Below are 57,671 nucleotides of genomic sequence, written 5' to 3' on the forward strand. Positions count from 1 at the left end.
AATGATTTTGTTGTTGCGGGATTAGCCGTGACTCCAGAGAAGTTTTGGACTTCCGGCCGCTGTTGTATTAAAATTTCCTGATTTGAATCGCTCTTCGCGGTAGAAATCCTAATACAAAGGCGGTCGCTATCGCTCCTCCAGTTCCAAAATTCCCCTCCGCCACTTTTCCCTCGACTCAAATTTTTAAAATCGATCTTTATACCGGCTACCGCTCCCCTCCCTTATACTCTGTAGGGCTTACGCCGGTATATTCCTTGAACACCTTGGAAAAGTAATGCTGGTCTCCGAAGGACAGCACCTCCGACAGCTCCTTCACCTTCAGCTCCGGCCGCTCAGCGATAAGCCGGCAGGCTTCGGTAATCTTCAGCTTCATCGTGTAATGCACGAAGGTCTGGTGCGAATATTTCTTGAAGATCCTGCTCACATAGGAGGGGCTTACATGGAACTTAAGCGCTACATCGGTAATCGAGAGCTGGGAGTACTTATGCTGCTGCAAGTACTGCTCGAGCTGCCCGAACAGCTCCTCGCCGCTCTTCTTCCGCTGCCGTAGCTCGGCAATCCCATCCGGCAGAGCCTCGGCACTGCCTTGCTGCTGCTGCTCCTGCAAATGGGCAACCAGCCGCTCCATTACTTCCGCAAGCTGCCCGCGCTCGACAGGCTTCAGCAGATAGTCGAACACCTGCAGGTTCAGCGCTTTGCGCGTATATTCAAAATCACTGTAGCCGCTGATCAGCACAGCCTTCAGTTTCGGATTCACCTGCCTGCACTGCCCGATCAGCGCAAGCCCGTCCAGCTTGGGCATACGGATATCGGTCAGCAGGATATCCACCGGATGCGTCTTGATATATTCCAGGGCCTCCAGCCCGTTCGATACAGTGGCTGCGATATGCACAGGCAGCTCCATAGACTGCATAAGGGCCTCAATATTCCGTAGAATCGGCTTGCTGTCTTCGGCAATAATAGCGGTATACATCGCTGTCCCTCCCGGTCTAGTAGAAGTCTTTGCTCATGGATGCGATAATCTGAACTGTGGCGCCCTGCCCCTCCCCGGAATGATTGTAGATGTTGAAGAACAGCCGGTTGGTGTACATCAGCTTCAGCCGGTTCACGGTGTTCACAATGCCCATATTGCCAATCCCCGAAGTATGATGCTGAAGCTCGTACACCCCTGAATCCGAGCCGTCGATTTTATCCAGAATCTCCTTGATCCGGCCCGGCTCGAAGCCCTCTCCGTTATCGCGGATTTCGATGGCCCACAGACCGTTATACACCTTCACCCGCACCTGGATCTTCCATGGAGGGTCCGTATTCCTGAAGGCATGTTCAATACAGTTCTCCACGAACGGCTGGATGACCAGACGGGGCAGCTCAATCCGGTCATACACCCCGTCTTCGTCAATCTCCCACTCCAGATCGTCCTCGAAATTCTGCTGAATCAGAGACAAATAATGCCGGGTATGCTTCAGCTCCTCCGTCAACGTCACATGCTGATAAGGCGAGGATACAATATAGCGCAGGCTGTCCGACAGGTGCTTGCACATGTCAGAGACGACCCCATTTTTACCTTCCTGGGCGGCAATGCTGATGAGGTACAGGACATTATGGATGAAGTGGGGAGCAATCTGTGCTTGCAGTGCGGAATTCCGCGACTTCACTTCTTCATGCAGGGCAAGCTTTTCCCGTTCAATGGATTCCTGCAGCCGTTCAAGCAGCTCCTGAAACGCTCCATTCAATTGAATCAGCTCATTGTTGTGGGTCCGGGTATCCGCTCTCACATTCAGATTGCTATAGTTCACCCGCAGAATCTGGCTGCGCAGCTTACGGATGGGAAGCAGCAGGTTCTTCGTAGAGAAGTAGATGAAGATGAACGAGAACAGAATCAGCGCTGTAATCAGCAGAATGGAGATGTATTTGACGGAGTTGACCGGGCCGAGCACCACATTGCGGGGGTTCACCACATACGTAGTCCAGCCCGTTTCGGCCGACCGGTGATAGGCTACATAGTTCTGGCTGCTGCTTAGATAGATTCCGTTAGAAGCTGCAGACGCTGTGAATTCAGGGACCTTCTCCCCTTCCAGCAGTACAGGGGAGCTTGAGACCAGCCGCTGCTCCTGATCCATGATATACACCTTGCCGCCCGCAAGGCCCGCAGCCGCCCGGTTCAAATACCGCTGATCCAGCTGAACCACCAGATAGCCGAACACTTGGCCGTTCTGGTTCATAATCGCCCGCACAAAAGAAATGGCATTCCCCGGGTGGCGGTACAGCGCGTAACCGCTTGCATTCCAGGTCGCCAGCTTGCCGCTGATCTCCAGGAATGGCCTAAGCGAAGCCGGGTTCCCGGCGGTTCCGATATAAGAGGCCACCCCGGCCCCTTTTAGGTCATAAATAATCATATCTTCAATGTTCAGACTCGGACCCAGCGCCTGGAACATAATATCCTTAAGCCTGCGGCTCCGGGTCAGGCCCTCCAGGGTAAGCTGCGAGTAATCGCCCTCGGACAGCAGTGTGAACACCTCTTTATTCGATAGAATCCGCTGGGACAACTGGTTCTGGTTATAGATATAGAGGTTCAGCTGATCGCTGACTTTGACGGCGGCCAGCTTCATTTCATTCTCTGTTTTGTCCTTCAGCGGCTGGATGACCATATAGTTCACATAGACCAGGAAGCAGCCCAGCACAATCAGCAGAAGCAGCATGAAGGTGAAGAAGAACTTCGTTTGCAGACTGGCCTGAACCCTGCCTCTGCCCAATTTGTTCAGTAGGTTAGCCAAGTTGAATCCTCCCTGAAGCGTTTGATGCTCCTTACTTTACAACCAAACAGGCAAACCGACAAGCGGCCGCGGAGTTCAGAATATTACACAGAAAGAGTCAAGTACAAACATGTACCTTACGCAATCCTCATTCTATAATCAAAAATGTAAACGGATTCAATCTACAGAAAATTTCATAACGGGGGCGATCACATGAATAGCAAACTGAAAAAAATCGCAACAGGCGTACTGGCCGGTGTAATGACCTTATCGCTGGCGGCGTGCGGGTCAGACAATTCAGGCTCCGGCAATGCTGCGGCTACCAACAGCGGCGGAAACGGAAACAGCGGCAGTGGCAGCAGCGGCGGCAAAAAGGTAACCATTGAGCTGGCCATCTCCAAAAGCTCGCAGGATTCGGCGTTTGTGGCCCAGGCCGTGCTGGATGAGTTCGAGCAGAAAACCAATATCAAAGTGAATCTCCAGCTGCTTCCGGCGGAGCAGACCGCCACCGTGCTACAGACCAAGCTCGCCGTCGATGAGGTCCCTGACCTGATTCAATATAATCTCGCCAGTGCCACCACGGATCTTAACCTGGAGCGCAACTTCGAGATTCTCGACAATGAGCCTTGGGTAAGCAGGCTGCTGAACAAGGACGTTCTCTCCGCTTATGGTCATGTATACAGCTTCCACTATAGCCAGGATACAGGCATGCAGGGAGTAGTCTACAACAAGGATATCTTCAAGGAGCTGGGGCTGAGTATTCCGAAAACTTACGAGGAATTCCTGGCCGTATGCGAGAAAATCAAGGCCAGCGGCATCACGCCGGTCTTCATGCCGTTCAAGGATAACTGGGCGGCGAATATCTGGCCGGCTGCCGCTTTTGCCGACTGGGCGGCCAAGAATGAACCTTCCCTGTTCGAGGACATCAATGCCGGCCGCAAGAAGTGGTCCGATGTTCCGGAATTCGCGACCTTCCTGGAGCAGCAATACGAGGTCTACAAGAAAGGCTACACCAACACTGACATCCTCAGCGACAGCTATGATATGGCCGTGGGCAAATTCCTGAACAAGGAAACCGCGATGATGTTCATGGGAGACTGGCTGATCGTGAACGTGGCGGAGAAAGACCCGAATGTACATCTGGGCCTGTTCGCCATCCCTTCCTCTGAGGATGCAAGTCTGGGCGCAAGCCCGCTGGGCGGACAGCTGTTCATTCCGAAGAAAGCCAAGCATATGGATGAAGCGAAGAAATTCCTGGAGTTCCTCGCCACCAAAGAAGTCGCGCAGAAAATGGTTGACAGCCAGGGCTCCGTCTCCAACTTCAGCGATGTCACTACGCCGAAGCTTCCGGAATACAAGCAGGAGATTGTCGATCAATATATCACACCGAAGAAGACTACACTGACTACCGATGCTTACATGATCGTAGACCGCAGCGAGCTGTACCGTCTGCTTCAGGATGAGTTCGCCGGCGGTCTGGACGCTGCGGGCGTACTCAAGGCCTGGGATGAGAAATTCAGCCAGCTGATGAAGGACAAAGGCGTAGAGGGCTTTTAAGTAGAGCGGATAACCATTACAACAGGCAGAATAAAGTCCATCCGGGGCTTTATTCTGTTCCTGGCTATAGAGGAGTGTGAAGAGATGAAAGTATCCAAGAGACTATACTCGTATTACCTGATCTGGCCTGCGCTATTGATCTATTCTGTGTTTTTCGTGCTGCCCGCGCTAACCGGACTCTTCTATTCCTTCACCGACTGGCGGCTGGACCGGGAGAATATCCAGTTTATCGGCTGGGACAACTTTGAGCGTATTTTCACCGACAGAACCCTGCTGCTCGCCATCAAAAATACGGCCATCTTCGCCGTGGTCACCGTTATAGGCAAGAATCTGCTCGGGATCGCGCTGGCGGTCGGCTTGAACATGAAGCTAAAATCCAAAAATCTGCTGCGGGCTATTTTCTATTCTCCGTCAATCCTGAGCGTTTTGGTTATTAGCATTGTGTTCACACCCATGCTGCGCTCCGACGGAACGATTAACCGCATCTTCGAAGCTGTGGGTCTGCCTTCGCTGAGCCAGGCCTGGCTGACCAATCCGGCCCTTGTCATCTGGACCGTGGCCTTCGTGTCCATCTGGCAGCATACCGGCTTCCAGATGGCGATCTACTTGGCCGGACTCCAGTCGATCTCCAAAGAGTATTATGAAGCCGCCACCATAGACGGCGCCGGTTCCTGGCGCAGCTTCCACAGCATCACGATTCCGCTGCTGCTCCCTGCGATCAACATCAATCTGATGCTTACTCTGATCGGCGGCCTTAAGGTGTTCTCCGAGGTATTCGTGCTCACCGGCGGGGGACCCGGCAATGCCTCCCAGGTAGTCGGTACAATCATCCTGCGCTCGTTCGGAGAGGGAAGCTGGGGGCTGGGCACAGCCGTCAACACCCTGCTGTTCGCTGCCGTAACGGTCATTGCCATTCCCCTGCTGATCTTCATGCGGCGTAAGGAGGTATCGGAATAATGAGCTTTTCACGTAAAATGGCCTGGCGCAACTATGTGGTCGAAGGGCTGCTGATCCTGGCCTCCCTGCTGATTATCCTGCCGCTGCTGATTATGCTGTTCGGAAGCTTCATGACCAGCGCCGAGGTGCTGAAATTCACCCTGCGGCTCCCGGAGAAGTGGAACTTCTCCAACTATACAACGGTCTTCCGTGAAGGGGGACTGGGGCGCGCGTTCCTGAACGGGATGCTGATTACCGGCGTCTCTTCTATTCTGAATATCTTCACCTCGTCGGCGGCCTCCTTCATTCTGGTGCGCCGGGAGACCAAATGGTCGAATTTCCTGTACATGTTCTTCTTCATGGGCCTGATTGCGCCGATGTCCACGATTACCACGATCCGCGTTGTGCAGTGGATGGGATTCTACGGCAGCATCACCAGTGTTATTCTGATCTACGCTTCACTCAACACAGCGTTCAGCGTGTTCCTGTACAGCGGATTCATCCGCTCTATTCCCAAAGCGCTGGATGAGGTAGCTTTTCTGGAGGGTGCAAATACGTTCGATGTGTTCTTCAAAATTGTGACCCCGCTGATCGTTCCGGTCAACGCCACCGTAGCGATTATGGTCTTCATGTCCGTCTGGAACGACATTACCATTCCGCTCTACTTCCTGACGGACAGCTCGGACTGGACGATGCCGCTGTCGGTGTACAATTTCTACGGCAAGTACAGCCGGGACTGGAACCTGATCTTCGCAGACCTCGTGCTGACCTCCCTTCCCGTACTGATTCTGTACATCTTCTGCCAAAAGTACATTGTTAGCGGACTTACTGCGGGAGCGGTAAAGGGGTAACCTCTGCCTTTTTGTGGCTTTCTTGGACAAATGGATTATTCGGGCCGGAGCATTCGGACATAACATACAGCAGACAACCTGATGCGGCCTCCGGACACAACCGGCGCGCCTGCCCATCCGGTTGTCTGTCCGCCGGGCCCGGCGAGTCCATGAGCCAGAAGCACATGAAAGGGGTTTTTAATTGTGCATACGAGTACGGCAAACCGCAGAAGGAATCTATCATCAGGTTATCCTTATGTGTTTGTGAGTTATGTTGCTAGCAATGGTGGTGGCCATGTTGCTGTCGTTGATCCTGCACAAAATACCGTCATCCAACGGATTAAGGTAGGCTTCAACCCCGGACCTATGTGCTTGAATTACCAGGAGGATAAGCTTTATGTAGTGAACATCGATCAGGATTTTGTCACTGTCATTGATACGTATACCTTAAAAGTTATCAAAACGGTTCACATTGGCAGTCCCTCTACCAATAGCGCTCCTGTTGCTATCTTCGCTGCTTCTAGCGTGAACAAAGTCTATGTAGCCCATTCTGGTGACAGGGCCGTGACAATCATTGACTCCGTCACGGATGAGGTTATTAAGCAAGTAGATATGGTTCCAGCCGGAAGTGGCTACCCGTTTGCCTTTGCGAGTCATAAGAATGCCCCCTATGTCTTTGTTGCATGCAAGTCTAAAGATACTGATAACGGTAATGTTGTCGCCATTTCCTATCTGGATGATAGCGTTTATCCAGTTGGAGATGGAATTGAGCTTACCTTTGACGGGACCCACAACCCCTTGACCGCTCACCCATTAGGACAAACACAAGTCACACTTGGGCCGACTGGGATGTTGACTTATTTTGGAATCCATGAAGTTTATCAGTCCAAAACACTGAGTCTGTTGGATAATACGGTATCCGGGGTCTATCTGGACAACGGATTATTATTTTGCATCTCCCAAGAAAATAAAACCTACCTGAAACAATTTAAAAACCTGCGAATTGACTATAAGGGACACATTACCTTTGATCAATTCACAGAAATATCCAGTTTCAAAGGCCAGGATAAAATCCGTGCTTCAAGTAATCAAAATTATATTGGCGTCACCATACAGCCCACTAATTCTCATACAGGTGGTCTGCAAATCTACGATGTAAACGCTGCTAGTTCACGATTTGTTCCGCTCTCCCTTGTAGGTGATTTAGCGTTTGCCGGTGACAACATGGCCTATGTAGGAGATATGATGGCGATTATTCCAATTGATGTGGTAAGGGCAACAGCCCTCCCCGGTATACTGATTGGCATAAACTTCATGGATCTCCTCACTGTCAAAAATATTATTTCCGGTTATAGCTATCAATCCTTATAGCAGCATAGCGGCCCATCCTATGGGTCACTCAGCGTTACGTGAAGCTGTCTCTTCAGGTCGAAATGGACTTGGGGGCAGCTCTTTTTGAGCAGGTATAACAGCAGATATAACAAGAGCTTATGTATTGTAAACGACTTTACACCAACCCTTTTTGTGGCCTTCCTGGACGTTTTGGTTGTTCTGTGTGGAAAATATAAGCATAACCTATAACAGACATCCAAATGCGGCATCCGGATACTATCTGGCGCGCCTGCCCATCATGGTTGTCAGTCCGCCGGGCCCGGCGAGTCCATCAGGTAGAGCACAAGAAAGGGGATTTCATCCGTGAATCCGAACAAGGCAAATAGCAGCAAGAATTTACCCTCAGGGGATCCTTACGTTTATGTGTCTTATGAACTTGATTATCAAATCGGGTATGTCGCTGTTATTGATCCTCTAGAAGATAAGGTTATCAAAAGGATTCAGGTGGGCTACAACCCTGGCCCGATGTGCACTAATATCGCAGAGACAAGGCTTTACGTACTTAATACCCGTTCGAGTTCGGTCACCATCATTGATACGGGTACATTTAACATTATCAAAACCGTTCGCGTTGGCACTGTTGGCAGCACAAATACCGATCCTGTTGCTATCTTCGCTTCACCTTACGGTAACAAAGTCTATGTAGCCAATGCCGGAGATCAGAACGTTACGATTATTGATACCGATACGAATACGGTTATAACAAATTTGGATATCGTTCCTGGCAAGCCAGGCAAGCCTTTCGCCTTTGCGAGTAATGAGAATAGTGATTTTGTCTATGTTGCCTGCAGGGTTGCCGATAAAAAAGATTTTGTTGTCGCCATTTCCGTTGAAGATGACTACCACGCTTTTCCGTATAATCAAGGCATCGAGCTTACCTTTGACGGGATCCGCAACCCCTTAACTGTTCACCCGGACGAACCCACGCAAGTCACGCTTGGGCCTATAGGCATGGCTACCTATTTTGGAAATGGTAGTATTGGCTTGCCCAACACGTCAAGTGTGCTGGACAATACGGTATCTGGGGTTTACCTGGACAACAAATTATTATTCTGTACCACGCAAGAAGAAAAGGCCATTCTGAAACGGATTACTGACCTGACTGTTGATTGGAAGGGAAACATCACCTTTGATAAAGTTGCAGATGTTCCCAGTTACAAAGGCCAGGATAAAATTCGTGTGTCACGTACGCAAGAATATATTGGTGTTACCATTCAACCCACTACTTTACCGACAGGTGGCCTGCAAATCTATAATGTACACGGTGCCAGTTCCTGGTTAGTTCCACTCTCTTATGTCGGCGATCTGGCATTTTTCTCAGACACCAAGGCCTATGTGGGAGAACTGAACGCGATCCGTCCGATTGATCTGGCAACCGCAAAGGCTTTGCCCGCTATCCCGATCGGGTTCGCAACTGACACTCGTATCAAAGTCAAGAATATTATTTCGGGTTATAGCAATCAGTCAACATAGGCCCTGAGCACAAGAAAGGGGATTTCATTCGTGAATCCGAACAAGGAGAAGGCAAACAGTATCAGCAATTTACCCGCGGGCGGCGATCCTTACGTCTATGTGTCTTATGAGCTTGATTATTTCATTGGATATGTTGCTGTTATTGATCCTGTAGAAGATAAGGTTATCAAACGGATTCAGGTTGGTATGAACCCTGGTCCTATGTGCATGAATCCTGTAGAGAAAAAGCTGTATGTAGTGAATACCCACGGGAATACGATCACCGTCATTGATGCGAATACATTTAACGTTATCAAAACCATTCGCGCTGGCACTCTCGTTGGCGCAAATGTCGAACCTGTTGAAATCTTCTTTGCTCCTAATGGTTATAAAGTCTATGTAGCCAATTCAGTAGATCATAGTGTTACGATTATTGATGCCCACACAGATACGGTTATAACCAATGTGGATGCGGGCCCCGGTACACCTTTCGCCATTACGAGTAATCAGAATAGCTCCTATGTCTATGTTGCCTGCAAGCTTGCTGATAAAAAAGATTATATTGTTGCCATTTCCGTTGACAACAACTCCACTTTTCAGTATGGCAACGAATATGAGCTTACCTTTGACGGAATTCACAACCCCTTGACACTTCACCCGGATGGACATACCCAAGTCACACTTGGAACAACCGGTTTGCTTACTTATCTTGATCTTTTTGCACAAAGCGTCCCCCGCACGTTTAGTTTACTGGACAATACGGTATCTGCAGTTTTCTTGGACAATGAATATTTATTCTGCACCACGGAAGAAGGAAAAAGCTATCTGAAACTATTAGTTGGCCTGGAGCTTGATATGCAAGGAAATGATCAAGGCTATACTTTTTCAGAAATCCCCAGTTACAAAGGCCAGGATAAAATTCGTGTGTCGCGCAATCAAAAGTATATTGGCGTCACCATACAGCCCACCACTTTCCCTACGGGTGGTCTGCAAATTTTAAACCCAACCGGTAGCCAGTCCAGGCTCGTTGCGCTTGATTCTATCGGCGATTTGGCGTTTTACTCAGACACCAAGGCCTATGTCGGAGAACTAAGCGCGATTCGTCCGATTGATCTGGCAACCGCAACGGCCTTGCCCGCGATCCCGATTGGGTACGCAACCGACACTCGCATTAATGTAAAGAATATTATTTCCGGTTAGCAAGCAATCATTATAACAGAATAGCAACCAAACCTATGGTCATTTAGCGTTGCAATAGAGCTGCCTCTTCAAGTCGAAATCGACTTGGGGGCAGTTCTTTTTTGAGCAGGATAACATATACCTGCACCCCAAACATAACTTATAACAAACATCCAAATGCGGATTCCGGACAAAATCTTGCAGCTGTCCACCCTGGTTGTAGGTCCGCCGGGTCCAGCGAGTCCATCAGGTTCAAACATAAGAAGGGGGATTTAATGTATGAATCCGAACAAGACAACGGCAAACAACAACAGGAATTTAACCTCAGGTGATCCTTATGTCTTTGTAACGTATGAAGTTGACTATCAATTTGGATATGTTGCTGTTATTGATCCGGTAGAAGATCGGCTTAAGGGACGAATTCCGGTGGGTATGAACCCTGGCCCTATGTGCATGGACCCCGCAGAGAAGAAGCTGTACGTAGTAAATACTGGCGGGGATACAGTCACCATCATTGATACTGCAACCTTTAACATTCTCGCTACCGTTTTCGTCGGCAATGGTAATGCCACACCTTCCAATCCTGTTGCGGTCTTCGTTGCCGCTTACGGTGACAAAGCCTATGTAGCCAATTCCAGCGATAAGGACGTTACGATTATTAATACCAGCACAAATACGGTTATAACAAAAGTGGATATGGGCCCCGGTAAGCCCTTCGCCTTTGCGAGCAACAAGAATAGCCCCTATGTCTATGCCGCATGCAGGGTTGCCGATGGAGACGATTATGTTGTCGCCATTTCCATTGAAGATGACAGTGGTTATCTCTTTGGCATTGAATATGAGCTTACCTTTGACGGAACCCGTAATCCCTTGACCGTTCACCCGGATGGGCATACTCAAATCACGCTGGGGAATAACGGTATCATGTGTTTTTTTGATGATAATGTGAAAGGTCAGCCTACTACGTTTAGTCTACTGGACAATACGGTATCCGCAGTCTTCCTGGATAACAAATTGTTGTTTTGTACCACGCAAGAAGGAAGAAGCTATCTGAAACGATTCACTGACCTTACCGTTAGTTCGAATGGAAGCATAACCTATGAAGATTTCAAAGATATTAACAGTTACAAAGGCCAGGATAAAATTCGTGTGTCGCGTAATCAAAAGTATATTGGCGTCACCATAAAGCCTACTACTTTCCCGACGGGTGGCCTGCAAATTTATAATTCAACCGGTACCCAGTCCAGGTTCATTTCCCTTGCTTCTGTTGGCGATCTGGCTTTCTTCTCAGACACCAAAGCCTATGTAGGAGAACTGAGTGCAATTCGTCCCATCAATCTGTCAACCGCAACGGCTCTGCCCGCTATCCCGATTGGGTTCGCAAGCAATGACCGCATCAATGTCAAGAATATTATCTCCGGTTATCGCACTCAATCCTAGTAAATGCCGGCGGGTCCATCAGGTAGAGCCTATGAAGGGGGTTATCATTCATGAATCCTAACAAGGCAACGGCAAACAGAGATAGAACTTTATCCTCAGGTTATCCTTACGTCTATGTTAGTTATGTATATGATTATGTTGCCGGGTATGTTGCCGTTATTGATCCTGTTCACGATGAGATTATCCGAACTATTACCGTGGGCTTCGATCCTGGCCCTATGTGTCTGGATATAGAAGAAAAGAGACTTTACGTGCTGAGCAGCAAGGGCAGCTCGGTCACCGTCGTTGATACGAGTACACTTGACGTTCTGACTAGCTTTCGCGTGGGCCAATCAAATGATTCTTACCCTGTTGCTATCTTCGCTTCTCCTTTGGGCGGTAAACTGTATATAGCCAATTCCGGTGAAAAAACAGTTGTGATTGTTGATACCCTCACGAATGATGTTATAAAAGATGTGGATGTGGGCCCAGGCAAGCCTTTTGCCTTTGCGAGTAATGAGAACAGCAACTTTATCTATGTTGCCTGCAAGGTTGCCGATGGTAAAGATTACGTTGTCGCCATTTCCTTTGAGGATCACATCGCTTACCCGTATGGCAAGGAAATGGAGCTTACCTTTTACGAGGGCCTTAATCCCCTGACCGTTCACCCGGATGGGCACACCCAAATCACGCTGGGAAATTCCGGCATGCTGGTTCACACTGATGAACAAATTGGCAAGCCGGTTACGTCAAGTTTGCTGGACAATACAGTATCCGGCGTCTACCTGGACAACAAAATGTTACTTTGCACCACGGACGAAGGAAAAAGCATTATCAAACAAATCATTAACCTTGCCGTTGATGAAGATGGAAACATAACCTTCGATGATTATGCAGATATCCCCAGCTACAAGGGGCAGGATAAAATCCGTTATTCGCGTATGCAAATATATGTTGGCGTCACCATTCAGCCCACAACTACACCGATCGCTGCGGTGCAACTCTACACTCTAACCGGTATCAATTTCCCGTTAGTCAGGTTTCCTTATGTAGGAGATCTGGCGTTCTCCTCGGATACCAAGGTCTACGTGGGACAAACTAAAACGGTTCGTCCAATTGACCTGACAACCGCAAGGGTCCTGCCCGCTATTCCGATGAGTCCCGAAAGCACCGATAATATCCAAGTCAGAAATGTTATTTCCGGTTATCGCAACCAATCCTAATAGCATCATGGCAGCCATCCTATTGATCATTGAGCGTTAAAGATGAGCTGTCTCTTCCAGTCGAAGCTGGCTTGGAGACAGCTCATTTTTTCCATTGCGATCAACCGGATTAATCGACAGTATGTCCAACCTTCAAGCAACCGCTCCTCCTTCACGACTGCTGCTCATTTTTGGCAGAATGTGGTGCACTTTTGCTCCTCCTTACCGACCGCTGACCACTTTCGGCGGAATGAGGTGCACTTTTGCTCCTTCTTACCGACCGCTGACCACTTTCGGCGGAATGAGGTGCACTTTTGCTCCTCCTTCACGACTGCTGCCCGCTTTTGGCGGAATGAGGTGCACTTTTGCTCCTCCCTCTCATTTCTACGTGTAGCCCATTTTCGGCGGATTCAGAGGGACTTATCCCTTTCATTTTCACCTGTAGCCCACTTTCGGCGGGTTCAGAGGGATTTATCCCTTTCATTTTCACCCGTAGCCCACTTTCGGCGGATTCAGAGGGATTTATCCCTTTCATTTCCACGCGTAGCCCACTTTCGGCGGATTCAGAGGGACTTATCCCTTTCATTTCAGTATGTTTACGCAGAGCAGCGGTTCCCCTATACTGGAGAACCGCTGCTCTGTTTGACTTATAGTTAGTTTGGAGTTAAGCCGGTAACTTAGAGATGCAGCTTACATCTCCAGCTTACCTATGCCCCAGCAAATTAGCGATGACTTGCGCACTTTCAGCACGGGTCATGGTCTCCTGTGGCGCGAATTGCTGGTTGCCGCGTCCTTGGATCAGGCCCGCCTGTTCAGCGGTAACGGCAGCGTTCTTCGCCCAACCCTGAATCCGGGAATAGTCACTGAACGAGCTGGCAGCAGATTCACTGCTGCTCTTGCTTCCCTTCAAGTGTTCGTACGCGCGGACGATCATGACCGCCATCTCCTCGCGGGTAATGCGTTCATTAGGAGCGAAGGCATCCTTACTGCGTCCGTGCACGATGCCCGCTTCTTTCACTGCCGCCACAGCTTCGGCGTACCAGGACTTGGCGTCCACATCGGTAAATGCGGATGGGCTTGCCGACTTAAGGCCCAGCGCACGTGTAATCATCGCGGCGAATTGCGCCCTTGTGACTTCTCCTTGCGGCTGGAACTCGCTGCTGGAAATCCCTTCGATGATATGCTTCGCAGCCATAGACTTAATAACACCGCTGGCCCAGCTATTGCCGCTGACATCCGAGAATGTCTTGTCATACTCCAGCACCGCATACTGGCTGAAATGCTGCACACCAGCGGTAAGTTTACCGTCTGTCAGCGTGCCGCCCATGTATTCCACGGCACCGCTGGCAGCAATATAGTAGACGCCAAGTAAGCTGCGGTTAGCATTAGGATCAACCGTGAAGGTAAGCGTCAGCGGCTGGTTAAACGTTGTGACCGGTACGGCAGTGCCGTCCGCAGCCACAACCTCCAGGCTGAAGCGGATTACATCGCTTGCCGCCAATAACCGGACGGACCCGTTAACCGCCGGGTTATTCATCAGCTGCTCCGCAGCAGCTCTCGCTGTCTTCACGGCAGAGAGCCTGAGCGCCGATCCTTCCGGCTGTCTTCCAGCAACGGCAGCCTTCTCCCGGATGCTCTTCAGCACTTGCGGACTCAGTTCAACGGCAACTGAGTTCCAGGCAAGACGCAGGGTATTCTCTCCTGTTATTCCTGATACATCTGCCGGAAGCAGCACGGATGCTATAGCATCGCTAAGCTGAACGGTTATAACTCCGCCAGCCGGTGACGGGAAATCTGCCGGTGCAAGAACCTTCTCCGTCTGCGGAGAAGGGGACGGTGCTGCAGTTGGCGAAGGCGTTACGGCCGGTGCCGCTGTCCATACCGGCGCCGCTGTAGGAGCCGGTGTTGCTGTCGGCACCGGAGTTGGCGTCGGAGTTGGTGTCGGAGTCGGAGTCACTTCCGGCGGCAGCTCCGCTTTTTTTACAGTGACTGTTCTTGTCACCTCAGCAGCCGCATTGCCAGCTGTATCAGTCACATTATAATGATACACATAGCTGCCTGCTGCTAGAGTATCCAGCGTCAGCACGGTCTCCCCATCCTGCGTAATCGTTACAGCGATACGGTCTGTAATATCGCCGTCACGGTCATCTGCCGCTGTAGCTCCGGCATCCGTATAGCTTGCACCTTTTTCCAATTGAACGGATGCTTCACCAAGCAAGGTAATTACCGGCTTCGTTACATCCGGATCGAGCGCAACCACTACCCGTCTTGTCACTTCAGCAGCCGCGTTGCCCGCCTTATCACTGACATTATAATGGATGGTATAGATATCAACCTTGGAAGTATCCAGCTCCGTCAAGCCATACACTTCGCTGGTGACCGTTGTCGAAATACGGTCCGTTATATCTCCGTCCTGATCATCATAGGCTGTTGCTCCGGCATCGGTGTATTCCGCACCAACCGGCAGATTGACTGTCGTCTCGCCATTTAGGGTGATTACCGGCTGTACTGTATCCGGTTCCGGCAGCGTGATCGTTCCGCTGGCAGCACTCTCTGCCGATGCTTCTCCCTTGCTTAAGGTTACCGAGAAAGTGAAGCTGCCCTCTGTATCCTCCGTTGCTCCCCGGAATGCAGACAAGGTAATGTCACCCAGGGTAACCCCGGTGCCCTTGAAGCCCGGCAATCCGCCGATGGTCTGCGCCAGCCAGGTCCGTACAGCCTCTTCACTGCCCGCTGTCTCCTTCTTCACGCTGTACTCAGCACCTTCAAGGATGCTCTTCGCCTCAAAGACAGCCTGCTCATTCTCCACATGGGTCTTATCTCTGGCTACCGCCAGATAGCTGATTAGCGGAGCCTGACTGAACGTATTGTTCACCGAATATTTCACTGTACCGCTAACCGGCAGCGTGAAATCATGCTGAACCATGACCCCATTTGGGCCTGCAACCATGCCGGTCTTAACGGTCTCATTCACGGTCTCCCCCTCGGCATCCACATAGCTGAGTGTAATATCCATGGTCCGGCTGGCATTATTCCACCAGTCCAGATGGTAGGAAGTAATCGTGTATGGGCCCGCAGAGAGCGGCAGGTTATAGACGAGCGGCGTATTCTTCGTATTCGAGCTGTATACCCCTGTCTGGGCCTTATCGGTAGTGACTACAGCACCGCCAAGCCCCTTGAGGTTATAGTTCGCCCCCGTGTTGGTATGTCCCCATACCGTGTCCTCTGCCGACAACTGGTCTGCTTTGTTATTCAGCAGGCCCTCGCCTGCCAAATTCTTAATCGTCGTAAATGGCGGGGTGTCGCCGTCCGCCGAGACTCCAGGGTCCAGGAAGTACACAAGCCCTTGTGGCACTACCTCCACATAAGCCGTGGTCTTCAAGCTTCCGTAGGAGCCGGTTACAGCCACCCTTTCAAAAGGATTGTTGAAGCTGACCGCTTCCAGATTCCACTTCACAGCCACTTGTAATTTCGTGCCGTCTGCACGTGTGGCTTCCACCTTGGCGGGAAGCTCCGGCAGCTGTCCTGCATAGGTTGCCATATCCGCAATAGCGGCAAGCTCTCTCACATCTCCCGTAGTCAGCAGATTGCGGGCGAAGGTCAGGCGGGCTTCAAGGTGCTCAGCTCCTTCCTGATCCAATCTGTACAGAACCGGATCACTTAGTGCTGCCTGGGCTGCGCCCAGTGCATGAACGAAGATATTCCAGTCCTTCTCGGGGAAATCGTCCTCTCTGCTGATCTCCAGCGCAGCATTCACCGCCTGCTGAAGCCCCGCCGTATCCGGGCTGCCAGCCCCTTCCCCGCCGATGACCGCTACGGAATCCACGGCCAGGGTTCCGCTCAGCACCTTGATCTGGACGGTATGCTCACCGTATTTCAGCCCGCGCAGCGTGAAGGTCTGATACAATTCCCTCGCTGCCACTGTACTGCCCGAGACCACCTGGATCTCCCCGTCTACTACAGCTTCCAGCTTGGCCGAGCCGTCGTTCGGCCCCAGAATATCAAGTCCCGTGCCGGTAAAAGTATACTTGAGCACCGCACCCGCACCCTGGCTGGTTGACAGGGACCGCTGATATACATACATGCCTTTTCCATTCTCATGGGCCCAGGCACCCTCGTATTCCAGCTTCGCCGCTGGTGCCTGCGCCAGATCAGCCATCTCCAGATTATCCAGCTGCTCTGAATAATAAGGCGTATATCCCTCCACCTTCTCCACCTTCAGATTGTCGAAGCGGACATGGTAGAAGCCGCTCGCGAGCTGCACGCGTCCGGACAGCTTCGGATTCGGGTCGGTGTATGCTGCAAGCTTAATATCATCCAGATAGGCGGTAATCTTGTCACCGGCAACCTCGATGGCAAGGTTATGCCAAGCATCATGTGCGGTGTCAAACCCCTCGATCTTCACTCCGCTGGAACCGGAGCCGGTGGCTGCATTGCCGCTGGCAACAACGGCGCCACTGGATAGTAGCTGCCAGCCGCCATCGAACCAGAACTTAAGCGCATAAGGAGTACCGTTAATCGTCTGCGGACCGCCCTGATATCTGGCTCCAATCGCTGCGTAATTATTCCCTCCATACGTACTGTTCTGTTCAAAAGACACATCGGCGCTGGTCTTATAGTTGGTCCAGCGGTAATCGCCGATCACGGTGACCGGGTCTCCGCCGTTCCAGGCACCGCCCACGCCGGTAGTTACCTGGTCCAGCTGCTGCCGCAGCACATAGTTATCCGTGCCGTCAACCAGATACCCCTCGAACGCGCCGTTGAGGTCCTGGGTATAGCGCGGAATTACACTCTGCGGCCCGCCGCGTGAGCGAACATAGCTCTCTACGCCTGTAATTGTGCCGCCCTCTCCGATAACGGGAACGGTTTTGTCCCCATAATTGAAGTCATCCGCATACAGCATCTGATCCTCCGTATTCTGTACGAACCCGGTAGCATCGGTGTCAAGCACCGTACGTTCTCCTTCAACCGGAAGCGGGGTACCGAATTCTTCATTCGCGCGGTTATCCAGCGTAGTGACCGTTACAATGGAGAACGGTTTCACACGTATGGTATACAAGCCGCTGCCATCGGCATGAACATCCCCAAGATCCTTCATATAATTACTATTAAAAGCTTGCCCTGTACCCGCCGCACGGGTCTCCCACACCTCCAGAGAGGGATTGCCGGTGTAGGCCATGTTCACGGCCTTGAGCTTGTAGATCTTCTCATACTGGCTGTCATTGATGATTACAGTCGAGAAATCCTGCTTGTCAGGAGCGGCAAGCGTCATGTAGCTCGGAGTGCCGTTGCGTCCGCTGACCGGATTCGTACCCGTTGCCCCGGTGTAGCTGGCCTCGGGAACGGCTCTCCAGATGCCAGCCGTATTGTCTTCATTCTCCCAGCCGGTCTTGGCGAACCCGTTAAAATGCTTCAGAATGACCAGCCCCGCGTCATAATGAATGAAGCCCGACCACGGGTCACGCGCACTGAGCAGCTCTTTGAAGGAGTATTGTCCACCTTCATAGAAGGAGCCAATCGCCGGCTGATAGATGAAATGCGTCCGGCGGGAATTCACAAAGCCCTTGATAATGGTATTGCCCATCTCCAGCGGTCCGCCGGTGCCGCCGATGCCCGTCCCTGCCTCTGACGGGTCCTTCATATTATTATTAGGACGGAAGGCCGAATTGCTGAAGGTGGCCTGTGCCTCACTGTTCCAGATTTCCTTGTCGAATTCATCGGCCAGCCGTTTGAAGTTACCTTTGCTGTCGTCATCGGTATTGTAATGGAATCCGGCAGCAGCTACCGCCTCACGCAGCGACAGATCGCTCACCATGGCATCCCCGAAGGAGCCGATACCGACCTCGTCGGAAATCACCAGCTGGATGCTGTGATACAGCTCTTTCTCCTGATCATTTTTGAACCCTTCAGTATCCCCCTTGACCATCGCGCCATACTGCTTCGTCCAGGTCAGATCCGGCGCATGTTCATTAATATGAGGATTCACATAATCCACCATATAGCCGTATTCACGGTATGCGGCCAGAATGGTGTTTTTGTACCAGGTATAAATCTTGTCGTTATTGTTAGCCCAGGCTGGAGCATTCCAGCGCAGAAAGCTCACCTTGATCGCCGGATTAATAGTTTTGGCATCCGCCGCAAGCTGGAAGCCGGGATGCCGGGCTACATTAGCCTCTTCATCCTCCGTGCGCATCGTTGAAGGGTCAGGACCGGTAGAGTTATTGCGGTCATTGCCCATTTCAATCTTGACATGGTCGATTAGCGGGCGGTCGCCGCCGAACAGGATCTTCAGCATTTGGGCATAAGCCTCCGGCTGCTCTGACTTATAGTCCATCAGCAGGGAACTTGTGCTGTTGCCGCTGAGTACACCGAACCCCTTGAAGGTCAGTCCGTTGACATTATCCGGCCGGATATCGTTCCCATCGAGCAGAATCTTGGTTGTAAAAGCTGCGGTCTGGCGGGCGTCATCCATCTCTTGCTTGATCGCGCCCCTGGCAACAGCAAACCAGCTAAGGATCGGCTTCTCCCCGGAGACATAAGCATAGGTCAGCGTCATCGGACTGCTGGTGTCAATATCTACGGGAATGGTAAATTCACCGGAAATAAATTTCGTGCTATTCGTGTTGAACTGAGCAAACGGGATCGTCTTAGTTTCCCCGGTGCTATTCTGGTATTCCAGCCGGGGCTGAATTACACGATTACGGGTACCGGAATACCATTCATAGAAACCGCTGCTAAGCGTATAGGTCCCAGACTGAAGCGCTTTCAATTTATAGATAATATCGTTGCTGGCAGGGTCTGCGCGCAGCCCGACAACCCATAGGCTTGGATCAGCGGCAGGATCGGTAAGATTACCGTTCTTGGAATTTTTCACTTTATGGATAGAATCATCGAATCCCCAGTCTGTGGTACCGGCGACATACTTCTGGTCGGGCGACGGGTTAAGCAATTCACTGCCGGTCAGTGTTCTGACCGCTTCGTATAGAGGTGAAGCAGAAGGACCATTGCCAAAAGAATCGCCCCCTCTGCCGCTGTCCACAAAGTAGACTAGCGGACTGCTGGCTGGCGGAATAACCTCCACACTTGCCGTGACCGGACCGCCACTTGCTGTTCCAGTGACTGTCACGGTGTCATACGGTACATCGAAGGTATCTTCGCCGATGTTCCAGCTCACCGCCGCAGCCTGACCTGCAATCTCGATGCTTGCCGGAAGTGTCGTACCTGCGGTAGTCTTGGTGCCCATATAAGCCGCAGCATAGACCGTATCGACGGCAGCCGCCGACGCCGACGGCAGACCAAGGGCAGGGAACATCCCGGCCACGAGTGTAGCGGACATCAGCACGGAGAATAGCCTTTTCTTAACGCGGTTCTTTCTGTTCATTCATTAATCCTCCTCTTCTCATTTAAGTAAGCGTATTCAGCAAGTCGTTAGAAGAATGATTGACTTGGGCAGACCTTCGTCTAAATTCACAATGCGGGTATAAAAATACCTGGCAGACTGCGAAAAGCTGCAACTGCCAGGCTGTTACTCTAACCAGTACAACGTCAGATTTAAACGGGTGGATGGGGCGCTATGATGCCTGAAGGACTACAGAAGTGGAGCCAAGGAGTGGAGTTAACCGCTTCAGGTGCCATTCCCAGACGAAGACGGGAGTTTGTCCATTTGGGGCGTTTGGCCGTAACGGACTGAGGTGCTCTTATTCCAGTGAAGATCCCCTTTTGGGCAAAGTAACGGACCCCATGGACTTTATTCTTGGAATCTCTGCTCTAAACATCTTATGGAGAGACGATAAGGGCTCCTCAGTCCGTTAAACCGCCAAAAGTGGCGTTTTCCAGGGAATAGAGTCTCTCAGGTCCGTTAGGAGCAAACTCGTCTGGCCGGTCGACTGGCCGGTATAGTTTCCTTTTACGGAACCTCCAGGGTCTGACCCTATTCACAGAAGTTAGTTTAGTTGTACCAACAGAGTGCAGTTAAGCACACAGCGGCCGGAGGGCCAAACATTCTCTGGAGTCACGGCAATCCCTAGTAAAAAATATAAGTACAATCTATATATTTCTAATCAGACTCTTCTACCCTTTAATCCCCGATGCGGCCACGCCCTGCACGAAGTACTTCTGAAGCGCCAGGAAGACAATCACTACCGGAATGATGGACACTACACTCGCCGCCATGATCAGCCCGTACTCGGCAGAATACTGGGAGATGAACATCCGCAGACCAATCTGGATGGTCTTGAGCTTCGTGTCTGTCAGGTAGATCATTGGCCCCAGGAAGTCATTCCAGGTGGCGACGAAGGTGAAGATGGTGAGTGTGGACAAGGCCGGCTTGGACAGCGGCAGCATGATTCTTGCCCAGATTCCGTATTCACTGAGTCCGTCGATCCGGGCGGCTTCACACAATTCATCAGGCACACCCTGATAGAATTGACGCATCATGAACACGCCGAAGGCCGAGAAGGCTTGCAGCAGAATGATTGCCAGGTGGGTATTATTCAGTCCCATGTAGCGCATAAGGATGAATTGCGGCACCATGTAGGCCTGCCAAGGAATCGCGATGGTTGCGATGTATCCCAGGAAGATTACATTTTTGCCCCGAAAATGTAGCTTGGAGAACGCATACGCCGCGAAGCTGGAGGTCAGCAGCTGCAGAATCGTTACGATAATGGATAGCTTGGCGGTGTTATAAATGAAACGTCCGAGCGGAATCCGTGTCCAGATATCCGCGAAGTTCTCCCAGCGCGGATTCGAAGGAATCCACTGCATCGGGAAGGAGAAGACATCCTTGTTCAGCTTGAGCGATGATGACAGCATCCATATATACGGAACCAGCATTGCCAGTACGGTCAGAATTAACAGGGCGTACACAAGCACCATTAAGCTGATTCTAAGTCCTTTACTTTTACCAACCATATCTTATAGATCCTCCTATTGTCCGTATTTCTTCTCGCCGCGGAACTGGACGATGGTGATGCCAAGTACCAGCAGAAAGAGTACAATCGCCATGGCACTGGCATATCCGTAATCAAGCGAGCGGAACGCCGTATTGTAGATTTGATAGACCATAACCCTGGTAGAGTTATTTAGCTGGTTATCGGCGCCGGCAAACAGGTTGATAAAGATATCGTAGACCTTGAACGAGTTGATGACCAGAATCATCAGAACAAAGAAGGTGGTCGGTGCCAGCTGCGGCACAGTCACATTGCGGAACCTTCTCCACGGGCCTGCACCGTCCAGCTCAGCCGCCTCATACAACTCAGGGTTGATCCCCTGGAGGCCAGCCAGATAGATGACCATGTAGTAACCCATATTTTTCCACACTGTGAAAAGAACTACCGTAAACATCGCCCACTGCTTGTCTGCCGCCCAGCGGGGCAGGTCCTCCAGCGGAATACCGGTCAGGGTATGCAGAATGTTGTTGATCGGACCCATGGTCGGGCTGAAGATGAAGTTCCATACCGCCGCAACCGCTACCAGCGAAGCCACGTAAGGGAAGAAGAAGACCGTTCTCATGAAATTACGGCCCATAATCTTCTGATTAAGCAGAATCGCCAGCGCCAGCGCTACAATCATGGTTAACGGGACAACTCCGATGGTGTAGACAATCGTGTTCCACAAGGCTTTGTGGAAGGTGGTATCCGAGATCAGCCGGGTGAAATTGTCCAGCCCGATGAACTTCATCGGATTGGCCCCGTCCCATTTCACAAAGGCAAGAATAAAGGCAAAGATCATGGGCACCAGTGTGAACAGGGCAAATCCGATAAAGTTCGGCGCAATAAAGCTATACGCGACCAGGTTATCCCGGAATCCGCGCGACAACCGGCTTTTTGGGCTCTTATTTGTACGCAATAGGGTTTCGTTCTGCATTTGTTCTCCTCCAAACCTTATATAACATCCCCGCAAAGTGGGAATTAACTCCAATACCTATTCTGGTGCTAGGCTGTTCTTCTATTTATGCTCTTCTTATATAGAAGGCGGGCAGTGCCCGCCCTCAGGGACTCTAACGTTCTCTGTCTAATTAATTGTTCAAAAGCTGGCCCACACGGTCATTCATATCCTTCAGACCTTCATCAATCGAAGCGTTCTTGGTCATGATGTTATCATGTGCTTCATTCAAAATAACCTCGATGTCTGCACTCTTCTCGTGAATCGGCATTTCCAGGTAAGTCTGAACGGTATTCAGCGCAGCCTTGCTGTTCTCGTCAGCCGGGAAGCCGTCGATGGAAGTGATAGAATTGATTACCTCATCATTCTTGATCGCAGGAATCGTACCGGTAGAAGCAATCACCTTGGCGCCTTCTGCCCCGGTTACGAAGTTCATGAAGTCAAGCGCTGCTTCTTTGTGTTTGGACTTCTGGTTAACAGCCAGGGAAGTAATCGTTCCCAGCGTAGTTCCGGCTTCAACGCCGTCAGGGTGAGGGTATTTCACGATGCCCCATTCCGCAGATTGGGATTCGCCGCTCTTCACCTTCTCAATCTGGGTGGCAATGAACCAGCTGCCCATGTTCATCATGGCTACGGAGTTGTTGTAGAATACGCCGGAGTAATGCGTGCTGGAAGTCTTCAGGGTCGCATAATCCATGACGATGCCGTCTTCCTGCTCTTTCAGAATCCGCTCATAGGTAGGCTTCAAGAAATCATAATTACCGCCGACCACGGTGTTCTTGCCGTCCAGAATCCCAAACAGTTGAACCGCGCTCCGCCAAGTGTGGTAGTGGGCACCGTATACTTTTTCCGAACCGCTGCCGGAGGTCATCTTGCGGGCCAGCTCATCATATTGGTCGAAGGTCATGTCGTTGCTTGGATAGTCCACGCCTGCTTTGTCAAACAGGGCCTTGTTGTAGTAGACCAGCCAGAAGTCACTGCGGAACGGAAGCGCATACACCTCGCCGCCCACTTCAATCTGTTCAACGGTGCCGCCATATAGGGAAGGATCAATGGATTTGTCACCCATGTAGGCCTTCAGCGGCTCCAGATGATTCTGCTTCACCAGGTTCGAGTAGCCGGGAATATCTTTAATAGTAAGAACGTCCAGGTCCGCTCCGCCGGAGAGCTGTGTGCTGAGCATGGTCATATAGTCCGTGGAGCCTAGATCGACATATTCGATGGTTACGTTCGGATGTGCAGCTTTATAGGCATCAATCAGCGGCTTGTAGTACGCAGTGGCTTCCCAGTCCCACAGTGCCCATTTCAGCGTCACAGGGTCCTTGCCCGGTTCAGCGGAAGCGGTTGCAGCGTTGCCCGAAGCGGGTGCGTTGGTGGCAGCGGCCTCTTTATTGTTGTTATTGCCGGAGCATCCGGCCAGCATGCTCACGGAGAGCGCAGTGGCAAGGGTCATGCCGTAGAATCTTTTCAAGTTCATTCAAATATCCCCTTTATCCTCTAATGGTCTATCAGTGACCGGCACGGTTCCCCCGGCCTCAGTTCAAAGTGTAAGCCTTTTCAGAGCGGATTGGGATGCAATATCGAACACAGTTCATTCACTTTTCTGTGTTGTTCGCTCCTCTGCCCGAGGTAAACCTGTAATTTCTTATCCGAAACCTGTAAAATTCTCAGCTTATCCGCCTTACTCTATATTGAAACACAGGAATATGCTATGGTATGTGAAAACGCTTTATAACTCCTCACCTATCCTAAAGGAGTGTTCAAGACGGTAAGAAAATCTACTATTAAAAGCCGCATCATCCTGCTCATGACCGCCTTTGCTCTGCTGATTGCGTCGCTGCTGTCTTTTTTCAGCTATGAATTGATTACCTATTATCAGCGCAAAACCACGATCCAGGCGACCGAGTTCAACCTGCAGCTCGTCTCCCATATTATAGAACAGGACCTGATCAACCTGACGACGCTGGCGATGACCAGCAGCACCAACTCTTCTACGAACACTCTGCTTACGGAATACTTCGGTTCGGCGGAGTCTAGTCCCAAGCAAGCGGTTAACGTCTTCAACGCCATGCAGGAGGATCTGCGGATCAACCGTTCCTATAGCTATGTACGCCGCCTGATTGCTACGGATAACAGCGGAAAGTTCCTGCAGGTGGAGAATTTCGGCACTTCCATTCCGCTTACGATCCACAATATCGGCCAGGTCACCGGCCTTACGAATGATGCTGAAGAACAATGGGACCGGGTGATTAAGGACCCGCTCTCCAATTCCTATGGTATCCCCTTCGTGTTCCCGATCTATGGACGGGGGGCCACCCGGGTCGGAACGGTCTACCTGCTGGCGAGTACCTCAGTCATCACCGATAAGCTCAAAGGATATTCCTTGCCGGAGCACTCCCGGCTGCTGCTTACGCTCGGCGGTCATCATTATCAGCTTACCGGCGATCAGGTGAATGCTATAGACGGGCCGTATGAACCGGTGGCTTACACCAATGACAAGCCTGTCGGACCGGATACCGAGCTGTCTATGGTTAAACTCAGCGATGAGCCAGAACGCCATATCGTGGTATCCTATCCCGTACGGAGCGGAGTCATGCTCTCGCAGACTCTATCGAACGACCAGTTCGCGCCCAAATCAAATATATGGATTCTGGTCCTGCTCAGCGTCTGTCTGCTCGTTCTTGTCTTAAGCGCTATCATTACGGTATATCTGACCCACACGATCAGCCTCCCGGTAGAGAAGCTGAAGAAGCGCATGGACAAAATTGCCCAAGGCAACTTCCTGCTGGACCGCAATATTGAATGGAACAGCGAGCTTGGAGATGTCGGACGTGGCATTAACCGCCTGTCCCAGGATATCGTGGCCCTCATGGACAGCCGGCTGGCGGACGAGAAGCAGAAGCAGGAGCTGGAATACCGGATGCTCCAGAATCAGATTAATCCGCATTTCCTCTACAATACCCTGAATTCGATCAAATGGATGGCGACGATTCAGAATGCTACCGGCATTGCGGAGATGACAACCTCCCTGTCCCGGCTGCTCCGCAGCATTGCCAAGGACAACCGGCGGTTAATGCCGCTGAAGGATGAGCTGAGCCTGCTTGATGACTATTTCCTCATTCAGAAATACCGTTACGGCAGCACGGTCACCATGGTTAAGGAGATTGAGCAGGAGGAGCTGCTGACCGGTCTTATTCCGCGCTTCACGCTGCAGCCGCTGGTGGAGAATGCGATCTTCCATGGCATTGAGCCCAAGGGCAGAGGCGATATCATCATCAGGGTGTCAGGAAGCGGCTTCGCTGACCTTCTTGTCACCGTTGAGGACAACGGTGTCGGCATGAAGGAGGAGCAGATCTCAACCATCCTATCCGTTCCCGGGGACGAAGCCAACGGAATGCTGGAGAATGTCGGCCTGCGCAGTGTGAATGAACGGCTGCAGCTCGCTTTTGGCGGCAATTACGGCTTGTCCATTGAGAGCGAGGTCGGCCGCTATACTATTATGAAGCTGCTGCTGCCCTTCTTGCAGGAAGAATAGCCTTATTACAGCAAACTGAGTAAGGATGTGATGAATGGTGATCAAATTACTAATCGCAGATGACGAGGCCCTGGTCTGCATCGGGCTGCAGTCCATGCTGAAGTGGGAGCAATTCAACATTGAGATTGTCGGCATCGCCCACAACGGTGCGCAGGAGGAAGAGATGATCGACACCCTCCGCCCGGACATTGTCATCAGCGATATCAAAATGCCGATTAAAAGCGGCCTGGAGGTCGCCGGTTCGGTCCGGCAAAAATACGGCCGGCTCCCGCTCTTCATCATGCTGACCAGCTATGAAGAATTCCAGTATGCGCGGGGAGCGATTGAGGTCCAGGCTTCCGATTACCTGGTGAAGCTGGAGCTGACCCCGGAGGCGCTGGCGGAGTCGATCCGCAGAGCGACGGCAACCCTGGAGGCTTACCAATCCATCGACAGCTATCCGAAGCTCGTTCACCGCGGCAACCTTCAGGCCCAGCGGGATAAATTCTTCATCCGCCTGTTCAACAATCTGTTCGAGAACAAAAACCAGTATCTTCTGCAAAAGGAAGATCTGGAGCTGGAGCTGTCTGAGCCGGCCTATCTGGTCTGTACCTGCCGCATTCTCGGACCGGATACGGTCCCGCCGCGCGGCGATAAGCTGGTCGCCTTATGCTCAAGCACCGTACAGATGGCGAAGGATACCCTCTCATCCATCAGTGCCTGCTATGTAACCAGTCTGGATCTGCGCAACTTCGCGCTGACCCTGCCTGTCCCGGGCACTGATCCGCAGCTCTGGATGGAGGATATCCAGAAGCTGCTGGCGGATATGGCCTCCGTGCTGCACAACTATTTCAATGTGACAATCATCGGGGCCATCGGCTTCGCGGTGGAAGATCCTTACCTGCTGCGGGAGAGTTATCTCGCTGCCCGGAAGGCGCTGCCTGCCGCCGTTAGAGAGCGTTCGTTCGTCTTCTTCACGGAAGGGGAAGCCCCTCTGCAGGAGCAGCTGCTGTTTGATTTCTCCGAATCGCGTTCGGAGATCCGCCGTGCTTTTGAAGAAATGGATACCCGCGCCCTCTACACGATTATCTCCAGAATGATCGAGATCTTCGACGGACGTGCCGACCTGCTGGTTCCCGCCACCGATGCTGCCTGCAACATTCTGTATATGGCGACCTCTCTGCTCGCGGACGGGGAGAACATTGTGGAGCAGATCTTCGAGCATGAACCGGAGGGCTACCGGGCCATCTATCAGATGCATACCATCGAAGAGATCACCGGCTGGCTGATCCAGTTCCGGGACGGCTGTGCGGATATTCTCTCGACCCGCAGACAGAGCTACAAGGAGCAGGTCGTGAAGAATGTCCAGGAATATATCAAAAGAAACCTCGGCACCAAGCTCTCGCTCCATCAGGTGGCGGATGTGTTCAATTTCAGCCCCAACTACCTGAGCCATCTGTTCTCCAAGGTCGCCAAAGTGAACTATGTTGAGTATATCACAGAGATCAAAATCACCGCCGCCAAGGAAATGATGCTCCGCGGCGAAGGCCGGATCTACGAAATCTCGCAGAAGCTGGGCTACGAGAGCGCCTTTTATTTCAGTAAGGTATTCAAGAAGGTCACCGGGCTCTCTCCCCGGGACTACATACAGCAGATTGAAGCGGATACGGGGAATGTGCGGGGGACATGAGTTGGTGGATGGGGAAGTCTCATAATGAAAGGGAGTACATACAGATGAACAAAGGGCAAATCGTATTTCTAAACGGAGTTACCAGCTCCGGCAAAACTTCCATAGTAGATGCTATACAGTCGAGATCGCCAGAATTCTTTTATGTGGTAGCCAATGATCTGTTCGAAGAAACGATCGGAGAACGTTACTTGCGTGAGGATTACTGGAAATACCTGAGTGAAGCGATTCTTATGATGTATTATACCGCCAGATTATTCTCTGATCATGGCAAGCATGTGCTGATTGATGGCATCCTTGTGGAGAGACCCGGGCTTACGCCCCATTATGAACAAGTGAAAAGTATTTTTGCCGGATACCCGTTAACCATGGTTGAAGTGTTCTGTCCCTTGGAGGTTTGCCGCCAGCGCAATATTGCCCGTGAACACAGAGGCGAAGGCCAGTCGGAGGAGCAGCATAAGCTGATGGCCCGTAACATCGAGTATGGCTTTAAGGTGAACACGCATGAGAACACCTCTGAAGAGTGCGCGGATCTGATTGTGGGGCATTTATTCGGTGAGCGTACCTTAGAATGATATAGATCTTGGTGACGTTACCTGCTCGGAAAAGCGGACAAGGCTGCCTGCATAGGCAGCCTCTTTTTTATTTGCATATTAACTGGATAATGGGCTGTGGCAAGTAGCGGACTCAGGGGCCCTTATGTTGCCTTGTAGCGCTGTAAAAGAGGGAAATGTTGTTCATTAGCGGCTTCTGAGTCCGCTTAGCCCCGACGGAAGGCGAAATTGCGAAGATAAGGGCCCTCCAGTCCGCAAGGCGGCGGTAGGCAATAATCCGGCAGCAGATTAGCCATATGTAGGGGTTCCCCTCACCACCTTCATAAAAAGTTGGCACATTTTAATGTAAGCGCTCCTCAAAATCCGCTTGAAAGAACAGCAAAGGGATGATAGGATGAAGACGAAGATTTAGTAAATTTATTAACTAAAAAGGCGTGAGCAGCTTGGCAACGATTAAAGACATCGCCCGTGAGGCCGGCGTATCGGCCGCAACCGTATCGAGAGTGCTAAATAATGACCTGTCTCTGGCAGTCAGTGAGGAGACACGCAGCCGGGTGTTCGCCGTGGCCGGGCAGCTTGGCTACAAGCCCTCCCGGGTGAGACAGCTTAAGCGGGAGACGGAGCTAGGCAGCAAGACGATCTCTCTCCTGCTCTGGTGTACCGCCGAAGAGGAACGGGACGACCCTTATTACGGCTCGATCCGGCGCGGTGTGGAGCTGCGCTGTGAGGAGCTGGGTATCCGGCTCGGCCAGACGCTGCGCGGGCGAACCGCGTTCGCCCCGCTCCGTGCCGGTGATGGTCTTATCGTCGTAGGCGGCGGCTTCCATCCGGGGGAGCTGGAGAAGCTGCATTCAGACCGCACCACCACCGTGCTTGTCGATCAATACACGGAGCGCCCGGAGTATGACTCCGTGCGGACGCATTTCCGGCAAGCCGTTGATCAGGCGCTGGGCCACCTGCTTGAGTTGGGCCACCGCGATATCGCCTTCATCGGCGGCGGCAGCGAAGGAGAACGCCGGAGGCATCATTTCGCCCGCATCATGCAGAGCCAGGGCTGTTACGATCCCGCACTGATCCGTACGGGAAGCTGGACCAGTGCTGACGGATACCGGATGATGAGCGAGCTGCTGTCAGGCGTAAGGCGGCCCACGGCCTGCTTCTCGGCCAGTGATCCGCTGGCGGTCGGTGCCCTGCGCGCCCTGCATGACCACGGCGTAGAGGTGCCTGCCGGGATGGCCATCATCGGCTTCGATGATATCGAGATGGCCGCCTACGTGCAGCCCCCGTTGACTACCGTCCGCGCTTATCCCGAGCAGATGGGCAAAGCTGCGGTCCAGCTGCTCGCCGAGCGGTTCGAAGGGCGCGAGGCCCCGTCGCATACGATCATCGGCACGAAGCTGATTGTCCGGGAGACCAGCGGCGGGACAGCGAAGTAACAGAAAGCCCGGTACACACAGAAATCATGTAATGCACACCACCGGTACAGATGATTCAAACGGTCCAGGCATCCGGGCCGTATCTCACTTCACAAGGAGAGTTATGAATATGAACATTTATGCAGACGAATCGCTGGGGCTGTTCCACCTTCAGTCCAAAGACACCAGCTACATTATCCAACTGATCGAAGGTTATCCTGCCCATGTCTACTGGGGCGCCAGACTCCGGCATGATAACAGCCTGGCCGGGGCACTTGAGCTACGCGAACGTGCCTCCTTCTCGCCAACCCCGGTGCTGGCGAAACCTTCCCTCTCGCTGGATGCCCTGCCCCAGGAGTATCCGCAGTACGGAACGAGCGATTTCCGGCGCCCGGCTTATCAGGTTCAGCTTGCTGACGGCACACGGATCTCTGAACTTCAATATGCAGGTTATGTAATCACACCCGGCAAGCCGGCACTTGAAGGACTGCCAGCAGTCTACGCGGAGAGTGAAGCAGAAGCACAGACACTGGAGCTTACTCTGAAGGATGACTACGCCGGTCTGACGGTCAGACTGCTCTATACTGTGTTCGCTGACCATAACGCGGTTACCCGTTCCGTCCGCTTCGAGCATCACGGTCAAGCTCCGCTGCGGCTGGAGCAGGCTCTGAGCGCATCGGTCGATTTCGCCGATTCCTCCTATGACAGCCTGCACCTGAGCGGCGCATGGGCCAGAGAACGTCATGTTCAGCGCCGTCCGCTTACTCCGGGTGCTGCCTTATCACTCGAGAGCCGCCGTGGCTCAAGCAGCCATCAGACCCATCCGTTCCTGGCGCTGCTCCGCTCAGGTGCGGATGAAGACCAGGGCGATGTGTATGGCTTCAGCCTCGTCTACAGCGGCAGCTTCAGCGCTACTGCCGAGGTGGAGCAGTTCGGGCAGACCCGGGTAAGCATCGGGATTAATCCGTTCGACTTCTCCTGGCTGCTGGAGCCGGGAGAGTCCTTCCAGACCCCGGAAGCCGTGCTCGTCTATTCCAGCGAAGGCATTGGCGGAATGTCGCGCACCTATCACCGGCTGTACCGGACCCGGCTGTGCCGCGGTGTTCACCGTGACCAGGCCCGGCCGATTCTGGTCAACAACTGGGAGGCGACCTACTTCAATTTCAACGCGGACACCATTGCGACCATCGCCAAGGAAGCAGGTCCGCTCGGTATTGAGCTCTTTGTCCTCGACGATGGCTGGTTCGGCAGACGCGACAAGGATAACAGCTCGCTCGGCGACTGGTTCGAGGACCGCCGCAAGCTGCCTGAAGGTCTGGCTGATCTGGCAGGCCGGGTCAATCACGAAGGTCTTAAGTTTGGATTATGGGTTGAACCGGAGATGGTCTCGCCGGACAGTGAGCTGTACCGCAAGCACCCGGACTGGTGCCTTCATGCCGAAGGACGGCGCCGGACGGAAGGCCGTAACCAGCTTATCCTGGACCTCTCCCGTCCCGAAGTCTGCGACTATCTGTATGAGACCTTGAGCACCGTCTTCTCCAGCGCACCGATAAGCTACGTCAAGTGGGACATGAACCGCAATATGACGGAGATTGCATCAGCCGCAGCCAGTCCTGAGCGGCAAAAAGAAACCGCCCACCGCTATATGCTGGGTCTGTATGATCTCCTGGAGCGCCTGACCTCGCGCTTCCCTGACATTCTGTTCGAGAGCTGCTCCGGCGGCGGCGGCCGGTTCGATCCGGGCATGCTGTTCTACATGCCGCAGACCTGGACCAGTGACAACACCGATGCGGTTGAACGTCTGGCTATTCAATACGGTACCAGTATTGTCTATCCGGCCAGCAGCATGGGCGCCCATGTGTCCGCTGTTCCGAATCATCAGGTGGACCGTATCACCTCCCTTGCTATGCGCGGCGATGTAGCAATGAGCGGTAACTTCGGCTATGAGCTGGACCTTACGAAGTTCACTGAAGCCGAGAAGAATCTGGCGGCCCGGCAGATTGCCCAGTACAAAGAGATCCGCACCCTGGTGCAGCAGGGGGACATGTACCGCCTGCTGAGTCCGTTCGAGGGCAGCGGTGAAACGGCCTGGATGTTTGTCAGCGAGGACAAGACGGAAGCCTTCGTCGCCTACTTCCGCGTACTCGCCATACCTAATCCGCCCATCTCGCGTCTTTCGCTCAAGGGACTGAACCCTGAGCTGGATTATGTAATTGAGACCGGGGCTGCCGGTAGCAGCGAGCATCTCCACGGCGGTGCAGGGGCTTCTGCGGCAGCAGAGGGCGACAGCGCCGCTCCGTTCCGGGCCGCCTTTGGCGGCACACCGCTCGGCGGCGACCGCCTGATGCGTATCGGCCTGGTGGTCTCCGATCTGCGCGGCGATTACGCAAGCTGCACCTATCGCCTGAGAGCGGTACAACGCTAATCCCAGACAGAATAGATCCTCCTGACCGGGGATCAATCCTACCGAACCGTGAAAAAGAGACTGTCCTTGTACTTCTAAAGGACGGTCTCTTTTTGGTGTCAAACTCTACCTAACGGTAAATTATGCTGATGCTTACCGGGACTAGTCTTGATCCCGGCCGAGCAGCCCGCCAAGCGCCTCAGTCACGTTCATACCGGTAAGCGTCTTGGTTAACTCTGGAACCTGGGCCATGATTTTGGCGATGTCCCCGGTAATTTTGTTCACGCCGGAGGAAGTACCGTCCTGGGAGATTACTGTAATCTTGTCTACCTTGGCGAGCGGAGCAGCAATTTTGTCAGCCAGCTCCGGCAGAATCTTCAGGAATTCCACAGTCAGCGCGGCTTGTGTGAACTGTTTGTACGCTTCCGCCTTCTTCTGCAATGCCCCCGCTTCCGCCGCTCCGGCGAGCTGGACGATCTCCGCATTCGCCTTCCCTTTCGCCAGCTCTGCTTCTGCTGTAGCCAGTCCGCGCTTGGTCGTTGTAGCCGCTTCTGCCTCCGCCTCAAGAATCTGCCGCTGCTTGGCGGCTTCCGCTCTCATAACCGTAGCCTGATTCTCCGCCTGGGCAGGCTTGATCACCGTTGCTTCCAGTTCCCTCTGTCTCAGCTCCACTTCAATCTCCCGGACCGTCCGGTTGGCCTCTGCTTCCATCTGGGTGATTTTGACCTGTTCCGTAACCAGCGACTGCTTGATCTTATTCTGCTGCAGTTCGTAGGCCAGATCCGCCTGTGCCTTCTTCACCTCTGTCTCCAGCTTGAAATCAGCCTGCTTAATGTTCAGCTCCTTCTCGAACAGGGATTCCTTCGCACGGGCGGCAGTTCCCGCTTCAATCGTCGCCTGATGCGCATTGGCTTTGGCAATGGAAGACTCCTTCTCCGCCTCGGCCTGTTTGATCTGAATGTCGCGTTCGGCTTCCGCCTTGGCAATGCTGGCATCACGGCGGATACGCTCAATCTCCGGAACCCCCATATTGTCGATATATCCTTTGTCGTCCGTAATTTTCTTGATGGTGAAGCTGACGACCTCAAGCCCCATCTTGTCGAGATCCTCCGAGCAGGTCTCCCGCATCTTGCTGTTGATTTCGTCAGGAGTCTTCAGAATCGACTCTACGGTGAGCTGTCCGATCAGGCCGTGCAGATGACCCTCCACCGAATGCAGGATAATGGTCTCGCGGTCTTCTTCCGGCCGGTCGATGAACTGTTCACTGGCGGTCAAAATAGCAGTTGGATCGCTTTTAATCTTAATCTGGGCTACCGCCTCCAGGTTAAGCTTGATGCCCTGACGGGAGAACATGGCCTGCGCCGGGATCACATCGAAGCTCATCAGCATCATGGAGATCGTCTTATTATTCTGGAAGCCGGGGATAACGAACGTCCCGCCGCCCTGCACAACTCTTTTTCCGCCGAGGCCATATACGATCATTGCCTGATTGGGCGGAACCTTTTTATAAGCGGTCACGATACTGGATAACGCCAGCAGAATTACAACAACGATAGCTCCAATTACATACAGAATAACCATCTGGTCCGACACTCCCCGTTAATTTTGTCCGATTTCCCTCTCGAAAAGGGTTACTGCTGCGATTCCCTTATCCGTCTTCACAATAATCACCCTGTCGCCCCGCATTAGCTGCTGGCCCGCTTCTGCCCGCACGCCAATCGAGCGCATGGTCCCGTGCAGCACATATTTCATCTCCCCCACTGCCCCGTCCTCTGCGGCGACACTGATGTACCCGAGCTGGCCTGCCGGCTCGTAATCCAGTTCACTCATGCTGCTGTCATACCGGGTCATTACCCGGGCCAGCACCGTATAGAGCAGGATGCCGGGCAGCAGGGCAACCAAAGTGCAGACCAGCACCACTGCAAGCAGCTGCATTCCGCTGAACCGGGTAAGCACGTACCCCGTGCCGCCCCAGACTGTAACAAATACCATCAGCGGGAGGATGGGCAGGAAGCCCGGTCCCCCGCTGTCACCGCCACCCGTATGCAGATGACCCGCTAGGCCGTGACCATGAATGCTGCCGCTGAGGAGGAGCAAGAGTCCCACCCAGAAGCAAACGATGAATACAGTAGCGATAACAATCCCTTCTTTCATGCCTTTCATTTCCGATTGAATACATATTGAACAAATTAGTTAATTTACGTTGTTATACGATTTTTCTTTCCTCTTGTAGGTGAGGCCTTCTTGCTGTCCTGCAAGGATAGCAAGTTGAACCGGATGGAGCTGTGCTGGCTGTACAGCATCTCAGACTGCGTACTGCTTACAGATCAGCATCTGCTGGAATGAGGTGCACTTCTGCTCCTCCTTCTTGCCTCCCGCCCGCTTCCGGCGGATTTAGGTGCACTTCTGCTCCTCCTCCTCGCCTCCCGCTCACTTTCGGCGGATTGAGGTGCACTTCTGCTCCTCCTCCTCGCCTCTCGCCCGCTTTCGGCGGAATGAGGTGCACTTTTGCTCCTCCTCCTCGTCTCCCGGCCGCTTTCTGCGGATTGAGGTGCACTTCTGCTCCTCCTTCTCTCCTCTCGCCCAATTTCGGCGGATTGAGGTGCACTTCTGCTCCTCCTCCTCGCCTCCCGCCCGCTTTCGGCGGATTGAGGTGCACTTCTGCTCCCCACAATGATCATCGTTTCACGGACAGCAAAAAGACCACAGCAGCAGGGCTCTCCGTGGTCGGTTATTCGATCATGGCGCTCATCCTCTCTCTTCGAGGCTTACGGGGTTAGCTGACGGATTCGGGCAGCGAGATTGCCCTACCTTGCCGCAGTGCCATAATTGCACGCGGCACGGATTCACCCCGGGTGTGGGGCAGCGATTTTGAGCAAAAGAATAGCCGCCTTCACCAGTTGGGTCCCCCGTTCCCGTTACGGAATTCAGCCGTTCAAGAACAGTGTCATTTCATTCGGTTGTTGATTGAATCTTACGCCTGCAGCCATTTAATGTAAAACCCGGCGGTTGACAACAGAAGTCAAAAATACCGTCCCTTCACGAATGAAGGCGTATTCTTCACTGGCGCTCTTAAGCGGCCGGTGATTTGCTCGTATTTGCTCGTTTTTCCATAACCGGTATTCTTCATCCCGTATCCAATATATTAAATTTGAATTATTCACATTACAGACACTAATTGCTCATTGTGCATTCTTTCCCTTTGGGCAATAATATAGTCTATAGTCATATTCAGCCATTCACTTCACATAGAAAGGAGGAAACTGGAAACTTGAATTCCAAACTGAATCTGCGGGACAAAAAAAAGGAAGCCACCGCCTACGCCTTGGCCGTAGCCGCCTTCGAGCTTGCCCTTGTGCATGGAATGGATGGCTTCATCGTTGACGATGTGGTCCAGAAGGCCGGATACTCCCGGCGGACCTTTGCCAATTACTTCTCCTGCAAGGAGGAAGCCGTGGCGTCCTATTTCATTAGCAGTGCTACGAAGGAGGACGATAAAAGTCTGCTTGCCGGGTTACCGCCGGATGCTACACCGCTCGACGCCCTGTACAATCTGCTCAAGCTGCAATTCACCTCTGAGTTCCTGCATAAATTGCGGCAGTTCGTATCGCTTGCGAATCAGTATCCGTCCCTGGAGCCTTATATTCTCAGCGTATTCCGCCGTCTGCAGATCGCAGCACAGGAAGTGCTTGAGCAATTCTCCCATGGGCGTTATTCCGACGGGTATACCCATCTGCTTGCCGGTGCTGTCTATGGAGCCTTCGTGCCCATAATGGACGGACGGCTTAATGTTATGCTGCCGGGTGAACAGCAGAGTGAAGGCTCCGGAGCTATGCCGTTTGATCAATATTTGAATTCCATGTTTGCTTACTTACGCAACGGCTTCTAAATTCACAGATAAAGAGGAGAAACCATTTCATGTCTACCTTTCTATACCGCTTAGGGAAATCGGCTTATTCCAAGCCCTGGTATTTCATCGCAGCCTGGATCATCGTACTCGGTGTTATAGGCACCCTGATTGGAGTTAACGGCATTCAGTCCAGCTCCGAGATGAAAATTGAAGGCACAGAGTCGCAAAAAGTGCTGGATAAGCTGACTAAGGAGCTGCCCGCTGCTGCCGGCGGCCAGGCAAGCATCGCCTTCACTGCACCTGACGGAGAACGTCTGGATACGCCTGAACGCACAGCGCTACTCCTGAAAGCCATTAATGATGTCTACAACATGGAGTATGTAATCAACCCTGTGGAGCTGGCTGCCCAAGCTGCCGCCGCCGCAGGCCAAGCCGCTGCCGCTGATCCTTCTGCCGCCGCAGGACAGGCCGCTGTCGCTGATCCTTCCGTCGCCGCAGGCCAAACCGCTGCCGCTGATCCTTCTGCCGCCGCAGGCCAGTCCGCTGCTGCTGACCCTTCTGCCGCCGCAGGCCAAGCTGCTGCCGCTGATCCTTCTGCCGCCGCAGGCCAGTCCGCTGCTGCTGATCCTTCCGCCGCCGCAGGCCAGGGCCAGGCGGCCCCGTTCGGCCCGCTGATGGCTGACGGCGCTCCGGTTCCCGGCGTGATGCTGTCGGCTGACGGCAATATTGCCTTGTTCCAGTTCCAGTTCACCGTGCAGCAAACCTCGCTGCCTTCGTCCGTACCGGACAACATTATTGAATCGGTGACCGAAGTTGAACAGTCCGGCTCAGGGATCACTGCCATTCCAAGCGACTCGTTAAAAACCATCCCGGCCATCGGTTCCACTGAAGCTATCGGTGTTGCTGTTGCTGCCGTCGTCTTGTTCATGACGCTTGGCTCGGTGGTTGCTGCCGGTCTGCCGCTGCTTACCGCACTCCTTGGAGTCGGCATCAGCGTCGGAGGTGCGTTTGCCCTCGGCAGTCTGATCCAGATGAACGACATTACACCGGTTCTGGCCGTTATGATCGGCCTTGCTGTAGGGATTGACTACTCGCTGTTCATTGTTAACCGGCAGCGCCGTCTGATCCTTGATGAGAAATTAAGCGCAGCAGAAGCGTCCAGCCGGGCACTCGGCACCGCCGGCAGCGCCGTATTCTTCGCCGGTCTGACCGTAATTATCGCCCTGTGCGGTATGCTTGTCATTGGCATCGGCTTCTTGTCGACTATGGCCCTTGTGGCTGCTGCCAGTGTTCTGGTCAACGTACTGCTGGCACTGTCCCTGCTGCCTGCGCTGCTCGGTCTGGTCGGTGAACGGATCGTAACCGCCAAAGCCCGGACGAAGAACACCGCGGCCGGTACCAAAGCGCAGCACAGCTTCTCGCACCGCTGGGCTAATGCCACAGTGAAATTCCGCTGGGCCATTATTGTTCTGGTCGTGCTGGTGCTTGGAACAGCCGCCATTCCGGTGACCAAGATGGAGCTGGGTATTCCGTCCGGCGCCTCGGCGAACCTCGATACTCCGGCCCGCCAGAGCTATGATGTGATCTCCAAAGGCTTCGGTGAAGGCTTCAACGGCCCGCTCCTGCTGGTAGCAGAGCCGAAGAATCCGTCTGATACCCTCTCGATGCAAGTCGTAGGCAAGCTGGTTCAGGAACTGCAAATGCATGATAACGTTACGCTGGTATCCCCGCTGGGTGTAAATGCCACCGGCAAACTTGCCATCATCAGCCTCATTCCCAAAACAGGTCCTACAGACACTGCAACAAGAGAACTGGTGCATGAACTGCGTGATCCGGCGTCCAGTCTGGCCTCCGGCAATAACATTAATCTTGGCGTGACGGGCTTCACCGCTATCAACATTGATATGTCCTCCAAGCTGTCCGATGCGTTCCCTGTATACATCGGCATCATTGTCATTCTGTCGCTGATCATTCTGCTGCTGGTGTTCCGGTCCATTATCGTTCCCATCAAAGCGACCATCGGCTTCGTACTAAGTATTATTGCCACCTTCGGCGTAACTACAGCCGTCTATCAATGGGGCTGGCTGCACTCCCTGTTCGGCTTTGATACCGGCGGACCGCTGCTCAGCTTCATGCCGATCCTGGTTACCGGTATCCTGTACGGGCTGGCGATGGATTATCAGGTCTTCCTGGTCAGCTCCATGCGTGAGGCTTATGTCCATGGCCGCCATGGCAAGGATAGTGTCATTCATGGCTACGATCTTGCCAGCCGGGTTGTCCTTGCCGCAGGCATTATCATGGTCTCCGTCTTCGCCGGATTCATCTTCGCTCCTGATGCGATGATTAAGCAGATCGGCTTCGCGCTGGCCTTCGGTATCCTGATTGACGCCTTCATCATCCGGATGACGCTCGTTCCGGCCGTCATGGCTGTCTTCGGCGACAAAGCCTGGTGGCTGCCGAAATGGCTGGACCGCCTGCTGCCGAATCTCGATGTTGAAGGCGATAAGCTGATCGCCAAGCTGAATGCTGAGAGTGGACAAAAACACTAATTCCTCCACAAAGTGGAGATCCCTCGAGGATAATTGACGGCATTCCCGCCGTCCTTCCTGCACCAAAAGAGCCTGCGGCATTGTCCGCAGGCTCTATTTTGATATAATATTCAGATCAGAAGGAGGCGTACACATGAACATCCTAGAATTGGAATTGGAGCAGAATCAGCAGGAGATCTCCAGGCTTCTAGAGGAGCACAGCCGCCGCATGGACAACAGCATTCCGCCCTATCAGCGCGAGGTGATCTCCTTAGCGGCCTATGAGAACGGTGCCTTCATCGGCGGGATTACCGGGGATATCGTCTGGAATATCCTGAACGTGCACTTACTCGCCGTTGACCCGGCTTACAGAGGACATGGACTCGGCAAGGCCCTGCTGGATGAGATGGAGAAGAGAGCAAGCGGACGCGGCTGTAAGGTCAGCGAATTAACCACGATGAGCTGGCAGGCGCCGCATTTTTATCAGAAGCAGGGGTACAGAATTTTCGGTGAGATTAAGGATTGCCCCCATGAAGGCCAGAGTAAATATTATCTCCAGAAAAGCCTGAAGGACTGATCCCCGCCGGTACAGGAAGAAACGGTACCTTCCTTGTGACAAGGAGCGTACCGTTTCTGTGAGTAATGAAAGGATATGTCCGCTACACCACACTGAAAATCACATGCTGCCCGGCAGCCAGCGCCTTCTTATAGAAGTCCAGCAGGCCTGCAAATTCACGCTTCACTTGCTGCCTCAGTTCCTCCGCCGCACCGTCCGGCTCCAGCTTATCGAAATCCACCTGCTGCATCGCCGTGATAATCCCTTCCAGCTCATCATGCTCGGTGCAGGCGAAGAAACCGTCCTCCTCCTCCACCTCGAACACATGAACCCCAACCACAGCTTCGCTTAACGGGTCTCCATCGGAAGGTTCACTGGCTGACACACCGGTTAATGCTACATGCAGCTCCTCCCACAGCTTGTCGATGTCGTAATACTCACTCCCGCCCTCCATAAGCTTCTCCAGCTTGTCCAGCAGTTCTGCCCCATCCATCTCAACCATCTGCTCCAGGCTGTCCTCATCTACCATGACGTATTGGCCCCTCATTCCCATTTGGCATCGCTCCTCTTATTGGGTACGGCTGCTGATCTACTCTGCTACAGAATAGGCGACAGTAGCCGGGAAATCCCCTCTTTCAGCTTGATCAGCAGCGAGCGCTGCGTATAGCGTTCAAGGGTAAGCTCAGAACACAGCCGGGTGTCGTTCAGGAAAATGTCCTGAAGCTGTCCGGCAATCTTCCGGTCGTACACGATGGCATTGACCTCGAAATTCAGCCGGAAGCTGCGCGAATCAATATTCATCGTCCCCACGGAGGCAACCTCCCCGTCTGCCACAATGGTCTTGGCGTGCAGGAAGCCGTTCTCGTAGAGCAGGATTCTGGCCCCGTAGTTCAGCAAATCTCCGGCATAGGCCCAAGTGGCCCAATACACGAACGGATGGTCCGGCTTGTTAGGGATCATGATCTGCAGATCCACTCCGGAGAGCAGGGCGATTTTGCAGGCATCCATGAAGCTTGTGTCCGGAATGAAGTACGGGGTCTGGATATACACGCTCTCCTTGGCCGACAAAATGAGCTTAATGTACATATTCTTAAGGTGCTCTGTTGCCGAATTGGGGCCGCTTGTAATGATCTGAACCGGGCTTGTCCCCGTATGCGGCTCTGTACCAAAGCTGAACTCCCCGTAATCGCCCCGCTCATGCTTCCCGGCCTGATGCCAGTCGAGGATGAATCTGCCCTGAATCTGATTGACCGCATTTCCGGTGATCCGGAGATGAGTGTCCCGCCAGTAGCCGAACTTCGGAACCTGACCCAGATATTCATTCCCCACATTGAACCCGCCGATATAGGCGGTACTGCCGTCAATAATACACAGCTTGCGGTGATTTCTGTTGTTGATCCGGAAGTTCAGCGGCTTCAGCAGAGACGGGAAGAACACTTCGACCTCTCCTCCTGCCGCACGTAATTCCCTGAAAAACCGGGGGGATATCCCCTTGGAGCCGACCTCATCGTAGAGCAGCCGCACCTTAACGCCTTCCTGCGCTTTCCGGGTTAATTCATCCCTCAGCTGCTTCCCCAGAGCGTCCGGCTGAATGATGTAATACTGAACATTGATCTCTGAACGGGCTGAGCGGATATCCTCGAACAACGCGGCGAATTTCTGATGGCCGTCACTGTAGATGACAATCTCGTTATCGCTGGATAACAGGCCGTGCGACGAGCGGATGTTCATGTTGATGAGCTGTGTGTATTTTTGCAGGAGCTGCGACTTATCGTCCTCGCTCTCGGCAAATGCCGCCAGCTGCTTATCTGCTTCGGCCTGGACGTATTCCTGCTCTTCGATGAAGAGCTTGTAGAAATTCTTCTTTTTGAGATTACGTCCGAAAAAGATGTATAGGACAAATCCCAGAATCGGTATGAAAAACAGCACCATCAGCCAGGCCCAGGTATATCCCGCCTCCCTGCGTTCAATGAACAGAAAGCCCAGTGCCAGAATGATATTAATGAGGGTGACGACTGTGGTTAGACTTGCAAATTCCATGCTCTTTCCCCTTCCTCTGTCTCTCTCTGCTGCCTAAAAGTCCTCCAGCACCTTGGACTTGTCGCCATACACCTTGTCCAGATGCTCCTCTCCCCAGTAGCATAACAGGTCCAGCGCGGGCTTCAGTCCCCAGCCATAGGCCGTCAGCTCATACTCCACTCTGGGCGGGATTTCCTGATAAATCTGCCGCGTAATAATCTCGTCCTTCTCCAGCCCTCTTAGCTGCGTGGTGAGCATTTTTTGCGTAATGCCGGGGATGAGCCGCCGCAGCTCGGAGCTGCGCTTATGTCCGGTCATGAGATGGTAGATGATTAACGGCTTCCACTTGCCGCCCATCACTTCAAGCGCTGCCTCCACTCCGACTTTGTACTTTTTGGGAACACCATTATTGTTCTGTTCAGTCATTGCTGCTGCCTCCGTTATGTAGGGAACTTCAATGTTCCTATGGAACATACACCTTCCTATAGGACATCAAAGTGCGTACTTCCACATTATTTTATTCCTGTTTATAATAGCATCAGCCAAGGAACATGGCTACAAACCTGCTGTTAAGAAAGGTAGTGAAGATACAAGTATGAGCGTATTAATCGTCGTATCACACCCGAGACAAGATTCCCTGACCTTCCAGGTGGCCCGCCGTTTCGCAGAGGGATTGAGCCAGGCCGGCCATGATTATGAGATATTGGATTTGCATGAGATAGGATTTGACCCTGTTCTACAGGGGAGGGAGGAACTCCATATGACCGCAGGTGAACAGGAACAGCCCTATTCTCCTGAATTAGAGCGGGAAATGGGGCGGTTGCGGCAGCATGACGGCCTGGCCTTTGTTTTTCCGCTGTGGTGGTGGCATCTGCCGGCCATGCTGAAGGGATATATCGACCGGGTGCTGAACAACAGGGTTGCCTACGGCACAAGTAATCTGCATGGTTATCGTGCGCTATGGCTGGCTCTGGCAGGCGTAACGGAGGAGCAGATGAAGAAACGTAATTATGATGAGGCCACCACGCGTCTGCTGAATGTGGGAATTGCCGATTACTGCGGAATCACAGACTCCAAGGTTGAATTCTTTTACGAGACCTTGGATTCGCCGCCCTCGCATTATGAAGTGCTGCTTGAACAGGCCTATCAGGCGGGACTGCATTACGGCAAGGGGGAGAACTGACAAATCACAGGAATGAGGGGGATTACAGGATCACATCAAATTCATTCACATAAACTGCGTTGCCAGTCACTTCTATAGTGTTGCCGTTGTCCGACACGGACACCCTGACTCTGCCGTCCCTGCCGATCTCAAGGCCCTGCTCAATTAGCAGCTCGAAGGAGGGGGCTTGTCCGCCGATGTACCTGGAATAATAAGCCCCCATCACCCCAGAGGCGGTGCCAGTCACCGGGTCCTCGGTGGTCCCAGAGAACGGGGAGGAAAAATGGCGGGCGTGCATATGCGCCTTAGGATCATACGTCTCCAGACAGAACGGGTGAATGGACGAGCGGGGCATCTCCTTCAGCACCTCAGGGAACCGCTGGTTGTCAGGCTGCATCCGGGTGAAGGCGGCTAAGCTTTTGATAGGAACCAGCAAGGTCCATGTTCCCGTACTGCCGTACAGCGTTGGCAGGCTCTCATCAATATCACCAGGTTCGATGCCGATGGAGCGGGCCAGGTCCTCAAGTGATCCTTTAAAAGCTTCAATCTGGGGGCTGGCTTGTCTCATCGTCATATAAAATCCGCCGTGTTCTTCTGTGAAGCGGATGGGCAAGACCCCTGCCTTGGTCTCGATGGTCAGCTCGCTGGCGTCTCCAAGCAGCCCCTTCGTCTTCATGGCATACAATAACGCCATGGTCCCGTGGCCGCAGAGACTAATCTCATGCCCGGGTGTAAAATAGCGGATTCTGAGATCCGCCTGGTTGGATTTTAGCGGAAATGCCGTCTCATTAAAACCCACCTTCGCTGTAACCTCCTGCATTTGCTGCTCCGTGAGACCCTCGCCGTCCAGGACAACCCCTGCCGGGTTCCCTTTGTTTGGAATGCTGCTGAACGCATCGTAATGATAGACTTTGATATTCTGCACACCTGCACCGCCTGTCTTTTTTTCTTAATATGTTAGCATAACTTCATTGCTTTTAGCTTAGAAATTTAGATAAAAAGATGCTGTTTACCTCCCGGCCTCAAGCACCAGTACCTGCATATTGTGTTCGGTTTTTCGATTACATTCGACTTACGTAGCGCTCACAGTCCAATTGTGTTTTCGCATACATTCCGTCCAAAGACCCCGCGCTAGCGAATTGTGTTCGGTTTTTCGATTACATTTGGATCACACGCCCACGTACCTGCATATTGTGTTCGGTTTTTCGATTACATTTGGATCACACGCCCAGGTACCTGCATGTAGTGTTCGGTTTTTCGCATTCACACGAAAAAACAGCAACGGATCGCCCCCCTAAAGCGGACGGTATCCGTTGCTGCAATCATAAAGAATATACGATTTGTCTACTCTGCTGTCTATTCAGCCATCTGCTCGGCCGCATCCTGCTTCCCCAGCCAAGCTAACTCCGCCATAGCTCGAAGCGGCCCGCGGATACCTTCCGCAACTTCCGCTTCGCTCTGCGCTTCCGGCTTGTCACTCCAGATAGAGAAGGTGCAGCCGATGATCTCGCGCGGATAAGCGCCGCTGTATTCCTGTTTGGGTGCTCCAGTCTGGATCGGGAATAGTCCCGGATGCCAGGAATCGCGGATCTTCTCTCCAGTCGGATAAGTGTAGCCCGCATTTTCGCCCAGAACGTAATACAAGTAGCCATCGTTGAAGTTAATGACCTGATGCCCTTTGGCCATAATGTCTTCTACTGGGGCCATCATCGGGTGCCACTTCGTCCAATAGGTAATCTGAATGGAGGATTTGGGCGCCACTCTCTGGGTCTGATCTGCACGGTACAGGCCATCATTCCAGGCACGGACGGTCCAGCCCTTGGACTCCAGATGTTCAGCGACTTCGTTAAGGTAATCAATGTAAGTGTCCACGCCCGTGCCTCCGCTGATGTTCAGGACATTCCGGGCATACTCCGCGAGCTGCGGATACTTATCGAACTCCGCGAAGTTGATGAATTCATCCCCGCCGATATGAAAATAACGGCTGCCGGCAAATAACCCGGCATACTCGTCAATCAAATCCAGCACGAACCGGCGGGCGGCCGGATTCGTGATATCCAGCGCACCCGGAGCGGCATTACCCGCCGAATCCTTGAGCAGCCACTCGGGATGAGTGCGCAGCGCCTGTCCCAGATGCCCCGGTGAATCCAGTGAAGGAATAATATCCACAAGATACCGCTGGGCCGCATGGATAATGGCCTTCATCTCCTGCTTGGTTACATATTGATCCGACATCACCTCGGGATGGCTCTCGCTCATCAGCCGGAAGCCTTCATTCTCAGAGAAATGAAGCTGCAGCGTGTTCAGCCGGAGCCGGGACATCGCCCTAATCTGCTCCAAGATCCAATCTTCGGTATAGAATTTGCGGCCGATGTCAATATGCAAGGACCGCTCCGGCATGACGGGGTAATCGGTTATTCTTCCATAGGGCAGGAATCCGTCAGTCACCAGCAGCTGCAAAAGCGTCCGCATGGCATACATTACGGCTCTTTCGCCGGGAGCCGTGATATGCACAGACTCGCCGATGTCAATCACATACCCCTCCGGGCTGCCGGTGCCTCTGCCTGCCCCACCTGCTCCGTTATCTTCGTTATCTTCGTTATCTCCGCTGTCGTTCAATTCAATGATAATATCTCCTGAAGCGGATGACTCACCCGCTCCATAAACAACAGACAGGAGCTGGTCAGCTGGAGTCAGACTGCCCGCGTATTCCGAGAGAACAATGAGAATGGTGTCATTCAACACCCGATTGCTCTCTGACCTTGCATTGTCTACAATCCTAACCCGGGACTCGTCAGACAGGCGCCATTGCCCCTCAGAAGCCTTAATATACTGCTGTACGCCCGGAAATGGGCATTGATCACTCGTTAGCTTATCCATCCTCTGCGGGTCACCTCTTCACTACAGCTTTATCTACAGCGTCTTCTTCACCCTTGAATCAGTCAAGGGATCAGTCAAGCCGGATGCCTACTGTTAGTATTTCATGGCCGCCCAGTTGTAGCTCCAGTGCATTGGCACCGCCCTGCTTCAACCGTGCATTCTCCTCCGCAACCTCAGCTTCCAGCACATTCGATAGATAGAAGTCTGCAACCGGAAGGTCTGTGTCCAGCTTCAGTTCACCAGGCTGGTCCGTCATATTGAACCAGCGGAGCAGCACATCGCCGCGCTCCTTGTTCAGCTTCATGGAGGAGAAGGCAGCGGTCCCGCCGTTCCAGCGGACGGCCGAATACACGGCGGGAATCGTCCCTGTATGAACCTCTGCCTGCGCCGAGGTCCACGGAATCTGGAACTGGTAGGCAGCAGCGGCAGCACCAGAGGTTACGGTGTCCCCGCTGTGTGGCAGCAGCAGCATATCCGCTGTCTGTTCACCCAGGCACTGGGCTTCCGGCGTTGGGAACCAGCCCCAGTCGCCCATCTCGCCGACACTGCGGAGCAGCGTAACGGCAATCGTATTGCGGGCATCCCGCAGAATCTCGTATTCGTGTAATCCGAGGTTAGCGACCGTGAGGCCTGCGTTCTCCCCGGCAACATCCACGAAGCACTGCTGATGCTGCGCATTGCTGGGATTCTGCCATTCCGGCGCCGGCTCGTTCGGACGTTCCGCCAGCTCGAACATCGAATCTACGCGGTGCGAGGCTGCGGACAGATCCGCCGGGAACAGCATCCGCAGGCGGTGATCCTTAGCGGTATTACTAATGAAACTCTTCACTTCCAGCCCTTTGCCGCTGCGCTCCAGTCTCAAGACCGTCCGCAGCTTAATGGTTACTGTAGCGGCACTGCGCTGAGCCTGCCGCTCCGGGTAATAGACCAGCGCCCGCTGTTCTTCTTCCAGCAGGGCATCGGCTGAAGCCGGAATCTCCCATTCATGGGTAATTTCGATGGAAGCCCGGTATGGCGTATCTTCAATAACAGCGATTTCCGCGTTAAGGCCCAGAGTCGTCAGCGGCACTTCGCCCGCAGGCGCTCTGTACATATATTCATTCCCGATGTCACCGGTATTCTCGTAGACACCAAGGTCACGATAGATCTTGCCGCTAGGCTTATGCTCCAGTGTGAAGGAGCCGTCAGCCATAACCTCGACGCGCAGCGTGTCGTTCTCCAGCACACGTCCGCCGCGAACCAGCGATGAGGCTTCTTGAGCGGAAGCCGCCCCAACAGGGCGGACCCAGGCATAGGTGCGCAGTCCCAGGGCAGGCACATCCGCCGCCTCGAAGGTCAGACGCACCTTGCGGCAGCTATAAGGCTGGCGGAACCGGTCATCCGGCAGATCATAGCCAAAGGACAGGCCAAGATCCTCCACCGTACAAGGAATCGGCTGGCCTTGTGCATCGACCAGGACCCGTCCGGCCAGGTCCACAGCCTTCATAAGCCGGGCATTCTCTTCCAGCGGCAGTCCTTCGCGCAGATACTGGCGGGCCGCATCCAGCTCTATGGTCACCGTACCGGTGCGGCTCCAGCCGCTGGTATTGGTTACAATGAGCGGAAGTGCCTCTTCGCCGTAAGCGGCGAAGCCAGAGGTGTCCACCGCTGCGGTGATCGCCTGCATACTATCCGCCACGATGCCCTCAGCCGTGTGATAGCTTTTGTCGAAGCGGGAGACCATCTCGCGGTGTACCTCATCCACGCTGCAGCCGCAGATGGAATCATGCGGATGGTTCTGCAGCAGCGTCTTCCACGCATAATCCAGCAGATGATGCGGATACTCCCCGCCGTGCAGCTTAGCGATAACGGCCAGCGGCTCGGCCACCTTTTCCAGCATGGCCTGCCCCCGTTGGTTCAGTTGCTTCAGATATACCCGGGCGGAAGCGGTATTAACCAGCGTCCCCCAGCCGTCCGTGCGCTGGCTGCGCAGCTCGCCCTTCACCGTGGACAGACTGCGGCCAGCCAGTGAAGCTTCCACTGCCTTGATATAGTCCGGGAAGTTCGAGTGAACGAAGTTGACCTCCGGGTGCAGCTTCTCCGCCGTGCGGATCGCCTCCGGCAGGTCGGTCTGCAGCGGCTGGTGATCGCAGCCGTTCATGAACAGCAGCTGATCGGTCGCCGCATACTGCCGGGCATCGCCCAGCTTGCGCTCCCAGTAGCGGCGTGCCTCATCAAGCTCGACGGGAACCTCATTCCCGTTAGAATACCAGTTGGCGAACAGGATGCCGAGCACCTGTGAGCCGTCCGGCCCTTCCCAGACCAGCTCAGAGAACGAGGATTCATAGCCGTCATCGGAGACCATATTGTTGAAGCCCGTAGGCTTCACTCCGCGCCCGAAGAAGGCGTTAGTGATGCCAGCCTGAAGCATGAGCTGCGGAATTTGTCCGGTCAGCCCGAAGGTGTCAGGGAAGTAACCGATTTTGGATACCTCTCCGTAGACGCCCGCGTCCTGATGCCCTAGCTGCAGATTGCGGACATTCGCTTCCGGGCTGGTAAGAAAAGCATCCTGTAAAATGTACCACGGCCCGATATAGATCCGGCCTTCACGGATATAGCGCTCCAGACGTTCCCGGTTCTCCGGGCGGACCTGCAGATAATCCTCAATAATAATCGTCTGCCCGTCGAAAAAGTAGCTTTTGAAGCCCGGGTTATTCTCAAGCGTGTCCAGCAGGCTGTCCACCAGGCGGATAAGCCGGAGATGATGGCGCTCATAAGGGAGATACCATTCCCGGTCCCAGTGCGTATGCGAGATAATGTGCGCTGTCTGTTGTTTTGTCATAGCTGCTTACCCCTCAATCTCCAGCGGATATTCCTCCATATAGCTAATCAGTTCATCCACAGTGGTGAAAGCCAGGCCTGTAACGGTATCCGCACAGCCGTAGTAGATGGCAATCCGTCCGGTAGCCGCATCTGTCAATGCCGCGCAAGGGAACGTTACGTTCGGCACATCGCCCACACATTCATACAGCGTTTCCGGGCCGAGAATGTAGTTGCGTGAACGGGCCTTCACCTTCCAAGGCTGATCCAGATCCAGCAGCGCGACACCCATGCGGTAGACGAATCCGTTACAGGTGTTGATTACGCCATGGTAGATTAGCAGCCAGCCCTTGTCGGTTTCAATCGGAATTGGACCGGGGCCAATCTTTTTGGACTGCCACGCGGAAGCATCGCCGTCCACTGTACCCATTACATAGCGGTGTTTACCCCAGAAGGTAAGGTCAGGACTCTCACTGTAAAAGATATCGCCAAACGGCGTATGCCCGGTATCACTCGGACGGCTGAGCATCGCATAATTGCCGCCGATTTTGCGCGGAAGCAGCACCCCGTTCCGGTTATACGGCAGGAAGGCATTCTCCAGCTGATGGAAGGTCTTGAAATCAAACGTATATGCCAGTCCAATCGTCGGCCCGTGATATCCGTTACACCAGGAGACATAATAACGGTCGTCAATCTTGCATACACGCGGATCATAACGGTATTCCCGCTTGATAATCTCTTCATCGCCCTCGAATACGATAGGCTCATGATTGATCTTCCAGTTCACACCGTCTTCACTGAAGCCGGCGAAGATATCCATGCTGACCGATCTGGAATCACAGCGGAATACGCCTGCGAAGCCGCCCTCAAAAGGAATCACCGCCGAGTTAAACACACTGTTCGAGTTCGGAATGGCGTTGCGTGGAATGATCGGGTTGGCAGAATATCTCCATACAGGCGAGTTGCTGTCCGCCGGTTTCTCCTGCCAAGGGATGTTCGGTAATGCTTCTCCAATAATTGTACTCATGCTCAGTTCTCCTTTGTGTGTGTGAAAGTAGTATATAACCAGGACCGCACTCATCTATGTGGCGGACCGTATGTTTAGAGAATGCCTTCCTTCAGCGCCCGCAGGATTAGCTGGGAGAACAGGCTGTTCGACCAGGCGAACCATTTACGGGTGAACACCGACGGATCGTCAGCGAGGAAGCCCTCGTGCATATAGCCGGTATCAGCATCCGTAGCTTCAAGCATAGCGATAAGGGCAAGCCGTTCTTCCTTGTTGTCCGCCGTGATTCCCTGCATGGACAACGCCATATGCCAGATATAGCCCGGAGGGGTATGCGGACTGCCAATCCCTTTGGCGGCCTTGCCCTCGAAATAGAACGGATTCTCGCTGCTCAGCGCAAAACGTCTTGTATTCTGGTAGACCGGATCGTCATTCGTCACGTAGCCCAGATAGGGAATGGACATCAGGCCCGGTGTTCCGGCATCATCCATCAGGCTGTAGTTGCCATAGCCGTCTGTCTCGTATGCGTAGATCGGTCCAAATTCCGGGTGGCGGTAGGTGCCGTACAGCTTGATGCCGTGGTCCACCTCCTGCTCCAGTTCCTTCAGCTCAGCCAGGAAATCCAAGTCCCGGAATACCCACTCGGCGAAATCCTGCATCTGGCGCAGTGCCACAACGGCGAACATATTCCCCGGAATGTTGTAGTGGAAATCGCAGGCATCGTCGCTGGAGCGGAAGCCGGACCAGATCATTCCGGTGTAATTCACCGGCATCCCAAGGCCGCCGTTACGGATCGAATCCTCCATAATCCCGTTATTCCGCGTGAAGCGGTAAGGGGACTGTTCGGAGTGATGCTGCTCCCGCTTGAACAGATCGGTGATGACCCGCAGCATTTTTTTGAAATCAGCGGTGAAGAAGTCGGTCTGCTTCGTCTCTTCCCAGTACGCATGGGCCAGCCGGATCACGAAGCACAGCGAGTCAATCTCGAACTTGCGCTCCCACACCCAGGGCGACATCTCCGTCACATCCCCGGCATTCCAGTGCCAGTCATTGGGCGTCTCATTGAACGCGTTGGCGTAAGGATCAATCAGCACATACTGCGTATGACGTTTGATCAGCCCGCCGATAATACGCTGCAACTCCGGGTCCTCTGCGGCAAAAGGCACATAATGAATGACCTGCTCCACGGAATCGCGCAGCCAGCAGGCGGGAATATCGCCCGTAATGACAAAGGTGGTTCCGTCCTCAAGCAGCTTGGTGGTCGTCTCCAGCGTATTCGGGAAGCAGTTGCGGAACAGGCGTTGCAGCTTGGGCCGGTGGGCCAGCTTCTCTTCGGCTTCGGCCAATACGGCCTGAATGGATGACGGGAGCGGCAGCTCCGGCATCTGAATGCGGGGAAGTCTGAATTGTTCCAAGATGATAGTCTCCTTCGGCTTAATCTATAGTGTAGCTGAACTGAAGCTATTAACTTAAAGCTTGCTCGTCACTGCGGTGAATATTTGGACTTTCGGCCGCTGTTGTCCCCAGATTTCTTGATTTAACCTGCTTTTCGCAGTTGAAATCCGGTGACAAAGCATTCCTGTATCCCCTTAAATTTGGGCTTTGAAATTTAACGAGCACCTCCTTATGATAAATGGTGTCCACGACGACAACCAATCATCTATAAGGAAGGTGCTCTTACTATGAAGTTTAAACAATCGGCCCAACAAAATCAACGCATTGAACGTATTACCCCTCATCATCTTATTGTGGGGATCGACATCGCCAAATTCACTCATGTCGCTCGTGCCACCGACTACCGAGGCATCGAACGTGGAGCCTATCTTTCCTTTTCCAATGATCAGGAGGGGTTTGAAAAGCTGTTTCAGTGGATGCAGGCGCTCCAGATCCAATTTCACAAAACCGATGTCATTTTCGGTGTGGAGCCCACCGGTCACTACTGGTTCAATCTGGCGCTCTGGCTTCAAGAGAAGCAGCTCGAACTCGTTCTCGTCAACCCTTTTCAGGTGAAACGCAATAAAGAAAACCGGGACAACTCCCCAACGAAAAATGACGTCAAGGATGCCTTAGTGATTGCCGACATGGTCAAGAATGGCTACTACAGCGACCTATACCTGCACACGGGACCGTTTCAGGCGCTTCGGCAACTGGTCAACACCAGAGACTACATTTCCAAACAAGCTTCCAGTATAGTCAATCAAATCTACCGCTGGACTGACATCTACTTCCCTGAGTTCCAGCAGGTCTTTAAAGACATCACTTCGAAGACCGCTCTGGCAACGTTAGCCGAATTTGCTCATCCTTCCGATCTTTGCACCTTGTCGGTTCAAGAGGTCATTGTAGGGTGGAAGAAGCGTTTAAAACGTGCCGGTAGCCACAAAGTCGCCGTCGCTCTCCTCCACGCGGCACAACGAACGGTAGGCAGCCCAGAGTCCGTCGAAGAAGCTAAACTGAGTCTATCGATGCTTTTACAGCAACTACAGTTATTTCACGACCAAATGGAGCTACTGAAGGAGAAGATTCATCACATCCTTCAAACCATTCCCGCCACGAAGAGCTTGCGATCGATTAAAGGGATCCATGACATTACCTTGGCGGCGTTATACAGTGAAGCAGGTGACTTCAGCCGCTTTGCCCACGGCAACCAATTACTTCGTTTAGCCGGTTTACATCTGTCGGAGAACAGCTCAGGCCTCTACAAAGGCCAAGTGAAAATTACGAAGCGAGGGCGACCTGGACTGCGAAAAATCCTCTTTATCGCCGTATTTCAGATGGTCTCCGTCAATCCGGAATTTCGGGCACTTCATCAGCATAACAAACGAGTGAAACACATGACTGGCATGAAGTCCATCATGAAGCTGTGCGGGAAGCTCGCACGCATGCTTGTAGCGATGTCCAAGAATGGTTCCGACTATGATGTGTGCAAGGTAAACTCTGCAGCCTAAGACCGAAAGTATCCACTTGCCAACTGGCTCATTCGCAGGATTCATCATGAAGCATGAGTACCGTTACGACCGCCTAAAGGGCTCAGACCCGTGGACAAAGCACTGACGGACTCCATCTCCTTGATAGGTGTAACGAAGGAATGTAAGGGCATCGACCCGTTGAGACATGGGAGGGTAAACCACAAGGTTAAAGATGGAGCATGCAAATAAGGGATTTAATGGGAATTGTCTTGTGTCCCCTTATTTGGTTATGCCCGTACCGCCACCTTAACCCCCACCCGCTCTGCTTCGTTACTGCATTTGTATTCATAACGAATGAAATCCTGCGAATTAGCGAGCTAGCGTAAGAAAACTGAATCATAAGGAGGGAGGCGGTCGCTATCGCTCCTACAGTTCCAAAATCCCCCTCCGTTCCTTCTAGCTTTTGTTATCTTCATTTATTCAGCTTATTTAGAATGAATAATTTTCAGGGTCTTGATCTCGAACGGGTGGAAGTCAAGCGTCAGCTCTCCCGCCTCATCCGGCAGCAGCTCTGTCTCCTCTTCTAGGGCATTGGACAGATAGATCGCCGAATGCAGCAGCGGCCAGCCGATCTTGATCGTCTCGCGGCCTCCAGCCGATTCATACAGCCGCAGAATGCTGCCGCTTCCGTCTTCCGCCAGCTTGACGGTGTCCAGCACAACCTGCTTCCCTTCGTAAGGAAGGAAGGTGCCGACCGGCGGACGCTGGCCCGCTTTTGCAGCACAGACTACAGCATAGGAAGTGTGATTCAGCGCGGCAGCTTGACGCTGAGTATGCGCACTGCGCCAGTCTCCTGTATGCGGATATAGGGAATAAGTGAATTCATGATGGCCTTGATCCGCCGAATGATCCGGCCAGCGCGGTGCGCGCAGCAGGGACAGACGGATCGTGCTGCCTTGCGTGTCATAGCCGTACTTGCAGTCGTTCAGCAGGCTTACGCCGTAATCATGCTCCGACACATCGGCATACCGGTGTCCGCAGACCTCATACTGTGCCTGCTCCCAGCTTGTGTTGCGGTGCGTGGACCGCTCCAGGGCACCGAACGGAATCTCATAGGTAGCCTTGCTGGTCACTACATCTACCGGGAAGCTTACCTTCAGCAGCTTATGCGCTTCATGCCATTCTACCTTCGTCTTGAAGTCGATCCGCCGGTCACTGTGATACAGGATCAGCTCCTGCGCGATTTCGGATTGGCCGATGCTCCAGCGGAAGGACAACACATCGCAGACTGGCCCTGAGGACAGCAGCTTCTTCTCCAGCAGGACCGCTTCTCCGGCAGGCTGCTCTTCATAACGGCTGTCTATATCCCAGGCATCCCATAGGATAGGACGGTCATGGAAGAAATGCAGCCGGTTGAGGCGCTCTCCGGCCTTGACAATCTCACGCCCGGCTTCCTTATCGTACAGGCTGATGATCTCGCCCAGGGCATTGAACCGGAGACGGTAATAACCGGTCTCCCATTCCAGATCGAACGAAGCTGCGGCTGCCGATATTAGCTCATCTCCGCCATTGTCGCCACGCGTGCCTTCTCCGGCATCTCCGACAACTCCGCTATCTCCACCATTTCGGTCATTAGCTACAATTCCGCTATTTTCAACGTTACCGTGAACTCCGCTGTTTCCACTGTTACCGCCAACTCCGCCATTACCGCCTTCACTGTCCGTCTCCGGCTGCTCATCTCTCAGCCACACAGTAACATACCCGAAGGCCGGAACCTCCGGCACCCGGACACGGAGAACGGCTTGTTCTCCAGCAGTAACCAGCTCTGATTCCAGCCGGGTTCCGCTCTTGTCATATATGGCTGAAGCGGAAGGCTCCACTCCGGTCAGCTCCAGTTCGGCCACCATATCCCGGGTCCAGCCCAGACCGTTCAGAATGACATAAGGCTGTCCTTCTCCACGGGTGTCAATATCCGATACGGCAGCCTCCATGACCGACTTCAGACTGCTCTCTCCAAGAGCGAAGATGCTCTGGTACTCCTTGTCCGAGGTCTGATAGACCTCGGGAATCGACGAGCCGGGAATAATATCATGGAACTGGTTGAGCAGAATCAGCTTCCAGCCAGCATGCAGGTTCTGCCCGATCTCTTCCCGCTGCTGCGGCTCCAGATACTGCCCGGCCAGCGTCTGCCACAGTTCCGCTTCCCTGTACAGAATCTCGGCCTTGCGGTTATTGCGCTTGTTCCGGGCATGTGTGGTATAGGTTCCCCGGTGCAGCTCCAGATAGAGGTCGCCCTGCCAGACCGGCAGCTCAGGCTTCGCCTGCTCGATGCCTGCGAAGAAATCGGCCGCCGTGCTGTAGCCGGAGGCCGGCTGGCCCACCATCAGCTCCGAGCGCGAGAGATATTCAAGCATCTCCCGGGTCACCCCGCCGCCCCCGTCGCCGTGTCCGTAGAGCAGCATTTGTTCGCTGTGTACGGCTTTTTCACGGTAGGACTGCCAGTGCTCATGAATATCCTTAGGCAGCGTACTCTCATTCACTCCGTGGTTCATATAAGACAGAAGTGCCGTTCCGTCGATGCCTACCCAGTGGAACAGATCATAAGGGAACAGATTCGTATCATTCCAGCCCAGCTTGGTGGTCATGAAATAACGGACCTTGCCGTGCTTCAGGATCTGCGGCAGGGAAGCGCAATACCCGAAGGTATCCGGCAGCCATTCAATCTCGGATTGCCGTCCGAACTCCTCCTGATAGAACCGCTGCCCGTACAGCATCTGCCGCATCAGGGATTCGCCGCTGGGAATATTCAGATCCGGCTCCACCCACATACCGCCAACAAGCTCCCAGCGGCCTTCAAGAATCCGCGCCTTCACCTTCGCGTACAAATCAGGATCATTGTCCTTAAGATAAGCGAATAGCTGCGGCTGGCTCTGGGCATAACGGTAATCGGGATATTCCTCCATCAAGGCATGAACCGTGGAGAAGGTCCGGCTGGTCTTGCGCACCGTTTCCCTCGTCGGCCATAACCAGGCAATATCAATATGTGACTGCCCGATCATATGAATGAAGCCTTCACTGTTGCCGCCGATGGCCCGCACACTTGCGGTCAGCGCCTGCTCAATATCTCTAATTCTGCCGCCTTCCCGTACGTCTCCAGGTTCCACAGACACATACGCATCCATCGCCTGGTGCAGCGCCTCAAGGATACGGACGCGCCGGAAGTCCTGCTCCGGCAGCAGCAGCGCTGTATCCCGGATGACGGTCACTGTATACATCAGCGACTGTACCGGCAGGTTAACCCTGACGAGCGTAGCAGTGATGAACCGGATGGGCGGCTGAATCACCGCCTGCTTGTTCAGCGGATCATCCGGCTCGGGAATTGGATCATAGAGCTCGATCTCAAGCTCCGGGCTTCTTCCGTCGGAGGCAGGGTCAAGGGAAACGAAGGTATGATTGCGGTCCAGCCCCTGACGGGAAGCTCCGCCTACACGCAGCAGCCCTTCTCCGCCGGAGTGGAAAATGATCCCTGTGTCCGCACCGGTCCACTCTGCCGGAATATCAAGCGTCGTGCGGAAGAAATAAGTCGTCCCTTGCACACTGGGGAACAATCCGAAGGATTCGCTGCCCGCATAAGGCTGTAATTCGTCATACTGCCCCGGCAGCCGGTAGGTTGTGGAGAAGACCTTCCAGTCTTCAATCGCCCGGTATTCCAGCCACTGCGCTTGCGAACATTCGCGGATAAATCTATCTAGTCGTTCCGTATTCATTCGTTCCATCACTAACCCTCCATCACCGCAAGATCTGTATCCAGCGTGTCGGTCACATTCCGGCCGACTCCGATCCGGAAGATCCCCGGCTCAACCACCGGTTTGTAATCCTGCCCGATATAGCTCAGGTGCTCTGCACTCAGCTTGAATGTCACAGTCTGCTTCTCTCCCGGCTCCAGAACAATTTTACGGAAGCCCTTGAGTTCCTTGGCCGGCCGGGTAACCTTGCTGACCCGGTCGGATATATAGAGCTGCACGACCTCTGCACCACTGCGGGTGCCTGTGTTCTCTACTTCAACCGTAACCTCAGCCGTTCCGTCTGCCTGGATTTCAGCAGGCTCTACCTTCAGTCCGCTATAGCTGAATTCGGTATAGCTGAGTCCGAACCCGAAGGGATACAGCGGCTGCGAATCTCTTTCAAGATAACGTGCGCCGCGTGAACGTTTGCCCAGATAATATACGGGCAACTGTCCTACATCCGCAGGAAGGGAGAGCGTTAATCTGCCGGACGGATTCACATCGCCGAACAGGATGTCCGCAATGGCATGACCGCCCTCCTGCCCGGGATACCAGGCTTCCAGAATGGCATCCGCCTGTTCGTCAATCCAAGGCTCGGCAATAGGGCGGCCGTTGATATATACGACAACGACCGGCTTACCGAGCGTCTTCAGCTCCTTCAGCAGCTCCAGCTGAACGCCGGACAGATGAAGCGACATCCGGTCAATGCCTTCGCCGCAATCCATATCGCTAAGCCCATTCTCCGTTACCTTCGAGGCGCCGGTCCGCAGATCAATGCTGCCTTCGCCGAAGTCTCTGGCACTCGACCCGCCCAGCGCCAGCACAATCGTATCCGCTTCTGCCGCTGCCTGGAGTGCAAGCTCGAAGCCTTCGGTGGAGCTGTCTTTGATCCGGCAGCCCGGCGCATAACGTACCCGCTCCGGTTCAGCCGCAAGCTTGGCCCGTATCCCGGTCAGCACTGTCGCTACCCGGTCACGCGGCTGCGGAGAGGTGTAATCTCCAAGCTGATTGTAGCCGATATCCGCGTTGGGGCCGATAACGGCAACTGTGCCTTTGTCTTTCGACAATGGGAGGATACCGTTATTCTTCAGCAGTACAATTCCTTCTGCCGCAACGCTCCGTGCCAGCTCCGCATGCTCCGGGCTGCCGATCACCTGCTCTGCCCGGTCCGGATCAGCAAACGGCTGTTCGAACAGGCCCAGCCGGAACTTCAGCTCCAGCACACGTGCAGCCGCTTGATCCACCAGCTGCTCATCCAGCCTACCGGAACGGAGTGCCTCCAGCAGATAGCCTCCGAACATGACACCGGACATCTCCATATCAATCCCGGCGGTGAGCGCCTGCACTGCCGCATCTTCCCCGCCGTCCGCGGTATCATGGCCCGAGGCCAGCATGTCGATAGCGCCGCAATCGGTAATGACCATGCCCTTGAAGCCCCATTCGCCGCGCAGGATATCCTCCAGCAGCTCCTGATTGGTTGTGCATGGCACTCCGTCAATCTCGTTATAGGCGGGCATAATGGATACTGCACCGGCTTCCACTGCTTTGCGGAACGGGTACATATCGACCTCCAGCAGCTCCCGCTTGCCGATATGCGCCGGACCGGCATTCCTGCCGCCTTCCGAGCTGCCGTAAGCGACAAAATGCTTCAGTGTCGCCCCCACACTGGACGCGCTGTCCAGCCGGTCGCCCTGCAGTCCTTCCACAGAAGCTACAGCGAATTCACCAATGAGATACGGATCTTCGCCGAAGCACTCTTCGGTCCGGCCCCAGCGCGGATCACGCACCACATCAAGCACAGGGGAATACGTTACGGCGCCCCCCTGGGCCCGGGTCTCCAGTGCTACCGCGCGGGACATCTCCCGGTAGAGATCTACATTCCAGGTGCTGCCGATCAGCAGGGGAACCGGAAATACCGTCGCCCCGATCGCCATATGCCCGTGCGAGCATTCCTCGCCGATCAGCATGGGGATACCCAGCCTGGAATGCTCCAGCACATAACGC

At 53.4% G+C, this 57,671-nt stretch carries 36 protein-coding genes and 1 riboswitch (1 of these 37 running past the window's edge); of the genes, 18 read left to right on the top strand and 18 right to left on the bottom strand.

All coding sequences use genetic code 11. The features are described from left to right. Positions 1-205 precede the first annotated feature (205 nt). The gene (locus KDC22_RS22515) at positions 206-973 is read right to left on the bottom strand and encodes a response regulator transcription factor (RefSeq protein ID WP_211720380.1); all 768 of its coding nucleotides are present in this window, start codon (positions 971-973) and stop codon (positions 206-208) included. A gap of 16 nt (positions 974-989) precedes the next feature. Continuing rightward, entirely contained in the window at positions 990-2,774 is a 1,785-nt protein-coding gene (locus tag KDC22_RS22520; protein ID WP_246552864.1) for a cache domain-containing sensor histidine kinase, read from the bottom strand. Positions 2,775-2,966: 192 nt separating this feature from the next. Here KDC22_RS22520 and KDC22_RS22525 point away from each other — a divergent pair, with 192 nt between their 5' ends. From KDC22_RS22525 to KDC22_RS22560, 8 genes are all read left to right on the top strand, one after another. Continuing rightward, entirely contained in the window at positions 2,967-4,310 is a 1,344-nt protein-coding gene (locus KDC22_RS22525) for an ABC transporter substrate-binding protein (RefSeq protein ID WP_211720381.1), read from the top strand. A gap of 84 nt (positions 4,311-4,394) precedes the next feature. Continuing rightward, the gene (locus KDC22_RS22530; RefSeq protein WP_211720382.1) at positions 4,395-5,267 is read left to right on the top strand and encodes a carbohydrate ABC transporter permease; all 873 of its coding nucleotides are present in this window, start codon (positions 4,395-4,397) and stop codon (positions 5,265-5,267) included. Then, on the top strand, positions 5,267-6,097 hold the full coding sequence (locus KDC22_RS22535; RefSeq protein ID WP_211720383.1) for a carbohydrate ABC transporter permease: 831 nt from the start codon (positions 5,267-5,269) through the stop codon (positions 6,095-6,097). Before KDC22_RS22530 ends, KDC22_RS22535 begins: the two co-directional genes overlap by 1 nt. A gap of 183 nt (positions 6,098-6,280) precedes the next feature. Beyond that, positions 6,281-7,447, top strand: a complete 1,167-nt coding sequence (locus KDC22_RS22540) for a YncE family protein (RefSeq protein WP_211720384.1) — start codon at positions 6,281-6,283, stop codon at positions 7,445-7,447. Positions 7,448-7,771: 324 nt separating this feature from the next. Then, positions 7,772-8,941, top strand: coding sequence for a YncE family protein (locus KDC22_RS22545; protein WP_211720385.1), 1,170 nt, complete (start codon positions 7,772-7,774; stop codon positions 8,939-8,941). A gap of 30 nt (positions 8,942-8,971) precedes the next feature. Next, a complete protein-coding gene (locus tag KDC22_RS22550; RefSeq protein ID WP_211720386.1) occupies positions 8,972-10,120 on the top strand; it encodes a YncE family protein in 1,149 nt (382 codons plus the stop codon). Positions 10,121-10,378: 258 nt separating this feature from the next. Beyond that, entirely contained in the window at positions 10,379-11,539 is a 1,161-nt protein-coding gene (locus tag KDC22_RS22555; RefSeq protein ID WP_173129963.1) for a YncE family protein, read from the top strand. Between the two features lie 50 nt (positions 11,540-11,589). Then, the gene (locus KDC22_RS22560; protein ID WP_173129966.1) at positions 11,590-12,741 is read left to right on the top strand and encodes a YncE family protein; all 1,152 of its coding nucleotides are present in this window, start codon (positions 11,590-11,592) and stop codon (positions 12,739-12,741) included. Between the two features lie 682 nt (positions 12,742-13,423). Here KDC22_RS22560 and KDC22_RS22565 read toward each other — a convergent pair. The 4 genes from KDC22_RS22565 to KDC22_RS22580 all read right to left on the bottom strand — a co-directional run bounded on the left by KDC22_RS22565 (position 13,424) and on the right by KDC22_RS22580 (position 24,079). Next, complete coding sequence (locus KDC22_RS22565) at positions 13,424-20,101, bottom strand: S-layer homology domain-containing protein (RefSeq protein WP_211720387.1); 6,678 nt, start codon at positions 20,099-20,101, stop codon at positions 13,424-13,426. A gap of 689 nt (positions 20,102-20,790) precedes the next feature. Further along, positions 20,791-21,630, bottom strand: coding sequence for a carbohydrate ABC transporter permease (locus tag KDC22_RS22570; protein WP_211720388.1), 840 nt, complete (start codon positions 21,628-21,630; stop codon positions 20,791-20,793). 15 nt (positions 21,631-21,645) lie between these two features. Further along, complete coding sequence (locus KDC22_RS22575; protein ID WP_211720389.1) at positions 21,646-22,584, bottom strand: carbohydrate ABC transporter permease; 939 nt, start codon at positions 22,582-22,584, stop codon at positions 21,646-21,648. Positions 22,585-22,735: 151 nt separating this feature from the next. Then, positions 22,736-24,079, bottom strand: coding sequence for an ABC transporter substrate-binding protein (locus tag KDC22_RS22580; protein ID WP_211720390.1), 1,344 nt, complete (start codon positions 24,077-24,079; stop codon positions 22,736-22,738). Positions 24,080-24,409: 330 nt separating this feature from the next. Between KDC22_RS22580 and KDC22_RS22585 the strand changes: the two genes are divergently transcribed. The 5 genes from KDC22_RS22585 (at position 24,410) to KDC22_RS22605 (ending at position 32,197) form a co-directional block, all read left to right on the top strand. Then, positions 24,410-26,137 carry a sensor histidine kinase gene (locus KDC22_RS22585; protein WP_211720391.1) on the top strand — a complete coding sequence of 576 codons (1,728 nt, stop codon included), beginning with the start codon at positions 24,410-24,412 and terminating at the stop codon, positions 26,135-26,137. Positions 26,138-26,171: 34 nt separating this feature from the next. Then, positions 26,172-27,806 (top strand): helix-turn-helix domain-containing protein, encoded by a 1,635-nt coding sequence (locus KDC22_RS22590; protein ID WP_246552866.1) that lies wholly within the window; start codon positions 26,172-26,174, stop codon positions 27,804-27,806. A 44-nt stretch (positions 27,807-27,850) separates the two neighbouring features. After that, complete coding sequence (locus KDC22_RS22595; protein WP_211720392.1) at positions 27,851-28,378, top strand: phosphotransferase-like protein; 528 nt, start codon at positions 27,851-27,853, stop codon at positions 28,376-28,378. A gap of 422 nt (positions 28,379-28,800) precedes the next feature. After that, complete coding sequence (locus KDC22_RS22600; protein WP_211720393.1) at positions 28,801-29,793, top strand: LacI family DNA-binding transcriptional regulator; 993 nt, start codon at positions 28,801-28,803, stop codon at positions 29,791-29,793. A 109-nt stretch (positions 29,794-29,902) separates the two neighbouring features. Continuing rightward, positions 29,903-32,197, top strand: a complete 2,295-nt coding sequence (locus KDC22_RS22605) for an alpha-galactosidase (RefSeq protein WP_211720394.1) — start codon at positions 29,903-29,905, stop codon at positions 32,195-32,197. Between the two features lie 141 nt (positions 32,198-32,338). Here KDC22_RS22605 and KDC22_RS22610 read toward each other — a convergent pair whose 3' ends face one another. Both KDC22_RS22610 and KDC22_RS22615 read right to left on the bottom strand, forming a co-directional pair. Further along, entirely contained in the window at positions 32,339-33,769 is a 1,431-nt protein-coding gene (locus KDC22_RS22610) for a flotillin family protein (protein WP_211720395.1), read from the bottom strand. A gap of 6 nt (positions 33,770-33,775) precedes the next feature. Further along, on the bottom strand, positions 33,776-34,330 hold the full coding sequence (locus KDC22_RS22615) for an NfeD family membrane protein (RefSeq protein WP_211720396.1): 555 nt from the start codon (positions 34,328-34,330) through the stop codon (positions 33,776-33,778). A 596-nt stretch (positions 34,331-34,926) separates the two neighbouring features. Beyond that, a riboswitch (cyclic di-AMP (ydaO/yuaA leader) is annotated at positions 34,927-35,119 on the bottom strand. 328 nt (positions 35,120-35,447) lie between these two features. On the opposite strand from KDC22_RS22615, the gene KDC22_RS22620 reads away from it, so the two are divergent. From KDC22_RS22620 to KDC22_RS22630, 3 genes are all read left to right on the top strand, one after another. Beyond that, complete coding sequence (locus KDC22_RS22620; protein WP_211720397.1) at positions 35,448-36,065, top strand: TetR/AcrR family transcriptional regulator; 618 nt, start codon at positions 35,448-35,450, stop codon at positions 36,063-36,065. Between the two features lie 29 nt (positions 36,066-36,094). After that, on the top strand, positions 36,095-38,575 hold the full coding sequence (locus tag KDC22_RS22625; protein WP_211720398.1) for an MMPL family transporter: 2,481 nt from the start codon (positions 36,095-36,097) through the stop codon (positions 38,573-38,575). A gap of 133 nt (positions 38,576-38,708) precedes the next feature. After that, positions 38,709-39,131 carry a GNAT family N-acetyltransferase gene (locus KDC22_RS22630; protein ID WP_211720399.1) on the top strand — a complete coding sequence of 141 codons (423 nt, stop codon included), beginning with the start codon at positions 38,709-38,711 and terminating at the stop codon, positions 39,129-39,131. Positions 39,132-39,213: 82 nt separating this feature from the next. On the opposite strand, the gene KDC22_RS22635 is transcribed toward KDC22_RS22630, so the two are convergent. From KDC22_RS22635 to KDC22_RS22645, 3 genes are read right to left on the bottom strand one after another with little or no spacing between them, the layout of a single operon-like run. Next, positions 39,214-39,663: a DUF1877 family protein gene (locus KDC22_RS22635; protein WP_211720400.1), complete on the bottom strand. Its 450-nt coding sequence runs from the start codon at positions 39,661-39,663 to the stop codon at positions 39,214-39,216. Between the two features lie 44 nt (positions 39,664-39,707). After that, positions 39,708-41,150, bottom strand: coding sequence for a cardiolipin synthase (gene cls, locus KDC22_RS22640; protein WP_211720401.1), 1,443 nt, complete (start codon positions 41,148-41,150; stop codon positions 39,708-39,710). 33 nt (positions 41,151-41,183) lie between these two features. Then, entirely contained in the window at positions 41,184-41,555 is a 372-nt protein-coding gene (locus KDC22_RS22645; protein WP_173130016.1) for a winged helix-turn-helix transcriptional regulator, read from the bottom strand. Positions 41,556-41,724: 169 nt separating this feature from the next. Here KDC22_RS22645 and KDC22_RS22650 point away from each other — a divergent pair, with 169 nt between their 5' ends. Then, positions 41,725-42,312 (top strand): NAD(P)H oxidoreductase, encoded by a 588-nt coding sequence (locus KDC22_RS22650; protein ID WP_211720402.1) that lies wholly within the window; start codon positions 41,725-41,727, stop codon positions 42,310-42,312. 22 nt (positions 42,313-42,334) lie between these two features. Here KDC22_RS22650 and KDC22_RS22655 read toward each other — a convergent pair whose 3' ends face one another. The 5 genes from KDC22_RS22655 to KDC22_RS22675 form a co-directional block, all read right to left on the bottom strand. Further along, a complete protein-coding gene (locus KDC22_RS22655; RefSeq protein ID WP_211720403.1) occupies positions 42,335-43,216 on the bottom strand; it encodes a PhzF family phenazine biosynthesis protein in 882 nt (293 codons plus the stop codon). A gap of 431 nt (positions 43,217-43,647) precedes the next feature. Then, positions 43,648-45,171 carry a beta-N-acetylhexosaminidase gene (locus KDC22_RS22660; protein WP_211720404.1) on the bottom strand — a complete coding sequence of 508 codons (1,524 nt, stop codon included), beginning with the start codon at positions 45,169-45,171 and terminating at the stop codon, positions 43,648-43,650. A gap of 70 nt (positions 45,172-45,241) precedes the next feature. Further along, positions 45,242-47,992 carry an alpha-mannosidase gene (locus tag KDC22_RS22665; protein WP_211720405.1) on the bottom strand — a complete coding sequence of 917 codons (2,751 nt, stop codon included), beginning with the start codon at positions 47,990-47,992 and terminating at the stop codon, positions 45,242-45,244. Positions 47,993-47,998: 6 nt separating this feature from the next. Then, the gene (locus KDC22_RS22670) at positions 47,999-48,997 is read right to left on the bottom strand and encodes a glycoside hydrolase family 130 protein (protein WP_211720406.1); all 999 of its coding nucleotides are present in this window, start codon (positions 48,995-48,997) and stop codon (positions 47,999-48,001) included. Positions 48,998-49,071: 74 nt separating this feature from the next. After that, positions 49,072-50,391 (bottom strand): glycoside hydrolase family 125 protein, encoded by a 1,320-nt coding sequence (locus KDC22_RS22675; RefSeq protein ID WP_211720407.1) that lies wholly within the window; start codon positions 50,389-50,391, stop codon positions 49,072-49,074. Positions 50,392-50,658: 267 nt separating this feature from the next. Between KDC22_RS22675 and KDC22_RS22680 the strand changes: the two genes are divergently transcribed. Then, the gene (locus KDC22_RS22680; protein ID WP_211720409.1) at positions 50,659-51,921 is read left to right on the top strand and encodes an IS110 family RNA-guided transposase; all 1,263 of its coding nucleotides are present in this window, start codon (positions 50,659-50,661) and stop codon (positions 51,919-51,921) included. A 446-nt stretch (positions 51,922-52,367) separates the two neighbouring features. Here the strand turns inward: KDC22_RS22680 and KDC22_RS22685 are convergent, their stop codons facing one another. Next, positions 52,368-55,658, bottom strand: coding sequence for an alpha-mannosidase (locus tag KDC22_RS22685; protein ID WP_246552870.1), 3,291 nt, complete (start codon positions 55,656-55,658; stop codon positions 52,368-52,370). A gap of 2 nt (positions 55,659-55,660) precedes the next feature. Beyond that, a protein-coding gene (locus KDC22_RS22690; RefSeq protein ID WP_211720410.1) for a glycoside hydrolase family 3 N-terminal domain-containing protein crosses the window boundary here: on the bottom strand, positions 55,661-57,671 show its 3' portion. It continues 284 nt past the right edge of the window; 2,011 of the gene's 2,295 nt are visible here — the last part of the coding sequence; the start codon falls outside the window, past its right edge — the gene reads right to left on this strand; its stop codon occupies positions 55,661-55,663.

The sequence above is a fragment of the Paenibacillus tritici genome (assembly GCF_018207515.1).
GTDB classification, from domain to species: Bacteria; Bacillota; Bacilli; order Paenibacillales; family Paenibacillaceae; genus Paenibacillus_AQ; species Paenibacillus_AQ tritici.

What these genes read in the sequence shown, in the direction of transcription:
- KDC22_RS22515 (WP_211720380.1), bottom strand. Translation starts at nt 973, where the DNA reads ATGTATACCGCTATTATTGCCGAAGACAGCAAGCCGATTCTACGGAAT.
- KDC22_RS22525 (WP_211720381.1), top strand. Translation starts at nt 2,967, where the DNA reads ATGAATAGCAAACTGAAAAAAATCGCAACAGGCGTACTGGCCGGTGTA.
- KDC22_RS22530 (WP_211720382.1), top strand. Translation starts at nt 4,395, where the DNA reads ATGAAAGTATCCAAGAGACTATACTCGTATTACCTGATCTGGCCTGCG.
- KDC22_RS22535 (WP_211720383.1), top strand. Translation starts at nt 5,267, where the DNA reads ATGAGCTTTTCACGTAAAATGGCCTGGCGCAACTATGTGGTCGAAGGG.
- KDC22_RS22555 (WP_173129963.1), top strand. Translation starts at nt 10,379, where the DNA reads ATGAATCCGAACAAGACAACGGCAAACAACAACAGGAATTTAACCTCA.
- KDC22_RS22560 (WP_173129966.1), top strand. Translation starts at nt 11,590, where the DNA reads ATGAATCCTAACAAGGCAACGGCAAACAGAGATAGAACTTTATCCTCA.
- KDC22_RS22565 (WP_211720387.1), bottom strand. Translation starts at nt 20,101, where the DNA reads ATGAACAGAAAGAACCGCGTTAAGAAAAGGCTATTCTCCGTGCTGATG.
- KDC22_RS22570 (WP_211720388.1), bottom strand. Translation starts at nt 21,630, where the DNA reads ATGGTTGGTAAAAGTAAAGGACTTAGAATCAGCTTAATGGTGCTTGTG.
- KDC22_RS22575 (WP_211720389.1), bottom strand. Translation starts at nt 22,584, where the DNA reads ATGCAGAACGAAACCCTATTGCGTACAAATAAGAGCCCAAAAAGCCGG.
- KDC22_RS22580 (WP_211720390.1), bottom strand. Translation starts at nt 24,079, where the DNA reads ATGAACTTGAAAAGATTCTACGGCATGACCCTTGCCACTGCGCTCTCC.
- KDC22_RS22585 (WP_211720391.1), top strand. Translation starts at nt 24,410, where the DNA reads ATGACCGCCTTTGCTCTGCTGATTGCGTCGCTGCTGTCTTTTTTCAGC.
- KDC22_RS22590 (WP_246552866.1), top strand. Translation starts at nt 26,172, where the DNA reads ATGGTGATCAAATTACTAATCGCAGATGACGAGGCCCTGGTCTGCATC.
- KDC22_RS22595 (WP_211720392.1), top strand. Translation starts at nt 27,851, where the DNA reads ATGAACAAAGGGCAAATCGTATTTCTAAACGGAGTTACCAGCTCCGGC.
- KDC22_RS22605 (WP_211720394.1), top strand. Translation starts at nt 29,903, where the DNA reads ATGAACATTTATGCAGACGAATCGCTGGGGCTGTTCCACCTTCAGTCC.
- KDC22_RS22615 (WP_211720396.1), bottom strand. Translation starts at nt 34,330, where the DNA reads ATGAAAGAAGGGATTGTTATCGCTACTGTATTCATCGTTTGCTTCTGG.
- KDC22_RS22625 (WP_211720398.1), top strand. Translation starts at nt 36,095, where the DNA reads ATGTCTACCTTTCTATACCGCTTAGGGAAATCGGCTTATTCCAAGCCC.
- KDC22_RS22630 (WP_211720399.1), top strand. Translation starts at nt 38,709, where the DNA reads ATGAACATCCTAGAATTGGAATTGGAGCAGAATCAGCAGGAGATCTCC.
- KDC22_RS22635 (WP_211720400.1), bottom strand. Translation starts at nt 39,663, where the DNA reads ATGGGAATGAGGGGCCAATACGTCATGGTAGATGAGGACAGCCTGGAG.
- cls (WP_211720401.1), bottom strand. Translation starts at nt 41,150, where the DNA reads ATGGAATTTGCAAGTCTAACCACAGTCGTCACCCTCATTAATATCATT.
- KDC22_RS22645 (WP_173130016.1), bottom strand. Translation starts at nt 41,555, where the DNA reads ATGACTGAACAGAACAATAATGGTGTTCCCAAAAAGTACAAAGTCGGA.
- KDC22_RS22650 (WP_211720402.1), top strand. Translation starts at nt 41,725, where the DNA reads ATGAGCGTATTAATCGTCGTATCACACCCGAGACAAGATTCCCTGACC.
- KDC22_RS22660 (WP_211720404.1), bottom strand. Translation starts at nt 45,171, where the DNA reads ATGGATAAGCTAACGAGTGATCAATGCCCATTTCCGGGCGTACAGCAG.
- KDC22_RS22665 (WP_211720405.1), bottom strand. Translation starts at nt 47,992, where the DNA reads ATGACAAAACAACAGACAGCGCACATTATCTCGCATACGCACTGGGAC.
- KDC22_RS22670 (WP_211720406.1), bottom strand. Translation starts at nt 48,997, where the DNA reads ATGAGTACAATTATTGGAGAAGCATTACCGAACATCCCTTGGCAGGAG.
- KDC22_RS22680 (WP_211720409.1), top strand. Translation starts at nt 50,659, where the DNA reads ATGAAGTTTAAACAATCGGCCCAACAAAATCAACGCATTGAACGTATT.
- KDC22_RS22685 (WP_246552870.1), bottom strand. Translation starts at nt 55,658, where the DNA reads ATGGAACGAATGAATACGGAACGACTAGATAGATTTATCCGCGAATGT.